At 72.2% G+C, this 45,895-nt stretch carries 41 protein-coding genes; 30 read left to right on the top strand and 11 right to left on the bottom strand.

What is annotated here, in order from left to right:
- From E1264_RS07515 to E1264_RS07505, 3 genes are all read right to left on the bottom strand, one after another.
- Window positions 1-951 (bottom strand): serine/threonine-protein kinase (locus E1264_RS07515; RefSeq protein WP_132170969.1); only part of this gene is annotated, 951 nt, incomplete at its 3' end.
- Window positions 952-1,020: 69 nt separating this feature from the next.
- The gene (locus E1264_RS07510) at window positions 1,021-2,238 is read right to left on the bottom strand and encodes an MFS transporter (RefSeq protein WP_132170966.1); all 1,218 of its coding nucleotides are present in this window, start codon (window positions 2,236-2,238) and stop codon (window positions 1,021-1,023) included.
- Between the two features lie 75 nt (window positions 2,239-2,313).
- Window positions 2,314-2,847 carry a TetR/AcrR family transcriptional regulator gene (locus tag E1264_RS07505; protein WP_132170964.1) on the bottom strand — a complete coding sequence of 178 codons (534 nt, stop codon included), beginning with the start codon at window positions 2,845-2,847 and terminating at the stop codon, window positions 2,314-2,316.
- Window positions 2,848-2,983: 136 nt separating this feature from the next.
- Between E1264_RS07505 and E1264_RS07500 the strand changes: the two genes are divergently transcribed.
- Entirely contained in the window at window positions 2,984-4,174 is a 1,191-nt protein-coding gene (locus E1264_RS07500; RefSeq protein ID WP_132170977.1) for a cysteine desulfurase family protein, read from the top strand.
- 118 nt (window positions 4,175-4,292) lie between these two features.
- Entirely contained in the window at window positions 4,293-5,087 is a 795-nt protein-coding gene (locus tag E1264_RS07495) for a DUF1206 domain-containing protein (RefSeq protein WP_132170962.1), read from the top strand.
- On the opposite strand, the gene E1264_RS07490 is transcribed toward E1264_RS07495, so the two are convergent.
- On the bottom strand, window positions 5,075-6,151 hold the full coding sequence (locus E1264_RS07490; protein WP_243710809.1) for a DUF695 domain-containing protein: 1,077 nt from the start codon (window positions 6,149-6,151) through the stop codon (window positions 5,075-5,077). The genes E1264_RS07495 and E1264_RS07490 overlap by 13 nt on opposite strands.
- Before the next feature lie 227 nt (window positions 6,152-6,378).
- Here E1264_RS07490 and mnmA point away from each other — a divergent pair, with 227 nt between their 5' ends.
- The 4 genes from mnmA (at window position 6,379) to E1264_RS07470 (ending at window position 13,140) form a co-directional block, all read left to right on the top strand.
- Entirely contained in the window at window positions 6,379-7,455 is a 1,077-nt protein-coding gene (gene mnmA / locus E1264_RS07485) for a tRNA 2-thiouridine(34) synthase MnmA (protein ID WP_132170958.1), read from the top strand.
- A 51-nt stretch (window positions 7,456-7,506) separates the two neighbouring features.
- Window positions 7,507-8,511 (top strand): methionine synthase, encoded by a 1,005-nt coding sequence (locus E1264_RS07480; protein ID WP_132170956.1) that lies wholly within the window; start codon window positions 7,507-7,509, stop codon window positions 8,509-8,511.
- A 52-nt stretch (window positions 8,512-8,563) separates the two neighbouring features.
- The gene (gene ligA / locus E1264_RS07475; protein WP_132170954.1) at window positions 8,564-10,735 is read left to right on the top strand and encodes an NAD-dependent DNA ligase LigA; all 2,172 of its coding nucleotides are present in this window, start codon (window positions 8,564-8,566) and stop codon (window positions 10,733-10,735) included.
- Between the two features lie 257 nt (window positions 10,736-10,992).
- Window positions 10,993-13,140: a bifunctional diguanylate cyclase/phosphodiesterase gene (locus tag E1264_RS07470; RefSeq protein ID WP_132170952.1), complete on the top strand. Its 2,148-nt coding sequence runs from the start codon at window positions 10,993-10,995 to the stop codon at window positions 13,138-13,140.
- A gap of 19 nt (window positions 13,141-13,159) precedes the next feature.
- Here E1264_RS07470 and E1264_RS07465 read toward each other — a convergent pair whose 3' ends face one another.
- Window positions 13,160-13,405 (bottom strand): DUF6458 family protein, encoded by a 246-nt coding sequence (locus E1264_RS07465; protein WP_132170950.1) that lies wholly within the window; start codon window positions 13,403-13,405, stop codon window positions 13,160-13,162.
- A 131-nt stretch (window positions 13,406-13,536) separates the two neighbouring features.
- On the opposite strand from E1264_RS07465, the gene E1264_RS07460 reads away from it, so the two are divergent.
- The 4 genes from E1264_RS07460 (at window position 13,537) to gatB (ending at window position 17,281) form a co-directional block, all read left to right on the top strand.
- Window positions 13,537-13,899: a hypothetical protein gene (locus E1264_RS07460; protein WP_132170948.1), complete on the top strand. Its 363-nt coding sequence runs from the start codon at window positions 13,537-13,539 to the stop codon at window positions 13,897-13,899.
- 87 nt (window positions 13,900-13,986) lie between these two features.
- A complete protein-coding gene (gatC, locus tag E1264_RS07455; RefSeq protein WP_131964287.1) occupies window positions 13,987-14,286 on the top strand; it encodes an Asp-tRNA(Asn)/Glu-tRNA(Gln) amidotransferase subunit GatC in 300 nt (99 codons plus the stop codon).
- A gap of 2 nt (window positions 14,287-14,288) precedes the next feature.
- Window positions 14,289-15,782, top strand: a complete 1,494-nt coding sequence (gatA, locus tag E1264_RS07450) for an Asp-tRNA(Asn)/Glu-tRNA(Gln) amidotransferase subunit GatA (RefSeq protein WP_207935772.1) — start codon at window positions 14,289-14,291, stop codon at window positions 15,780-15,782.
- A 14-nt stretch (window positions 15,783-15,796) separates the two neighbouring features.
- Window positions 15,797-17,281 (top strand): Asp-tRNA(Asn)/Glu-tRNA(Gln) amidotransferase subunit GatB, encoded by a 1,485-nt coding sequence (gene gatB / locus E1264_RS07445; protein WP_132170975.1) that lies wholly within the window; start codon window positions 15,797-15,799, stop codon window positions 17,279-17,281.
- Window position 17,282: 1 nt separating this feature from the next.
- Here the strand turns inward: gatB and E1264_RS07440 are convergent, their stop codons facing one another.
- Window positions 17,283-18,374 carry a PQQ-dependent sugar dehydrogenase gene (locus tag E1264_RS07440; RefSeq protein ID WP_132170944.1) on the bottom strand — a complete coding sequence of 364 codons (1,092 nt, stop codon included), beginning with the start codon at window positions 18,372-18,374 and terminating at the stop codon, window positions 17,283-17,285.
- Window positions 18,375-18,810: 436 nt separating this feature from the next.
- Between E1264_RS07440 and E1264_RS07435 the strand changes: the two genes are divergently transcribed.
- The 4 genes from E1264_RS07435 to ilvC all read left to right on the top strand — a co-directional run bounded on the left by E1264_RS07435 (window position 18,811) and on the right by ilvC (window position 25,257).
- Complete coding sequence (locus tag E1264_RS07435) at window positions 18,811-21,666, top strand: GGDEF domain-containing phosphodiesterase (RefSeq protein ID WP_132170942.1); 2,856 nt, start codon at window positions 18,811-18,813, stop codon at window positions 21,664-21,666.
- Between the two features lie 238 nt (window positions 21,667-21,904).
- Complete coding sequence (locus E1264_RS07430) at window positions 21,905-23,668, top strand: acetolactate synthase large subunit (protein ID WP_132170940.1); 1,764 nt, start codon at window positions 21,905-21,907, stop codon at window positions 23,666-23,668.
- Window positions 23,669-23,673: 5 nt separating this feature from the next.
- Window positions 23,674-24,198 carry an acetolactate synthase small subunit gene (ilvN, locus tag E1264_RS07425; protein ID WP_132170938.1) on the top strand — a complete coding sequence of 175 codons (525 nt, stop codon included), beginning with the start codon at window positions 23,674-23,676 and terminating at the stop codon, window positions 24,196-24,198.
- Window positions 24,199-24,273: 75 nt separating this feature from the next.
- Window positions 24,274-25,257 carry a ketol-acid reductoisomerase gene (ilvC, locus tag E1264_RS07420; protein WP_132170936.1) on the top strand — a complete coding sequence of 328 codons (984 nt, stop codon included), beginning with the start codon at window positions 24,274-24,276 and terminating at the stop codon, window positions 25,255-25,257.
- Window positions 25,258-25,329: 72 nt separating this feature from the next.
- Here the strand turns inward: ilvC and E1264_RS07415 are convergent, their stop codons facing one another.
- Entirely contained in the window at window positions 25,330-26,121 is a 792-nt protein-coding gene (locus E1264_RS07415; RefSeq protein WP_207935771.1) for a hypothetical protein, read from the bottom strand.
- 139 nt (window positions 26,122-26,260) lie between these two features.
- Here E1264_RS07415 and E1264_RS07410 point away from each other — a divergent pair, with 139 nt between their 5' ends.
- The 11 genes from E1264_RS07410 (at window position 26,261) to E1264_RS07360 (ending at window position 39,795) form a co-directional block, all read left to right on the top strand.
- Window positions 26,261-26,854 carry a PadR family transcriptional regulator gene (locus E1264_RS07410; RefSeq protein ID WP_132170934.1) on the top strand — a complete coding sequence of 198 codons (594 nt, stop codon included), beginning with the start codon at window positions 26,261-26,263 and terminating at the stop codon, window positions 26,852-26,854.
- A complete protein-coding gene (locus tag E1264_RS07405; protein ID WP_132170932.1) occupies window positions 26,851-27,567 on the top strand; it encodes an ABC transporter ATP-binding protein in 717 nt (238 codons plus the stop codon). Before E1264_RS07410 ends, E1264_RS07405 begins: the two co-directional genes overlap by 4 nt.
- 65 nt (window positions 27,568-27,632) lie before the next feature.
- Window positions 27,633-29,582 carry an FtsX-like permease family protein gene (locus E1264_RS07400; protein ID WP_132170929.1) on the top strand — a complete coding sequence of 650 codons (1,950 nt, stop codon included), beginning with the start codon at window positions 27,633-27,635 and terminating at the stop codon, window positions 29,580-29,582.
- A gap of 65 nt (window positions 29,583-29,647) precedes the next feature.
- Entirely contained in the window at window positions 29,648-31,180 is a 1,533-nt protein-coding gene (locus tag E1264_RS43190) for a DUF2079 domain-containing protein (protein ID WP_165964051.1), read from the top strand.
- 356 nt (window positions 31,181-31,536) lie between these two features.
- A complete protein-coding gene (locus tag E1264_RS07390) occupies window positions 31,537-32,175 on the top strand; it encodes a hypothetical protein (protein ID WP_243710808.1) in 639 nt (212 codons plus the stop codon).
- 262 nt (window positions 32,176-32,437) lie between these two features.
- The gene (gene serA, locus E1264_RS07385) at window positions 32,438-34,027 is read left to right on the top strand and encodes a phosphoglycerate dehydrogenase (protein ID WP_132170927.1); all 1,590 of its coding nucleotides are present in this window, start codon (window positions 32,438-32,440) and stop codon (window positions 34,025-34,027) included.
- 438 nt (window positions 34,028-34,465) lie between these two features.
- Window positions 34,466-35,164: a (2Fe-2S)-binding protein gene (locus tag E1264_RS07380; RefSeq protein ID WP_132170925.1), complete on the top strand. Its 699-nt coding sequence runs from the start codon at window positions 34,466-34,468 to the stop codon at window positions 35,162-35,164.
- A 38-nt stretch (window positions 35,165-35,202) separates the two neighbouring features.
- Complete coding sequence (locus E1264_RS07375) at window positions 35,203-36,258, top strand: 3-isopropylmalate dehydrogenase (protein ID WP_132170923.1); 1,056 nt, start codon at window positions 35,203-35,205, stop codon at window positions 36,256-36,258.
- 227 nt (window positions 36,259-36,485) lie between these two features.
- Window positions 36,486-37,589 (top strand): branched-chain amino acid aminotransferase, encoded by a 1,104-nt coding sequence (locus tag E1264_RS07370; RefSeq protein ID WP_132170921.1) that lies wholly within the window; start codon window positions 36,486-36,488, stop codon window positions 37,587-37,589.
- 260 nt (window positions 37,590-37,849) lie between these two features.
- On the top strand, window positions 37,850-39,427 hold the full coding sequence (gene cimA / locus E1264_RS07365; protein WP_132170919.1) for a citramalate synthase: 1,578 nt from the start codon (window positions 37,850-37,852) through the stop codon (window positions 39,425-39,427).
- Between the two features lie 80 nt (window positions 39,428-39,507).
- On the top strand, window positions 39,508-39,795 hold the full coding sequence (locus E1264_RS07360; protein ID WP_132170917.1) for a GNAT family N-acetyltransferase: 288 nt from the start codon (window positions 39,508-39,510) through the stop codon (window positions 39,793-39,795).
- A 27-nt stretch (window positions 39,796-39,822) separates the two neighbouring features.
- Here the strand turns inward: E1264_RS07360 and E1264_RS07355 are convergent, their stop codons facing one another.
- On the bottom strand, window positions 39,823-41,184 hold the full coding sequence (locus E1264_RS07355) for a cyclic nucleotide-binding domain-containing protein (RefSeq protein WP_132170915.1): 1,362 nt from the start codon (window positions 41,182-41,184) through the stop codon (window positions 39,823-39,825).
- A 392-nt stretch (window positions 41,185-41,576) separates the two neighbouring features.
- Between E1264_RS07355 and E1264_RS07350 the strand changes: the two genes are divergently transcribed.
- A complete protein-coding gene (locus E1264_RS07350) occupies window positions 41,577-41,825 on the top strand; it encodes a hypothetical protein (protein WP_132170913.1) in 249 nt (82 codons plus the stop codon).
- Here E1264_RS07350 and E1264_RS07345 read toward each other — a convergent pair whose 3' ends face one another.
- The 3 genes from E1264_RS07345 to E1264_RS07335 all read right to left on the bottom strand — a co-directional run bounded on the left by E1264_RS07345 (window position 41,826) and on the right by E1264_RS07335 (window position 44,056).
- Window positions 41,826-42,701 (bottom strand): GntR family transcriptional regulator, encoded by an 876-nt coding sequence (locus E1264_RS07345; protein WP_165964050.1) that lies wholly within the window; start codon window positions 42,699-42,701, stop codon window positions 41,826-41,828.
- Window positions 42,702-42,795: 94 nt separating this feature from the next.
- Complete coding sequence (locus tag E1264_RS07340) at window positions 42,796-43,185, bottom strand: DUF6292 family protein (protein ID WP_132170909.1); 390 nt, start codon at window positions 43,183-43,185, stop codon at window positions 42,796-42,798.
- Window positions 43,186-43,222: 37 nt separating this feature from the next.
- Complete coding sequence (locus E1264_RS07335) at window positions 43,223-44,056, bottom strand: GntR family transcriptional regulator (protein ID WP_132170907.1); 834 nt, start codon at window positions 44,054-44,056, stop codon at window positions 43,223-43,225.
- Between the two features lie 224 nt (window positions 44,057-44,280).
- On the opposite strand from E1264_RS07335, the gene E1264_RS07330 reads away from it, so the two are divergent.
- The 4 genes from E1264_RS07330 to E1264_RS07315 all read left to right on the top strand — a co-directional run.
- Window positions 44,281-44,565, top strand: a complete 285-nt coding sequence (locus E1264_RS07330; protein WP_132170905.1) for a hypothetical protein — start codon at window positions 44,281-44,283, stop codon at window positions 44,563-44,565.
- Window positions 44,566-44,580: 15 nt separating this feature from the next.
- A complete protein-coding gene (locus E1264_RS07325; protein ID WP_132170903.1) occupies window positions 44,581-44,937 on the top strand; it encodes a hypothetical protein in 357 nt (118 codons plus the stop codon).
- A gap of 163 nt (window positions 44,938-45,100) precedes the next feature.
- On the top strand, window positions 45,101-45,472 hold the full coding sequence (locus tag E1264_RS07320; protein ID WP_132170901.1) for a hypothetical protein: 372 nt from the start codon (window positions 45,101-45,103) through the stop codon (window positions 45,470-45,472).
- Between the two features lie 82 nt (window positions 45,473-45,554).
- Window positions 45,555-45,895 (top strand): hypothetical protein (locus E1264_RS07315; RefSeq protein WP_207935770.1); only part of this gene is annotated, 341 nt, incomplete at its 3' end.

Here is a 45,895-nt window from a genome sequence, read left to right as displayed (position 1 = left end):
CGCACCGCCCGCCCCCGCACCGGCGGCTCCGGCTCCGGCGGCGCCCGCCGCGCCCGAGGCCGCGCCGCCGGAGCCGATGCCGAGCGCGGTGAGCGGGAACAGCATGGACAGCGCCGCCGCCGCTCCCGCGAGCGTCCGGACGCCCTTCGCCTCCCAGCCGGGCCCGTACGCGCCCGACGCCACCGACTCCAGCTCCGCGACGAACCCGGACGCGCCGAGCGGGCGGTCCCACGGGTTCTTCGCCAGGCCGCGCTCGATCAGCGGGCGGAGCGGCTCCGGGACGTCCTCCACCGGAATGGGCGCCGTCAGATGGCGGCCCATCAACCCGGCCTGGTCCTCGGCGGTGTAGGGCCGCCGGCCCGTCACGCACTCGAAGAACACGCAGGCCGCCGCGTACACGTCGGTGGCGGGGGAGGCGGGCTCGTCCCGCCACTGCTCGGGCGCCATGTAGACGGGGGTGCCCGACCGTCCGGACGCGCCCGCGTCCACGGCGATGCCGAAGTCGATCAGCTTGCTCAGCCCGTCGCCGCGGACGATCACGTTCGCGGGCTTGTAGTCGCGGTGGACGATCCCGACGTCGTGCGCCGCCGCCAGGCCCAGCAGCGAGCCCTTCAGCAGGGCGAGCGCGGCCTCGGGCTCCAGCGGCCCCCGCTCGGCGAGCACCGCCTTGAGCGGCGCGCCGTCCACCGCCTCCATGACGATGGCGGCGCCGTCCGGCGTCTCGACCAGCCCGAACAGCCGGGTGACGAACGGGTTGCGCAGCCGCCGCAGCAGGTCGGCCTCGGCGCGGAACCTGGTGCGGAACCCCTCGTCGCCCGCGAGCGTCGCCGAGAGGTACTTGATCGCCGCCGTCAGGCCGGTCGCGTCGTGCCGCGCGAGCACGACGCGCCCCTGCCCGCCCTCGCCGAGCACCCGCAGCTCCGTGTAGCCCGGGACCCGCCACCCGCCCATGCACCGCCCCCATTACCAGGAAAGAACACCGATGGGGTTATATCGGATCGCGCGGCGGACCAGAAAGGGTCAGGCCGCGACGGGCTCCGGCGCCGCGTCCGCCGGGGCGCCGGCTTCCGCCGGGACGCTCGCGGGCGCGGCGACGTCGCTGTCGGTGCGCAGCGGGACGAAGCGGGCACCCGCCGCGATGAGCAGCGCCAGCACGACCACGGTCCCGACGCCCACGCGCAGGGACGTCGCGTCCGACAGGAACCCGACCACGACCGGGCCGAGCAGCAGCCCGCCGTAGCCCATCGCGCCGACCTGCGCGACGGCCGCCGCCGGACGGTCCGGAGCCGCCGTCCCGGCCAGCGAGATCGTCGTCGGGACGACCGTGCAGACCACCAGGCCCGTCACGAAGAACCCGGCGATCGCGACCGGCGGCGCGGGCGCCAGCACCACGACGGTCATGCCGAGCGCGGTGCCGAGTCCCGCCCCGACCAGCAGCCGGCGGGTGCCGAGCCGCGTCCGGACGCGGTCGCCGACGAGCCGTCCGAGCAGCATCGCCAGCTCGAACATCGGGTACCCGGCCGCGGCGACGGCCTCGGTCGCGCCCATCTCGTCGTGCAGCAGCAGCCCGCTCCAGTCGGCGATCGAGCCCTCGGTCATGAAGGCGATGAACGCCAGCACGCCGATCAGGTACACGGCGGGCGGCAGGCGGCGGGCCCTGCGTCCCGTCCCGGACGCGGCCGGGGTCGGCGGGTCGGGCAGGTAGGTGCGGCCGAGCGCGAGCCCGGCGGGCAGCGCCAGCAGCGCGGTGGCGAGGACGGTCGCGGTGAACCCGAGCCCGGCCGCCGCGCTGACCACGCCGAACACCCCGCCGCTCAGCGCGCCGACGCACCACCCGGCGTGCATGCCGCTCATGATCGACCGCCGGTGCGCCTGCTCGACCACGCTGCCCTGCGCGTTCATCGCGATGTCGGTGATCCCGAACGTCATGCCGAACAGCACCACGGCGGCGAGCAGCACGCCGTAGGTGGGCGCGAGCGCGACGGCCGCGTACGACAGCGCCGTCAGCGGCAGCGCGACCCGCAGCGCGGCGCGGCTCCCGGCGCGGGCCATCACGCCGCGCAGCGCCTGCATGGCCACGATCGCGCCGAGCCCCCAGACGAGGACGACAACGCCGATCTCGGCCTCGTTCGTCCCGAACTTCGCGGCCAGGGCGGGCATGCGGGCCACCCACACCCCGGTCAGCAGGCCGGCCAGCGCGAAGGTCAGGAACGTTCCCGACCGGGCACGGAACAGCATGGGTCACCTCTTTCACAGACTCGTGGAACGCTCCATAACGCGTTCGGGCAGATGGACGGCCGGTGCCGTCCGGCGTCATCGCTCCAGCAGGCCCAGGAGCCGCCGCCGCAGCTCTTCGAGCTGCTCCGGGCCGTAGAGCCCGGGGTCGTGGCTGACCACTTCCCAGAGCCCCTCGGCCGCCAGCCGGACGATCATCGCGATGCCGGGATCGGGGTCGTCGGCGGGGGCGCGCCCGTGCCAGCGCCGCATCGCCTCGTTGAGCGGCTCGGCCTGCTCCGGGTCCGCCGCGGCGGCCGTGATGGCCGACCACCGGCGGTAGGCGCGGGCCTCCCCGGTCAGGATCTCGAACGTCGCCTCGACGTAGGCACGGGTGTAGGCGCCCGGCGCGCCGTCCCCGTAGGAGCCGAGGTAGGAGGCGATCAGGTCGTCGAACTCGTCGATGACCCGCGCCACCATGGCCCGGACGAGCGCCTCCTTGGTGGGGAAGTGGTAGAGCAGCCCGCCCTTGCTGACGCCGGCGCGGTCCGCGACCGCGGTGAGCGTCAGCGCCTGCGTCCCCTGCTCGGAGAGGACGGCTTCGGCGGCGTCGAGGAGGGCTTCCTTCATCATGGTGATCTCACTGTACCGGCTGGACGGTACAGCCCCTCAACCGGCCCTCGGTCGCCCGTATTCCCGGTTACGGACGCCCCTGCCGGCAGGGCGCCCGAGGAGGAACAACCCCCACGCGGATACTGTTGTCCGCGTGGTGACCTACCTCGACCATGCGGCGACCACCCCGATGCTGCCCGAGGCCATCGAGGCGATGACGGCGGAGCTGCGCGAGATCGGGAACCCGTCCTCGCTGCACGCGGCGGGACGCCGCGCCCGCCGGGTCGTGGAGGAGTCCCGCGAGATCATCGCGGAGGCGTTCGGCGCCCGCCCGAGCGAGGTCGTGTTCACCTCCGGCGGCACCGAGGCCGACAACCTCGCGGTCAAGGGCCTCTACTGGGCCCGCCGCGCCGCCGACCCGGCCCGCACCCGCGTGCTGGCGAGCGCCGTCGAGCACCACGCCGTCCTGGACGCGGTCCAGTGGCTCGCCGACCACGAGGGCGCCCGCATCGCCTGGATCCCAGTGGACGCCGCCGGACGCGTCCTTCCCGAGGCCCTCCGCGACGCGCTCGCCGACAGCGGCGACGGCGACGGCGGCGACGTGGCGCTCGCGAGCGTCATGTGGGCCAACAACGAGGTCGGCACAGTCCAGCCGATCGCCGAGCTGTCCGCCGTCGCGCGCGAGCACGGCGTCCCCCTGCACACCGACGCCGTCCAGGCCGCCGGGACGCTGCCCGTCTCGTTCGCGGCGAGCGGCGCGCAGGCGCTCACGATCACCGGGCACAAGCTCGGCGGCCCCATCGGCGTCGGGGCGCTGCTGCTCGCCAAGCCCAAGCCGCCCGTCCTCCTCGACCCGGTGCCGCTGATGCACGGCGGCGGCCAGGAGCGCGACGTCCGGTCCGGGACGCTCGACACGCCCGCCATCGCCGGGTTCGCCGCCGCCGTCCAGACCATGGCGGCGCGCCGGGACGCCGAGGTGCGCCGCCTCACCGAGCTGCGCGACCGGCTCATCGACGCGGTCCGCGCCGTCGTGCCCGACGCGGTCCTCAACGGCGACCCGGCGGGCCGCCTCCCCGGCAACGCGCACTTCTCCTTCCCCGGCTGCGAGGGCGACGCGCTGCTCATGCTGCTGGACGCGCGCGGCATCGCCTGCTCCACCGGCTCGGCCTGCTCCGCGGGCGTCTCCCAGCCGAGCCACGTCCTGACCGCGATGGGCTCCACCAGCGAACACGCCCGCGGCTCCCTGCGCTTCACCCTCGGCCACACCTCCACGGACGACGACGTCAAGGCCCTGGCCGACGCCATAGGCCCCGCCGTGGAACGCGCCCGCCAAGCCGGCTTCAGCTGAGCCGCCGGAGTTCGACCGCCGGAGTTTGACCGTTCCTTTAACGGGGACGAGCCCGCCCGTGGCGACGGATGTGAGCGACGGAATCGAACGGGCGGCGGGACACCCCTGGTTTCATGGCATGTCCCGCGCGGGGCTGGTCGCGCGCGGCGTCCTCTACCTCCTCGTCGGATGGCTGGCCCTGCAGGTCGCCTTCGGCGGGGGCGGGCGGGAGGCCGACCGGAAGGGCGCGCTGCAGGTCGTCGCCGACCAGCCCGGCGGCCCGGTCGTCCTCGGGCTGATGGCGGCCGGCTTTGCCGCCCTGGCGCTCTGGCAGTTCGCGGAGGCCCTGTTCGGTCGTCCCATGCCGGACGGCGACAAACCCACCTCGCGCCTCGGCTCCGCCGGACGCGGCGTCGTCTACACGGCCGGTTGCGCCGCCACCCTCGCGTTCCTGCTCGGCTACCAGGGGCAGTCCAGCGACCAGCAGTCGAAGTCCATTACCGCGCGGCTGATGGGAGAGCCCGGCGGACGCTGGCTCGTCCTGGCGATCGCCGCCTGCTTCGTGGCGTGGGCCGGCGTCGTGATCGTCAACGCGGCCCGCCGCACGTTCATGGACGAGCTCAGCGACGCGCGGATGGGCCGCCTCGCGCGCCGCGCCGTCCAGCCGTTCGGGATCGTCGGCAACATCGCCCGCGGCCTGGTCGGCGCCGCCGTGGGCGCCTTCCTCGCCTACGCGGCCGTCACCTTCCAGCCGGACAAGGCCCGGGGCCTGGACGGCACGCTCCGCGAGTTCGCCGCCACCCCCGCCGGAGCGTGGGGCCTCGCCGCGGTCGCGCTGGGCGTCCTCACCTTCGGCGTCTACAGCCTTTTCGAGTCCCGCTACCGCAAGGTCGACTCGACGAAGCCGACCCGCCCGGGCGGTCACGGCTGGTAGGGCATCAGGGCCTTCCAGCCGGGGTCGCTGGTGGAGGCGACCTTCGCCTTGCCCTCCGACCAAGCGGCGGCGAGCTGGTCGAGTTCGGAGATGACGCCGGAGTCGGGGTCGGCGTAGAGGTGGAAGACGCGCAGGCCGTCGCCGGTCTCGCGGACGGCCAGCACGGCGCGGTCGCCGAGCTTGGCGAGCTTCTTCTCGAACGCGCGCAGCGCGCCCGACGACGGTTCGACGGGCAGCCGGTCGGGGTTGCTGTTGGCGTACGGGACGGAGATCGCCACGTGCAGGTCGCAGAGCGGGTAGTCCTGCCGGTGCAGCGGGAACCGGGCGCCGAGGCGGGCGGGATGGCCGCGCGGGGTGCGGCCCTCGCCGGTCAGCCAGGTGGGCTCGCCGAACGGCTCGGCGACCTGCTCGATGACCGACGGCAGCATCGACGGGGGCAGCGCGTCGATCGGCGACTCCGTCGCGATCGTGACCTCGCCGACCCAGCGGGCGACGTCGTCCTCGCCGAGCGCCCAGTGCAGGACGTTCATCGCGACCTGGATCTGCTGCTCCTCCGCGACGAACAGGAAGTCGGGGTGGTAGGCGGTGAGGTGCACGCGGGCGCGCCCGGCGTCGGCGCGCATGCCGAGCCGGACGTACTCCAGATCGAACTCGTGGTCGCCGAGGACGAGGTCCTGCCCGAGCATCTCCGGGTCGGGTTGCCGCGCCGGGTGGAACCGCCAGCCGCCCGCCGCCGCCCCGGACGGCGCCGCGCGCACCCACCGCTCGGTGACGCCGCGCAGCTCGGGGTTCCCGCCGCCGGTCACGGTGAGGGACGGGGCCCGGTCCTCCGCGCCGCCGATCTCCCACAGCAGCCCCGGGTGGATCTTGTGGACGCGCCGGGACAGCTCCTCGATCGCGTCCGCGGACAGCCCCTCGCCGGGCGTCTCGCCCTCGGGCTGGTCGGGCCCGGCGGCCAGGGACGCCTCGATCGTCGGGCGGGCCTGCGCCCACCACTCCCAGAACTCGCTGATCGCGGGCGGCGTCACGGCGGACGCGTCGCGCGGACGACGGAAGATTCCCAACTGTCGTCTCTTCCTTGTCGTGGTCAAGCGGCCGAACCGCCTCATGACCGGGGCCGATGAGGTCGCTGGAGGATGCGTCCGGGATGGCGCGGGGCTCGGCCGGGGGGTCCGGCGAGGCCATGCCCGTCCCGTAAACCCTACGTGAGGCGCCGACCTTCGCGTCGGCGCCCGGCCGGACGGGAAATGATGGCGGGCGAGGGGCCCGCGGCGCGTACCCTCGAAGGGTTATGGCTCTTCGCGTACTCGCCGCCATGTCGGGCGGCGTCGACTCCGCCGTGGCCGCCGCCCGCGCCGCCGAGGCCGGGCACGACGTCACCGGCGTCCACATGGCCCTGTCCAGCAATCCGCAGTCGTACCGGACGGGCGCCCGCGGCTGCTGCACCCTCGAGGATTCGAGGGACGCGCGCCGCGCCGCCGACGTGATCGGCATCCCCTTCTACGTGTGGGATCTCGCCGAGCGCTTCCACCAGGACGTGGTGGAGGACTTCGTCAGCGAGTACGCGGCCGGGCGCACCCCGAACCCGTGCCTGCGCTGCAACGAGAAGATCAAGTTCGCGGCGCTGCTCGACCGCGCCAGGGCGCTCGGCTTCGACGCGGTCTGCACCGGCCACTACGCGCGGCTGGACGGCGGCGTCCTGCGCCGCGGCGTCGACGCGGGCAAGGACCAGTCGTACGTCCTGGCCGTCTGCACGCCCGAGCAGCTCGCGCACGCGCTGTTCCCGCTCGGCGACACCTCCAAGGCCGACATCCGGCGGGAGGCGGAGCGGCGCGGGCTCCAGGTGGCCGACAAGCCCGACAGCCACGACATCTGCTTCATCGCCGACGGGGACACGCGCGGCTTCCTCGCCGAGCGGCTCGGCACGGCGCCCGGCCCGATCGTCGACACCGACGGCAACGAGGTCGGGCGGCACGACGGCGCCTACGCGTACACGATCGGGCAGCGCAAAGGGCTGCGGATCGGCACGCCCGCGGCCGATGGGCGTCCGCGCTACGTCCTGGACATCTCCCCGGTCACGAACACGGTCACGGTCGGGCCGCGCGACTCGCTGGACGTCCACGAGATCACCGGCGAGCGCCCGGTGTGGCTGAGCGAGCCGCCGGCCGGGCCGTTCGGCTGCGAGGTCCAGCTCCGCGCGCACGGCGAGGTCCACGCCTGCACGGCCGAGCGGGACGGCGACGCGCTGCGCATCCGCCTGGCCGCCCCGGCCCGCGGCGTCGCGGCGGGGCAGGCCGCCGTCCTGTACGACGGCGACCGCGTGCTCGCGTCCGCGACGATCGCCGACACCGCCCGCGTCCCCGCCTAGCCGCGGGCGCGGCGGCGCGGACGTGATCGCCGCGCCGATAGGGTTTCACCTGTGACGACGAGCTATCCGTGGCAGGCGGGGACGGCGACCGGGATCGGGTCGTATCCGGGCGATGACCCGGCGGAGGCGCTGCGTGTCGTCTTCGGTGAGCTGCCCGAGCTGCCGCATCTGCCGGAGCTGCCCGCGCGCGGTCCCGGCGCCGACATGACGGGACGGACGGCCGCGCTGCTGGTCGACATGCCGATCCACGTGGAGCCGTCCGGGTGGCGGTTCTCCGACCGTCCGGGGCGCGACACCGCCAGGTCCCGCGACCATCTGGCCCGCGACCTGGACGTCCTGGAGGAGGTCGCGGGCGGCCACGACGGCCCGTTCAAGATCCAGGTGTGCGGGCCGTGGACGCTGGCCGCGACGATCGAGCTGAAGCACGGCGACCGGGCGCTCAAGGACCCGGGCGCCGTCCGCGACCTGGCCGCCTCGCTCGCCGAGGGCGCCGCCGCGCACGTCGCGGACGTCCGGCGCCGCCTGCCCGCCGCGGAGATCGTCCTCCAGCTGGACGAGCCCGCCCTGCCCTCCGCACTCGCCGGGACGGTCCCGACCGCCAGCGGCTTCTCCCGGCTCCGCGCGATCGAGGAACCCGTCGCGGAGAACACGCTCCGCACGGTCATCGAAGCCACCGATGCCTTCACGATCGTGCACTGCTGCGCGCGGAACGTGCCGTACGCGCTGCTGCGGGGCGCGGGCGCGAAGGCGATCTCGGTCGATCTGAGCCTCGTCCCCAGGCGCGACGACGACGCGCTCGGCGAGACGATCGACGCGGGGACGGGCCTTCTCCTCGGCGCGGTGGGCGCGACGGACACCGTCCTGCCGTCCCTCCAGGCGACCGCCGAACCGGTCCGGCGGCTGTGGCGGCGGCTCGGTTTCCCGCCCGCGCAGCTCGCCCGGCAGGTCGTGATCACCCCGGCGTGCGGCATGGCGGGCGCGTCGCCGCGCCACGTCCGCGAGGCCCTGAAACGCTGCCGCGACACCGCCCGGATGATCTACGAAGCCGCCGACTGACCTGGGGCGCGGCGGGCTCGTATTGTCGGAGGTGAAGGCGACAATATGGGGTATGACGATGAGCGATGACGGGGTTCCGAGCGAGGCGCGGAAGCGGCATCTTGAGCTGAGCCGGGAGATCGACGAGGCCAACTACCGCTACTACGTCCTCGATCAGCCGACGCTCACCGACGCCGAGTACGACGCCCGGATGCGCGAGCTCGGCGGCCTGGAGGAGCGGTATCCGGAGCTGGTCACGCCCGATTCGCCGACCCAGCGGGTCGGCGCGCCGATCATCACCGACTTCGCGACCGTCGAGCATCTGGAGCGGATGCAGAGCCTCGACAACGCGATGAACGACGACGAGCTCCAGGCGTGGGACGAGCGCGTCGTCAAGGAGGTCGGCACGGTCGCGGGCTACCTGTGCGAGCTGAAGATCGACGGGCTGGCCATCGCGCTGACCTACGAGAGCGGGCGGCTCGTCCGCGGCGTCACGCGCGGCGACGGGCGCACCGGCGAGGACGTCACCAACAACGTCCGCACCATCGCCGACATCCCGTCCCGGCTGGAGGGCGAGGGCTGGCCGGACGTCCTGGAGGTCCGCGGCGAGGTCTTCCTCCCGGTCGACGGGTTCGAGCAGGTGAACGCCGCGCAGGTCGAGGCCGGCAAGGAGCCGTTCGCGAACCCGCGCAACGCCGCCGCCGGGTCGCTGCGGCAGAAGGACCCGCGGATCACCGCGCAGCGGCCGCTCGGCATGCTCGTCCACGGGTTCGGCGCCTGGCGGGGCGGGACGCAGCCGGAGAGCCAGTCCGGCGCGTACGAGCTGATGCGCGGCTGGGGCCTGCCGGTCAGCGACCGGTACAAGGTGCTCGGCGGGATGGACGCCGTCCGCGAGTACATCGCCGGGTACGGCGAGAACCGGCACGCCACCGCCTACGAGATCGACGGCGTCGTCGTCAAGGTCGACCAGTTCTCCCTCCAGCGGCGGCTCGGGTCGACGAGCCGCGCGCCGCGCTGGGCGATCGCGTGGAAGTACCCGCCGGAGGAGGTCAACACCAAGCTGCTCGACATCAAGGTCGGCGTTGGCAGGACGGGCCGCGTCACCCCGTACGGCGTGATGGAGCCGGTGAAGGTCGCCGGGTCGACCGTCGAGCGCGCCACGCTGCACAACGCGAGCGAGGTGAAGCGCAAGGGCGTGCTGATCGGCGACACGGTCGTGCTCCGCAAGGCCGGCGACGTGATCCCCGAGATCCTCGCGCCGGTGACCGCGCTGCGCGACGGCTCGGAGCGCGAGTTCGAGATGCCGTCGCACTGCCCCGAGTGCGGCACCGAGCTGGCCTATGAGAAGGAGGGAGACGCCGACATCCGCTGCCCGAACACGCGGTACTGCCCCGCGCAGCTGCGCGAGCGGATCTACTTCCTGGCGAACCGCAAGGTGCTCGACATCGAGGCGCTCGGCTACGTCGGGGCGACGGCGCTGACCCAGCCGCTGGAGCCCGCGGAGCCGCCGGTCAAGGACGAGGGCGACCTGTTCCACCTGACCGTGGAGCAGCTGCTGCCGATCAGGAGCCTCGTCCTCGACCAGAAGACGGGCACGTCCAAGATCGATCCGAAGACCGGCGAGCCGAAGGTCGTGTCGTTCTTCGCGAACACGGAGGGCGAGCCGAAGAAGACGGTCGAGATCCTCTTCGAGGAGCTGGAGAAGGCGAAGCGGCAGCCGCTGTGGCGGGTGCTGGTGGCGCTGTCGATCCGGCACGTGGGCCCGGCGGCCGCGCAGGACCTCGCCCGCGAGATGGGCTCGATGGACGCGATCGCGAACGCCTCCGAGGAGGAGCTGGCGGCGGTGGACGGCGTCGGCCCGACGATCGCCGCGTCGATCAGGGCGTGGTTCGAGGTCGACTGGCACCGCGAGATCGTGGAGAAGTGGCGGGCCGCGGGCGTCCGGATGGAGGACGAGGGCGCGGCGGGCCCGCGCCCGCTGGACGGCGTGACCGTGGTGATCACCGGGTCGCTGGAGGGGTTCAGCCGCGACTCGGCGACCGAGGCGGTGCAGCGGCTCGGCGGCAAGGTGTCCGGATCGGTGTCCAAGAAGACGGGCTTCGTGGTCGCGGGCGACAGTCCAGGGTCGAAATACGACAAAGCGGTCAAGTTGGGTATACCGGTCTTGGGGGAAGAAGGGTTCCGTGTTCTCCTCGCCGAGGGGCCGGATGCGGCCAAGGCCGTAACCGTCAGCGCCGAAGCATAACGCCGCGTGGTCAAACCCTTGCCACCAGGATTGCGTTACTCAGGGGTACACTTCAACTACCCAACGGGGAGTGGCGGGACAGGGTCGGGCATAACGGAACGTACCCAAATGGTTTCGCGAAGTTGAGCAAAGGCCGTACCCTCCCTCTCATCACGACCTACACCTGAATCTCCGGACGAAACACCCGGGGGGCGTCCCCCGAGGTCGGGGACGTCCGGTGCCGGGGGCCGACCCCCCAACCTCCCCCCGAGGATGTGATGAAGGACCCGAACAACACACGGAACACGGCGCCGCGCCGTGGCTCCCCGTTGTGGATCTACTTCGTCGTCGTCATCCTGCTCGGCGTCGCCGCGGGCGCCGCCGCGTTCTCCGGGCTGACCGGCGACGACCTGGACGCGCTCGCGAGCACGCCCGTGTTCTGGATCCTCGGCTGCTTCATCATCTTCGGCGAGCTCCGGCCGATCATCACGCCCGGCTCCACCGAGAACAACGGCGCGACGACGTCCACCACCTTCTCCTTCGCGGCGCTGCTGTACGCCGGGCTGCCGATCGCCGCCGCGCTGCAGGCCGTCGCGGTCATCACCTGCGGGATCTTCCGCGGCCGCACCCCGCACCGCATCGCGTTCAACGTCGCCCAGTACACCCTCAGCCTCGCCGCCGCGCAGCTCGTCCTCGCCCTGTTCGGCAACCTCGCCACCCCCACGAACCTGTGGGTCCCCGACGGCGCCGACCTGCTCGCGATCGCCCTCGCCGGCACCGTCTACTTCATCTGCAACGACACCCTCGTCGGCTCCGCCGTCGCGCTGCACGAGCGGGTCTCGCTGATCAAGGCGCTCCGCTGGGACCTCGGCTACCAGGTCCTGGTGCACCTGGCGCTGCTCGGCCTGGCGCCGCTCATGGTCGTCGCCATGGACCGGTCCGCCGCGTTCGTGCCGCTGATCGTCCTGCCGTTCATCGCCGTGTACCTCAACGCGTCGGTGTCCGTGCGGCGCGAGCACCAGGCGCTGCACGACGGGCTCACCGGCCTCCCCAACCGCAAGCTCCTGATCGTCCGGACGGAGGAGGCCCTCGCCGAAGCCCGCGGCGCCGAGAAGCGCGACACGGAGAAACGCGGCACGAAGAAGGGCGCCGCCGGGAAGCTCGCGGCCCGGCCCGGTTTCGGGCCGCGCCTGCGCAAGCCCGCCGACCCGCAGCACCGCGCCGGGCTGTTCCTCCTCGACCTCGACCGGTTCAAGGAGGTCAACGACACCCTCGGGCACCCCACCGGCGACCGCCTCCTGCAGCTGGTCGCGCACCGCCTCACGCACAGCGTCCGCCCCGGCGACCTCGTCGCCCGGCTCGGCGGCGACGAGTTCGCGGTGCTGCTGCCGTCCGTCCGGGACGAGGCCGCCGCACGCGAGGTCGCCGTCCGGCTGCGCGCCGCGCTCAGCGAACCCGTCCGGCTGGACGGCATGTCGTTCGACCTGGAGGGCAGCGTCGGCATCGCGCTGTTCCCCGACCACGCGCCCGACTTCGAGCTGCTCCTGCAGCGCGCCGACGTCGCGATGTACAACGCCAAGGAGGCCCGCTCCGGCGTCGAGATCTACTCGCCCCGCAAGGACCGCAACTCCCCGGCCCGGCTGAGCATGCTCGGCGACCTGCGCCGCGCCATCGACCGCTCCGAGCTGGAGCTGTTCTACCAGCCCAAGGTGTCGCTGAGGGACGGCCATCTCGTCGGCATGGAGGCGCTGCTGCGCTGGCGCCACCCCGACAAGGGCATCCTCGAACCCGAGGCGTTCCTGTCGGTCGCGGAGCAGACGTACCTGATGCGCTCGATCACCCACCACGTCGTCACGGCTGCGCTCGCGCAGGCCGCCGCCTGGTGGCGCGAGGACCTCACCGTCCAGGTCGCGGTGAACGCCTCCGGACGCGACCTGTTCGACACCGGCCTCACCGAGACGATCGAGGAGGGCCTGCTCGCCCGCGGCCTGCCCGCCGCCGCCCTCCAGCTGGAGATCACCGAGCGGATCCTGATGAACGAGCCCGCCTACGCCTCCGACACCGTCGGCTCGCTCGCCGAACTCGGCATCCCGCTCAGCCTGGACGACTTCGGCACCGGCTACTCCTCGCTCGTCCGGCTCAACCGCCTCCCGGTCGAGGAGGTCAAGATCGACTCATCGTTCGTCGGGCGGCTCGCCGAGTCCACCGAGGACGCCGTGATCGTCCGCTCGATCGTCGACCTCGTCCGCACCCTCGGCCTGCGCTCCGTCGCCGAGGGCGTCGAGGACCCGGCCACCGCCCGGATGCTCCGCGAGATGGGCTGCGACGCCGCCCAGGGCTGGCACTTCGGCCGCCCCATGGACGCCGAGACCGCCACCGACTGGCTCCGTCGCCACATGCAACGCGCCCCGGAACCAGCGGCGTGAAAACCCTCAGGCGACCCGCTCAGTAGGGGCGGCGGCGGGTCTCGTAGTCGTCGTAGTACTCCTCGCGGACGTGCGGCGGGGGACGGCGCTCGACCGCGCGGCGGGCCGAGACGATCCGGATGATGCCGATGACGAGCCCGATCAGGCCGCCGACCATCAGGATCACGCCGACGAGCCTGATGTCGACGCCGCTGAGTTCGTAGTTGACCGCGTAGGCCAGGATCGCGCCGATGATGAGCAGGGCGATGCTGCCACCGATGGTCACGGCGCCCTCCTCTCGTCGTCCGGGGTGGTTTGTACAACCGTTCCCGCCACCAGGATCTGAAACGGCACGCCGTGTCCGGTCTTTACAGATCGGTTAACGGCGTGCGGAGGCGGGCGCTAGGATCCGGCGCCATGAACAATGCCGCGCGCGGAGTGATCCTTGCCTTCGGCCTTCTGGGCATGGGGTTAATGTTCATCGTCATGGTCAGCTCGATCGACGACGGCGGGACCGGGCAGGACTTCGACCTCAAAGACCTGGCCAACGTGCTGAGCGCCGGGCTCGGCATGGTGTCGTGCGCGGTCGTCGCCGGCGCGGCGCTGTCGGGCATGGCGCCGCCGAAGCCGAGGACGGTGGCCTTCCCGTACCAGCAGCAGGCCCAGCCGTACCCGCAGCAGAGCGCGGTCCCTCAACAGGGCGCCGTTCCGCAGCAGTACGCGCCGCAGCAGCAGTACGGGCAGCAGCCGCAGGCGCCGCAGCAACCCCGCCAGGACTGAGCGCGCCGCATAAAGCGGTCGGGTGGATCGGGGCGCGGCCCATAGGATGGCCGGTGAACCCAACACTTCGCAGGAACGGTTTCTCTCATGTCCGCCATCACCCGTGACGAGGTGTCGCATCTCGCCCGGCTGTCCCGGCTGGCGCTCGGCGATGACGAGCTCGACCATCTCGCCGCCCAGCTCGACCAGATCATCTCCGCGGTCGCGCGGGTGCAGGAGGTCGCCGCGGAGGACATCCCGCCCACCTCGCACGCGCTGCCGCTGACCAACGTCTACCGGACGGACGAGGTCCGCCCGTGCCTGCCGCCCGAGCAGGCCCTCGCCGGGGCCCCGGCCGCCGAGGAGCAGCGTTTCCGGGTACCGCGGATCCTGGACGAGGAGGCGTGACGATGCTGGTCAAGAAGACCGCGGCCGAACTCGGGGAACTGCTCGCCGCCGGTGAGGTGTCGGCCGTCGAGGTCGCCGAGGCGCACCTGGACCGCATCGCCGCCGTGGACGGCCAGGTCAACGCGTTCCTGCACGTCGACCGCGACACGACGCTGGCGCAGGCCCGCCGGGTGGACGAGCGCCGCGCCGCCGGGGAGGAACTCGGCCCGCTGGCCGGCGTCCCCGTCGCGCACAAGGACGTGTTCACCACCAAGGACATGCCCACCACCGCCGGGTCCAGGATCCTTGAGGGGTGGCGGCCGCCGTACGACGCGACCGTCACGGCCCGGCTCCGCGAGGCCGGGCTGGTGTTCCTCGGCAAGACGAACATGGACGAGTTCGCGATGGGCTCCTCCACCGAGAACAGCGCCTACGTCGTCTCCCGCAACCCGTGGGACCTGGAGCGGGTCCCGGGCGGGTCGTCCGGCGGGTCGTCGGCGGCCGTCGCCGCGTACGCGGCGCCGCTGGCCACCGGCACCGACACCGGCGGCTCGATCCGCCAGCCCGCCGCCGTCAGCGGGATCGTCGGCATGAAGCCCACCTTCGGCGGCTCGTCCCGCTACGGCGTGATCGCGTTCGCGTCGTCGCTCGACACGCCGGGCCCGTTCGCGCGGAACGTCCTGGACGCGGCCCTCCTGCACGAGGCGTTCAGCGGCCACGACCCGATGGACTCCACGTCGATCGCCGAGGCCGTCCCGCCGGTCGTGGAGGCGGCCCGCCACGGCGACGTCGACGGGCTGCGCATCGGCGTCGTCAAGGAGTTCGCCGGCGACGGCTACCAGCCGGGCGTGTCGGCCCGCTTCAACGAGGCGGTCGAGCTGCTGGAGTCGCTCGGCGCGAAGGTCGTCGAGGTGTCCTGCCCGCACTTCACCTACGCGCTGCCCGCCTACTACCTGATCGCGCCGTCGGAGGCCTCGTCCAACCTGGCCCGCTTCGACGCGATGCGCTACGGCCTGCGCGTCGGCGACGACGGCACCCGCAGCGCCGAGGAGGTCATGGCGCTGACCCGCGCCGAGGGCTTCGGGGCCGAGGTGAAGCGGCGCATCATGCTCGGCACGTACGCGCTGTCGTCCGGCTACTACGACGCCTACTACGGCAAGGCGCAGCAGGTCCGCACGCTCATCAAGCGCGACTTCGAGACCGCGTTCGAGCAGGTGGACGTGCTGGTCTCGCCGACCACGCCGACCACCGCGTTCCCGATCGGCGAGCGCGCCGACGACCCGGTCGCGATGTACCTGGCCGACCTGTGCACGATCCCGGTCAACCTCACCGGCAACGCCGCGATCTCCGTCCCGTGCGGGCTGTCCGACGGGCTGCCGGTCGGGCTGCAGATCATGGCGCCCGTCCTCGGCGACGACCGCATCTACCGCGTCGGCGCCGCCGTCGAGCGGGCCCTCGAAGACCGCTGGGGCGGCCCGCTCCTGGCCAAGGCTCCAGAACTGGTGGAGGCGAAGTGAGCACCCCGACCTTGATGAGCTACGACGAGGCGCTCGCGCGGTTCGAGCCCGTGCTCGGCATCGAGACGCACATCGAGCTGGGCACCGCGTCGAAGATGTTCTGCGGGTGCCCGACCGGGTTCGGCGCCGAGCCGAACACGCAGGTGTGCCCGGTGTGCCTGGGGCTGCCCGGGTCGCTGCCCGTCACCAACCACGCCGCGATCGAGGGCATCATCAAGATCGGCCTCGCGCTGAACTGCGACATCGTGGAGTGGTGCCGGTTCGCCCGGAAGAACTACTTCTATCCGGACATGCCGAAGAATTTCCAGATATCGCAGTACGACGAGCCGCTCTGCGTGGACGGCCACCTCGACGTGGACGTCGACGGCGACACCTACCGCATCGAGATCGAGCGCGTCCACATGGAGGAGGACACCGGCAAGTCGCTGCACGTCGGCGGCACCACCGGGCGTATCCACGGCGCCGAGTACTCGCTGGTCGACTACAACCGGGCGGGCATCCCGCTGGTCGAGATCGTGACCAAGCCGATCGTCGCGACCGGTGACAAGGCGCCGCTCGTGGCCCGCGCCTACGCGACGGAGCTGCGGGAGCTGGTCCGGTCGCTGGGCGTGTCGGACGTGCGCATGGAGCAGGGCTCGATGCGCTGCGACGTGAACGTCTCGCTCATGCCGCGCGGCGCGACCGAATGGGGCACGCGCAGCGAGACGAAGAACGTGAACTCGCTGCGCTCGGTGGAGCGGGCCGTCCGGTCGGAGATCGAGCGGCAGGCGGGCGTGCTTGCGGACGGCGGGCGCGTCGTCCAGGAGACCCGGCACTTCCACGAGGACACCGGCCGCACCACCAGCGGGCGCAGCAAGGAAGAGGCGCAGGACTACCGCTACTTCCCCGAGCCCGACCTGGTGCCGATGGCGCCGTCGCGGGAGTGGGTGGAGGAGCTGCGCGCCTCGCTGCCCGAGCTTCCGGCCGCGCGCAGGCGCCGCATCCAGAAGGAGTGGAGCCTGTCCGACCTGGAGCTGCGGGACGTCGTCAACGCCGGCGCCGTCGACCTCATCGAGGCGACGATCGCGCACGGCACCGACGCGACGTCCGCGCGGAAGTGGTGGATGAACCAGCTGTCCCGGCACGCCACCGAGCAGGGCGTCGAGCTGGCCGAGCTGCCCGTCACGCCCGAGCAGGTCGCCCGCGTCCAGGCGATGATCACCGCGGGGGAGTTGAACGACAAGCTGGCCCGCAAGGTGTTCGAGGGCGTCCTCGCCGGTGAGGGCACGCCGGACGAGGTCGTCGCCGCGCGCGGGCTCAAGGTCGTCAGCGACGAGGGGGAGCTCGCGTCCGTGGTCGACCAGGTGATCGCCGGCAACGCCGACGTGGCCGACAAGGTCCGCGCGGGCAAGGTCGCCGCGGCGGGCGCGCTGGTCGGCGCCGTCATGAAGGCGACCCGCGGCCAGGCCGACGCCGGGCGCGCCCGCGAGCTGATCCTGGAGAAGCTCGGCGCGTCCTGAGCTAGCGGACGGGGACGCTGATGATCCGGTCGTCGTCGCGGGCGGGCTCGCCGCGGCCGTCGTGGTTGCTGGTGGCGATCCAGACCGTCCCGTCCGGGGCCCGGACGGCGGCGCGGATCCGGCCGTACTCGGAGGTGTAGCGGGCGGCCGGGCGGCCCGTCCTGCCGTCGGCGAGCGGGACCTGCCAGACCCGCTCGCCGCGCAGCGCGGCGACCCACAGCGACCCGCCCGCGTAGGCGAGCCCGGACGGGGACGCCTCCCCCGTCGACCAGGTGAGCAGGGGGTCGGTGAACCCGTCGCGGTCGCCGACCCCTTCGACGTCGGGCCAGCCGTAGTTCTCGCCCTTCTCGATCAGGTTGATCTCGTCGAAGCGGTTCTGGCCGAACTCGGTGGCGAACAGGCGGCCCCTGTCGTCCCAGGCGAGGCCCTGGACGTTGCGGTGCCCGTACGTCCAGACGCGGTTGCCGAACGGGTTCCCGGGCGCGGCCTTCCCGTCCGGGGTGACGCGGAGGATCTTGCCGCCGAGGGATTCCTTGTCCTGGGAGAGCGCCTCCCGGCCGACCTCGCCGGTGGTGATGTAGAGCATCTTGTCGGGGCCGAACTCCAGGCGGCCGCCGTTGTGGTTGAAGCCCTTCGGGATGCCGGTGACGATGGGCTGCGGCGTGCCGAGACGCCCGTCGAAGGTGGCGCGGACGACACGGTTGTCGGACGCCGCCGTGTAGTACAGGTAGATCGTGCGGTCGGTGGCGTAGGAGGGGGAGACGGCGACGCCCATCAGCCCGCCCTCACCGCCGGGTTCCACGCCGGGCACCTTGCCGACCTGCTCCCACTCGCCGGACGGGGTGACCCGCACGAGGTTCGCGCTGTCGCGTTCGGTCACCAGCGCGTCGCCACCGGGCAGGAACGCGATCGCCCACGGCACCTTCAGGCCGCTGGCGATCGTCCGCGGCTGGCCCGGGCTCCCCGTCCCCGGTGTCGCGGTGGTGGTCAGCGGCGGTGGCGTGCGCGCACCGCCCTCCCCGTCGGACGAGTCCGACGAGCAGGCCGCCAGCAGCACCGCGGCCGTGGCCAGGACGATCGTGTGCAGTCGCATGAGCGCCTCCCGTAGGTAGTACGGATCCGAGCGACCCGCCGTTCCCGCACGCCTCCGGGCCCGGCCCGGATGTGGTCACTCAGCGTAATGCGGATCATGGCGGTACGTCGGGGATGTTCGCCTTTCGGGTGTCCCAAACCGTGATCCGACGAGGGTGTTTGTCGCCGGGAGGACGCCCAGCCTCAATCGCTCCGTGACCTACCGAACGTACATTGAGCGACACGGTGATCCCGTAGTGCAGCAATGTCGCTGATCTCCCGGCGGGCGAAGCCGGCGCGGCTCACCACCGGCCCGCGCCGATCCCGCGCGGGGCACGATTCAGGACCTTCCGACCGTTATCCGTGCGGGGAGGGTCGTGAACCCGTCAACTCCCCTGGCGCGATTCGGCGCACGCAGGGACTGGACGCTCCACCGGGGCAGGAAGGGACACGGCGCGATGAGCGGCGATTACGCCAGGCGGGTGCCGCCGCGTGCGCTGCCGGTCGCCATGGCCGCCGTCGTCGGCGTGCTGTACGCCACCGGCTCGCTGGCGGGCTGGGGCGGGCGCGCCTTCATCGCGTGGGCGGAGGTGGGCGCGGCGGGCGCCGCCGCCATCTCCCTGCTGCTGTCGTCCCGGCGGCCCGACGGCGTCCCCGCGGACGGCGGGCCCGGCGCCCTCTCCGGCGGCCTGTGGCGCGCGTCCTGGCGGTGGTACGGCATCGCCGCCGCGTCCTGGTTCCTCGGCGCGCTCGGCAGCGCCCTGTCGGACGCGCACGTCCGCAGCGCCCTCTCCCTGTCGGTACCCGACCTTTTCTACCTGTTCGCCCTGGTCGCGCTGGTCGTCGGGCTCGTGGCGCCGATCAGGCCGCCGCGCGAGGCGGGCGTCTGGCTGCGCTATGTCGCCGACACCTACGTCTGCGCCTGCGCGCTGTTCGTCCTCGGCTGGGTCGCCGTTTTCGGAACGCTCTACCACCGGTCGGGGGAGTCCCCGTCGGAGTTCCTGCTGGAGCTGCTCTACCCGCTGATCGACATCGTGTTCGTCTGCGGCGCGCTGCCGTTCGTCCTCGGCGCGGCGCGCGGCCACCGGCGGCTCGCCTGGATGGGGTACGGCGCGCTGACGGCCATCGCGGTCGCCGACATCGTGACGACGTTCGTCCGGCTGGACGGCGGCGACCCGGCGGGCGACCCGTCCGACATCCTGCGGCTCGCCGGGCTGCTGCTCCTGCTGCTGGTGCCGTGGACGGGCCCGGCCGCCGAGCCGGAGCTGCCGGTCGACGACATCCCCGAGGGCGAGACCGGCCCCGGGCAGGAGCGGTACGGCCGCATGATCGGCCCCGGGCTCGCGCCCGCCGCGGTCGCCGCCGCGGCCGGGCTGTTCATCGCGGGCCACTCCGTCACCGGGGAGAACGGCCTCGAACCCGGCATCTCGATCGTCGCGGGCTCGGCCGCGCTGGTGCTGCTCGCGCGGCTCGCGGGCCTGCTCCGGGAGAACGACGCGCTGCGCCGCGCCGTGGTGACCGGCGAGGAACACTTCCGTGCCCTGTCGGAGAGCATCAACGACGCGGTGCTCATCTGCGACATGGACGCCACCGTCCGGTACGCCAGCGCCGGAGCGCTCCGCACCTACCGCTACACGCCCGACGAGCTGCTCGGACGCCCGCTGAGCGACCTCATCCACCCGGAGGACCTGCCGCGCGTCCAGGACGTGTTCACCGAGTTCCTCCAGGACGACCCCGCGGCCGGGGAGGGGTTCCACGACGGCTTCCACGACGCCCTGCGCGTCTCGTGCCGGGTCCGCGCGGCCGACGGCACCTGGCTGCCGACCGAGTCCACGATCTCCCGCTACAGCGGCTCGGACGGCGCGCCCGCGCGGCTGCTGGTCACGACCCGCGACCTCAGCGAGCAGGCGGCGCTGCAGCGGCAGGTCGCGCACCTGACCTTCCACGACGGCCTGACGGGCCTGCCGAACCGGTCCTACTTCGAGGAGCGCGTCAGGGAGGTGCTGTCGCGGCACCCGTCCGGCGGCGAGGTCGCGGTCGTGTTCGTCGACCTGGACGGCTTCACCGCCGTCAACGACTCCGACGGGCACGCGGCGGGCGACCAGGTGCTGGCGCAGGCGGCGCGGCGGCTGCGCGCGAACGTCCAGGCCGACGACACCGTGGCGCGCTGGGGCGGCGACGAGTTCGCCGTGCTCGTCCAGCTCCCCCCGGACGACGGTGAGACACGCGCCACAGTCGAACTCGCCGGACGTTTGCTGCGTGTCCTTTCGGCCGACCCCTATCAGGTCGGCGACAAGCAGATCGTGCTGACGGCGAGTGTCGGGATCGCGTTCGCGGGCGACGACGAGGGGCCGCCCGGCGGCACCCCGGAGGCGGCCGGGCGCAGGCTCCGCCGCACCGCCGCCGACCTGATGCGCAACGGCGACCTGGCGATGGCCCGCGCGAAGGAGGCGGGCGGCGGGCGCGTCGAGGTGTACGCGCCGCACATGCACGCCGACGTCGTCCGGCGCCTCGAGCTCGGCAGCGACCTGCAGCGGGCGCTGGCCGAGGAGCAGTTCTCGGTCGAGTTCCAGCCGGTGGTGGACCTCGCGACGTCCCGGGTGACGGGCGTGGAGGCGCTGCTGCGCTGGTGGCGGGGGAGCGAGGCGGTACCGCCCGAGGAGTTCATCGGCCCGGCCGAGGAGGCGGGCCTGATGATCCCGCTCGGCGGCTGGGTGCTGCGGGAGGCGTGCCGCGAGGTCGCCCGCTGGCGCCGGGACTCGTGGGCCGTGGGCCTTTCGGTGAACTTCACCGCCCGGCAGATCGCCGCGCCGCGGTTCGTGGAGTCGGTCGCGGCGGCGCTGGAGGAGACCGGCCTGCCGCCGCACGCGCTGACGCTGGAGGTCCGCGAGGAGGTCCTCGTCGAGGACGCGGGCCAGAATGTGGAGCGCCTGGTGGAGCTGCGCGACCTCGGCGTCCGGCTCGCGATCGACGACTTCGGCACCGGATACGCCTCGCTGGCCTACCTCGGCCAGCTGCCCGTCGACATCATCAAGATCGACCCGTCCTTCGTGGCGGGCCTCGGCTCGGACGAGACCCTCACGCTGCTCACCCGGACGATCGTGCGGCTCGGCAGCGACCTCGGGCTGACCGTGGTGGCGGAGGGCATCGAGCGTCCCGAGCAGCTGGAGCTGCTGCGCGAGATGGGCTGCCCGCGCGGCCAGGGCTTCCTCGTGGCGCGCCCGATGGCGGCGGAGCGGGTCGAGTCGCTGGTGCGGACGAACCTCGAAGGCCGGGCCCCTTCCGGCGACGTCCCGCTGCCCCTTCCAGGCTGACCGTAACCCGCCACGAGTCTCAGCATGTGAGACAAACTGTCCAAGGATTTGACCGGTGGCCCGACATCGGCGAAAGTGGGGCTCGTGCAGAGCATCCTCGCCATTCTCGTAGTACTTGGTCGGCGCGCAGGCTGACCGAGCACCCTGACCTGCGCGCCTCCCCTCGACCGCCCACGGCGGCGAGGGTTTTTTGTTGCCCGGAGCCCCATTTTTTCTCTCCCCAAGGGAACGCAGAACCATGACGACCGAACAGATGACGGGAGCCCAGGCGCTGGTCCGCGCGCTGGAGAACGTCGGCGTCGACACCGTCTTCGGCATTCCGGGCGGCGCGATCCTCCCGGCGTACGACCCGCTGTTCGACTCCGCGAAGCTGCGCCACATCCTCGTCCGGCACGAGCAGGGCGCCGGCCACGCGGCGCAGGGCTATGCGATGGTCACCGGCAAGGTGGGCGTGTGCATGGCCACCAGCGGGCCCGGCGCGACCAACCTCGTCACCGCGATCTCCGACGCCTACATGGACTCGGTGCCGATCGTGGCGATCACCGGCCAGGTCGCCTCGTCGCTGATCGGGACGGACGGCTTCCAGGAGGCCGACATCGCCGGCATCACGATGCCGATCACCAAGCACAACTTCCTGGTCACCAAGGCCGGCGACATCGCCCGGACGGTCGCGGAGGCGTTCCACATCGCGGGCACCGGCCGTCCCGGACCGGTCCTCGTCGACATCGCCAAGGACGCGCTCCAGGCCACGGTCGACTTCGAGTGGCCGGTCGCGCTGCAGCTTCCCGGATACCGGCCGGTCACCCGCCCGCACTCCAAGCAGGTCCGCGAGGCGGCGCGGCTGATCGTCCAGGCGGAGCGGCCGGTGCTGTACGTCGGCGGCGGCGTGCTGAAGGCCGGGGCGTCGGCCGAGCTGAAGGTGCTCGCCGAGCTGACCGGCGCGCCCGTCGTCACCACGCTGATGGCCAAGGGCGCGCTGCCCGACAGCCACCCGCTGCACATGGGCATGCCCGGCATGCACGGCGCGGTCGGCGCGGTCGGCGCGCTGCAGCGCGCCGACCTGCTGGTCGCGCTCGGCGCCCGGTTCGACGACCGGGTCACCGGCAAGCTGGACGGGTTCGCCACCGGCGCCAAGATCGTGCACGCCGACATCGACCCGGCGGAGATCTCCAAGAACCGGCACGCGGACGTCCCGATCGTCGGGGACGCCCGCGAGGTCATCGCCGACCTGATCGTCGCCGTCCAGAACGAGCACGAGGCCGGGCGCAAGGGCGACTACGGCGACTGGTGGCGGCAGCTGGAGGCGTGGCGGGCCACGTACCCGCTCGGCTACGACACGCCGGACGACGGCTCGCTGTCCCCGCAGTACGTCATCGAGCGCATCGGCCAGATCGCCGGCCCCGACGCCTACTACGTCGCGGGCGTCGGCCAGCACCAGATGTGGGCCGCGCAGTTCATCAAGTACGAGCGGCCCGGCGCGTTCCTGAACTCCGGCGGCGCCGGGACGATGGGCTACGCCGTCCCGGCCGCGATGGGCGCCAAGGTCGGCGCGCCCGGTTCGACGGTCTGGGCGATCGACGGCGACGGCTGCTTCCAGATGACCAACCAGGAGCTCGCGACCTGCGCGATCGAGGGCGTCCCCGTCAAGATCGCCGTGATCAACAACGGGAACCTCGGGATGGTCCGGCAGTGGCAGACGCTGTTCTACGACGGCCGTTACTCCAACACGACCCTGCAGTCGGAGTCCGGGCTCGCCGCCAAGCGCATCCCCGACTTCGTGAAGCTCGCCGAGGCGTACGGTTGTGTCGGCCTGCGCTGCGAGAAGGCCGAGGACGTGGACGAGGTCATCGCCAAGGCGATGGAGATCAACGACGCGCCCGTCGTGATCGACTTCGTGGTGCACAAGGACGCCATGGTCTGGCCGATGGTCGCGGCCGGCACCACCAACGACGACATCAAGATCGCGCGGGACATGGCGCCCGAGTGGGAGAACGGAGACTGACCCCGATGAGCCTGCACACCCTGTCGGTGCTCGTGGAGAACAAGCCCGGCATCCTGGCCCGGGTCGCGGCGCTGTTCTCCCGGCGCGGCTTCAACATCGAGTCGCTCGCGGTCGGCATCACCGAGCACCCGGAGATATCCCGGATGACGATCGTGGTGAACGTCGAGGACCTGCCGCTCGAGCAGGTCACCAAGCAGCTCAACAAGCTGATCAACGTGCTCAAGATCGTCGAGCTGGACTCGTCGGCGTCCGTCCAGCGCGAGCTGGTGCTGGTCAAGGTGCGCGCCGACGCCGAGACGCGCTCGCAGGTGCTGGAGACCGTCCAGCTGTTCCGCGCCAAGGTGGTGGACGTCGCGCCGGACGCCGTCACCATCGAGGCCACCGGCAACCGCGACAAGCTGGACGCGTTCATCAGGGTCCTGGAGCCGTTCGGCATCAAGGAGCTGGTGCAGTCGGGCATGGTGGCCATCGGCCGCGGCGCCCGGTCCATCACCGACCGGTCGCTGCGCGCCATCGAGCGCAGCGCCTGACCGGCATCCGACCCGCGCGTGCGCTGACCGCGCGAAGAAATCACATCAACGAAAGGCAACAGCACTGTGGCTGAGATGTTCTACGACGACGCCGCCGACCTGAGCGTGATCCAGGGCCGGCACGTGGCGATCATCGGTTACGGCAGCCAGGGGCACGCGCACGCGCTCTCCCTGCGCGACTCCGGCGTCGACGTGCGGGTCGGGCTCCGCGAGGGGTCGCCCAGCCGGGAGAAGGCGGAGTCCGAGGGGCTGCGCGTCGTCACCCCGGCGGAGGCGGCCGAGGAGGCCGACCTGATCATGCTGCTGGCCCCGGACCACCACCACCGGGAGATCTTCGAGAAGGACATCCGCCCGGCGCTGGTCGAGGGCGACGCGCTGTTCTTCGGCCACGGGTTCAGCATCCGGTACGACCTCGTCCAGCCGCCGGAGGGCGTGGACGTGGCGATGGTCGCGCCGAAGGGCCCGGGCCACCTCGTCCGCCGCCAGTTCGTCGCCGGGCGCGGCGTGCCGGTGATCGTGGCCGTGGAGAAGGACCCGTCCGGCAACGCCTGGCCGCTGGCCCTCTCCTACGCCAAGGCGATCGGCGGCCTGCGCGCGGGCGGCATCAAGACGACGTTCACCGAGGAGACCGAGACCGACCTGTTCGGCGAGCAGACGGTGCTGTGCGGCGGCGTCTCCGAGCTGATCAAGACGGGGTTCGAGGTGCTGACCGAGGCCGGCTACCAGCCGGAGGTCGCCTACTTCGAGGTCCTGCACGAGATGAAGCTGATCGTCGACCTGATGTACGAGGGCGGCGTGTCGAAGATGTACTGGTCGGTGTCCGACAACGCCGAGTACGGCGGCTACAGCCGCGGCCCGCGCGTGATCACGCCGGAGACCAAGGCCGCGATGAAGAAGATCCTCGGCGAGATCCAGTCCGGCCAGTACGCCAAGGAGCTGGTGGACGAGTTCGAGGGCGGCCAGAAGCAGTTCGGCAAGTACCGCGAGGAGCTCGCCGAGCACCCGATCGAGAAGACGGGCGCCGAGCTCCGCCCGATGATGAGCTGGCTCAACGGCTGACCGTCCTCCAGCACGCGAGGCCGCTGACCGGCGTGTCGCCCCACGCGAACCGTGCGGGGCGGCACGCCGCGCTCATCGGGTGAGGCGGAGGCGGCGGAACCTGCTGAGCAGGGGCGGCCGTCCGGTGGTCTCGGCGACGGCCAGCGCCAGATGGCCGCCCTTGGTGAAGTAGACCCTGACGTCCTTGGCGTCGGCGGTGCGCCGCTGCTCGACGGTCTTCAGGTTCTCGCCGCGGACCGAGCCGAGGCGGGCCTCGCGCGTCACGCCGAGGGTCGTCGCGGTGACGTGCACGTCCCAGCGTCCCGGCTCGACGACGGCGGGGTCGGCGACGGCCTCGAACGCGCCGGGACGCTCCTGGCGGGGCTCGGCGAGGAAGCCGTGCTCCCGGCCGGACGTCCGTTCCCGCAGGATGACGTCCACGGCGGTCCGGTCGGTCTCGATGCGCTGCAGCGCCGCGAACCCGCGGATGCGGATCTTCCTGTTCTGCCAGGTGACGGCGTCCAGGCGGTGGTCGACGCCGACCTCGGCGGTGATGTCGGCGTCCTGGCGGGGGACGCCGCGCAGGTACGGGTACATGGCGTAGATCCGCCCGCCGACCACGACCGCGCCCGCCAGGATTCCCTTCGTCTCGTCGCTGATCAGCCGTTCCAGCTCGTCGTTCAGGCCGTGCTGGATGCAGAACGCCCTGAGCCGCACGGACGCGGGCATCGCGGCGCGGGCGGCGTCGCTGAGCCCCTCCTCGCCGATGACGCGGCGGGTGCCCTCCACGAGGCGCTCGCGCTGGACGCGGTCGAGGCTCAGGTAGCGGTGGTCGTACACGCGCAGGACGTCGCGCAACACGCTGATGGTGCAGTCCGAGGACACGGGTCTCTCCTGATTGGCCGGGGATCGGTGATTACGTTAAGCCTCCAGCTGATTGCACACAGTGAAATTCGCCTGGCGTGTCGCCCGGATGCATACTCGGTATTGCCCTAGCCATACGCGGTATGCATACTTGGTAGGTATGTCGATCCGTCATGGCCTCCTGGCACTGCTGTCCCAGGGGCCCCGCTATGGCTACCAGCTGCGCGCCGAGTTCGAGTCGTCCACCGGCGCCACCTGGCCGCTCAACATCGGCCAGGTCTACTCCACCCTGTCCCGCCTCGAACGCGACGAGCTCGTCACCCGCGTCGGCGCCGACGACGAGGGCCGCTTCGTCTACCGGATCACCCCGGCGGGCGAGGCGGACGTGCGGCGGTGGTTCGCCACCCCGATCGTCCGCGCCGACCGGCCCCGCGACGAGCTGGCGATCAAGCTGGCGATGGCCGTCACCACGCCCGGCGTGGACGTCGCCGAGGTCGTCCAGACCCAGCGCGGCGCCACCCTGCGCGCCCTCCAGGACCTCACCCGGCTGAAGGCCGACGCGCCCGCCGTCCCCGCCGAGCAGGGCGACCGTGCGTGGCGGCTCGTCCTGGAATCCATGATCTTCCAGGCGGAGGCCGAGGTGCGCTGGCTCGACCACTGCGAGACCTACGTGGCCCGCGCCACGCCTCCGGCACCGCCCCCGGCCCCGACCCCGAACGTCCCGGCGGCGACCGATGAGGAGGCACGCCGATGACCCTGCTCGCCCTGCGGGACGTCTCCCGCGACCACGGCACCGGGCCCGCCCTCGTCCACGCCCTCCGCGAGGTGACGCTCGACGTCGCCGCGGGGGAGTTCGTCGCCGTCATGGGGCCGTCCGGGTCCGGCAAGTCCACGCTGCTGACCCTCGCCGGCGGCCTCGACACGCCCACGTCCGGGCGGGTCGTCCTGGACGGCACCGACGTCGGCGCGCTCGGCCCGTCCGGACGGTCGGCCCTGCGCCGCCGCGCGGTCGGGTACGTGTTCCAGGACCTCAACCTCATCCCGAGCCTGACCGCCGCCGAGAACGTCATGCTGCCCCGCGAGCTCGACGGCGCCCGCGCCCGCCGGGCCCGCCAGGAGGCGCGGGAGGCGCTCGCGGAGGTCGGCGTCGAGGAGCTGGCCGACCGGTTCCCGGACGAGATGTCCGGCGGCCAGCAGCAGCGCGTCGCGATCGCCCGCGCGCTGGTCGGCGACCGGCGGCTCGTCCTCGCCGACGAGCCGACCGGCGCGCTCGACAGCCACACCGGCGAGGACGTCATGCGCGTCCTGCGCGCCCGCTGCGACGCCGGCGCGTCCTGCTTAATGGTCACGCACGAGTCCAGGCACGCCGCCTGGGCGGACCGGGTCGTGTTCCTGCGCGACGGCCGGATCGTCGACGCCACGCCCGCGCGCACCGGCCCCGAGACCCTCCTCCAGGAGGCGCCGTGAACCGCTTCTTTGTGGGGGGACGACCCCCCACACCCCCCGGAACCGCCTATAGATTCGCCCTGCGCATGGCCCGGCAGGACGCGTTGCGCGCCAAGGGCCGCACGGCGCTGATCCTGTCCATGATCGGGCTCCCGGTCGCCGCGATCGTCGCGCTCGCCGTCCTGTGGCGGACGGGCCAGGAGCCCGTGGGGGGCACCGAAGGCGGCACCGGGCCGTCCGCGGCCGAGGGCGCCGTCACCGGCATGGCGATCACGATGATCCTGCTGCAGGTCGTCCTCCTCGCGGGCCCGGCGCTCGTGGTGGACGCCCGCAGGCGCCGCCGCGACCTCGCGCTCGTCGCCGCGTCCGGCGGGACCGAGCGGCACCTGCGCGCCGTCGTCCTCGCGTCCGGCCTGCTCCTCGGCGGGATCGCCGCGGTGGGCGGGGCCGTGCTCGGGACCGTCGTGGCGGCCACCGCGCTGCCGATCCTGGAGGCCGTGGACGGCGAGCCGTACGGGCCGTTCCGCATGCCGTGGTTCCAGGTCATCGTGACGATGCTGCTCGGCGCGGGCAGCGGGGTGCTGGCCGCGCTGCTGCCCGCCGCGCAGGCCGCGCGGATGGACGTCACCGCCGCCCTCTCCGGGCGCCGCGACCCGCCCGGCCGGTCCCGGCGCGGATGGCCGATCGCCGGCGGCGTGCTCGTCCTCGCCGGGGTGGTGACCGCCCTCGCGGGCGTCAACGTCCTGCGCGAGTTCGGCGCCGCGTTCGGCGCGGCGGCGATCATCATCGGCCTGGTGCTGGCCTCCCCGTGGATCGTCGGGACGACCGGGCGGCTCGCGCCCCGGCTCGCGCTGCCGCTGCGGCTCGCCGTCCGGGACGGCGCCCGCAACCGCGCCCGCACCGCCCCCGCCGTCGCCGCGATCACCGCGGCCGTCGCCGGAATCACCGCGCTGGCCATCGGGGGCGCCAGCGACTTCCGGCAGAGCCAGGTCGAGTACCAGAAGAAGCTGCCCATGGGGAGCACGCTGATCCGCGCCCCGCGGACCGGCGCGGACGAGGTGGAGCGGGCCGTCCGGCGCGAGCTGCCCGGCGTTCCCGTCCTTCCGCTGAGGACCCTGCCCGGCCCGGGCGAGGCGTGCATGAACCCCGATGCGGCGCCGTGCCCGGCGCTCAGCTTCGTCGCCCGCCAGGACCCGGAGGGCCTGTCCGTCCTCCTGGACAAGGTGGTCGGGGGCTCGCGCGAGGCGCGCATGCTGCTCGGCCGCGACGACCCCGCCGTCACGTCCGCCCTGGACGCCGGCAAGGTCGTGCTGTTCGGGGCCAAGCCCACCGATGGCGCGACGACGACCGCCAGGGTGTTCGTGTGGGAGGACGACAGGCAGCGCACCGTCAGCCAGGTCGAGGGCCTGCCGGCGGTCGCCGGGGGCGGCGATCCGGGCGTGAGCGCCATCATCCCGCCGCGGATCGCCGAGCGGATCGGCCTGCCCGTCCGGACGACGGCGTTCGGCGTCGATCGCGCCGACCACCGCGTCACGAAGGCCGAGGAGGCACGGCTGGACAAGGCCGTGAAGCCCTACAACCAGAACATGGACGCCGTCTACGTCGAGCGCGGCTTCACCGGCTCGTTCGGAGGGATCATGATCCTGCTGGCATCCGTGGCGGGCGTGCTGGCGCTCGGCGGCGCGCTGATCGCCACCAGCCTGGCGACGGCCGACGCCAGGCCCGACCACGCGACCCTCGCCGCGGTCGGCGCCCGCCCGCTGACCTGGCGGGTGCTGACGATGGGGCAGGCGGCGTTCGTCGCCGGGCTCGGCTGCTGGGTCGGCATCGCGGGCGGGCTCGTCCCGGGGCTCTCGGTCGCGCGGCCGCTGACGAGCACGCCGGAGGAGATGGGCGCCGCCGAGCACGGCACGATCATCGACATCCCGTGGACGCTGCTGCTCGCCGTCGGCGTGCTCATCCCGCTCGCCGCGGCCCTCGTCGCCGGGACGTTCACCCGGAACCGCCTCCCGATGACCCACCGCGTCCACTCCTAGGACCGGTCGGGGCCTCCGGCCACGAGGTCGGCCGCGCGCCGGGCGCTGCTGGTAGCGTCCGGCGCGTGGCTGAGGCGGTTGCGGTGGAGGGGCCGGCCGGGCAGGTCCCGGCGGGCCGCCGGGGACGGTTCGGGCACCGGCGGGCGGCGCTCACGACGATGATCGCCGCGAGCGCCGGGCTGTACGCGGCGTACTCGCTGATGCGGCTGCGGGCGTTCCGGGCGGGCAGCTACGACCTGGTCATCTTCGACCAGGCGATCCGCTCCTACAGCCGGTTCGAGTGGCCGGTCGCCATGGTGAAGGGCGTCCACAACGAGTTCGGGCCGGAGTTCTCCATCCTCGGCGACCATTTCTCGCCGATCCTCGTCCTGCTGGCGCCGCTCTACTGGATCCACGACGGCCCGGAGACGCTGCTGATCGCGCAGGCCGTCCTGCTCGCGCTCGCGATCGTGCCGATCTGGCGGTTCACCGAGCGCCGGCTCGGCGCCCGCGCCGCGTATCTCGCCGCCGGCGCCTACGCCCTGTCGTGGCCGATCGCCGAGGCGATCGCGTTCGACTTCCACGAGGTCGCGTTCGTCCCGCTGCTGTCGGCGCTGATGGTGGAGCGCCACGACGCCGGACGGCGGGGCCGGGCGGCGCTGGCGGCGTTCGTCCTGCTGCTGGTCAAGGAGGACATGGGGCTGCTGCTCGCGGGCTTCGGCCTGTACCTGCTCACCCGGTACGAGACCCGGCCCAGGCGGCTGCGCGACCTGCTGCCGCGCGGCGACCGGCGGGCGGGGCTCGGCTACACCGCCGCCGGGCTGGCCGCCACGTGGGTGAGCTCCCGCGTGATCATCGCGGCGTTCGGCGGGGACAACGACTACTACTGGGCGTACGGGTCGCTCGGCCCGGACCTGCCCCATGCGGCCGTCCATGCGCTGACCCATCCGTGGGACGTCGTGGCCGTTCTCGGCACACCACCGCAGAAGGTTCTGACGATGGCGCTGGTCGTCCTTCCGCTGCTTCTGCTTCCGCTGGCATCGCCGCTGACCCTGACCGCGCTGCCGCTGCTCGCCGAACGGATGCTCAACAGCCGCTTCAGCAACTGGTGGGAGCCGCACTACCACTACAACGCGTTCATCATCGCCGTCCTCGTCCTGGCGGCGGTGGACGGTGCGGTACGCCTGCGCGGCAGGATCCCGGCTCTGCGACGAGCCCCGTCCGCGCTGCCACCGGCCGCGATCCTGGCCGCGATGATCGTCTGCATACCGTTCTTCGCCTACCGCCACCTCGCCGATCCCGCGCTCTGGGCGCAGAACGACCGGGCCCGCGCCGCGTCCGCCGCCGCCGCGAAGATCCCGGACGGCGCGCTCGTCGAGGCGGCCAACGGAGTCGGCCCCGCGCTGACGGCCCGCGCCCGCGTCATGCTCTGGGACGAGCACCCGCGCGGGGCGCCCTGGGTCGTCGCCTACGTCGGGCGCCTGGAGTTCCCGTTCGCGAGCGCGGCCGACCAGCGGCGGCGCGTGGCGGAGCTGAGGGCGGCGGGCTACCGCGAGGTCTTCCGGCAGGAGGGCTACATCGTGCTGCACCGCACGTCCGGGACCCAGAACCCACGATAATCGCGACATTTTGGACAGATTGTCCAGGTGACCGATCGCCGAAGCACGGGTCAGAATGACGGTGAAGGCACTCTCCGGGTAAATTCCTCTGTCGTTTTAGCGCTTCTTGCCTGATACTTGAAGAAAGCCGTGACGGCTGCGGCCGGCGCGGGGACCCCGCGCAAACACTCGTGCGACCGCCGCCGTGGCGGGTATTGGGGCGGAGAGCATGAGTGGTGTGATGCTGTTCAACAACAACGGAGGGTCACGGGCCGGAGGGGACGCGGAAATCCCCCTCCGCGCGGCAATGCCGCGGGCAGAGTATTCCCGGATCCGCAATGCGGGCCATCGCATGAATTGCGGCGGGGAGTCGTGACGTGCCGGCGGACGAGGAGAAGGACGTCCGGCGCTTCGAGAGCTGCGGAGAGGCCTGGATCGGCGTCCTGCGGCATGTCTGGAGCGCCGGCGAGGCCGGTCTCGAAGAGGGCGACCCCATCATCGAGGGACCGCCGCTGCTGTTCGAGGTCACCTCGCTGAGCTGGGAGGACCCGATCCTCCACGAGCACGGCGACCGGACGCGGATCGTCCGGCGGGCGCAGGAGCGCACCCGCCGCGCCGTCCGCGGGCGGTACTGGCCGCGGCTGCACGACCTCGACGGCAACGACCAGATCCGCTGGGTCGTCGACCTGCTGCGCGCCAGGCCCTGGACGACCAGCGCCTGGATCTCCCTGACGATCCCCGGCGAGCCGGCGGACGGGCTGCCCAGCCTCACGGCGCTGTCCTTCCGCATCCGCGGCTACCGGCTGATCATGACGGCGATGTTCCGGTCGCAGAACGTCTACCGCGGCTACCTGACCTACATCCCGCTCCGCGAGGTGCAGGTCCAGGTCGCCGACGAGCTGGGGCTGCCCGCCGGGCCGCTGCGCGTGTACGTGGACGTCCCGCACGTCCACGTCGCCGACGCGGAGCAGGTCGCGTCCGTCCTGGTCGCGATGCCGGAGCCCAACGCGGCCTGACCGGCCCGGCCCGCGCCGGCGGGCGACGGCGGGCACCGGACCAGACCGGACCGGACCGCCGGCCGCGAAAGCCGCGCATCGGGCCCCACCCTGCGCACGTTTCGGCCAAGCCGGACTTACCGGTAGGAGTCTCCCCGCCGCGAATCGCGCCCGCCCCCGGGAGATAGAATCGACGCCTGGGGGCGAGGGCACGACGAGGTGACCCGAGACGTCACCTGCACGCACATCACACGGCCATCCACTTTCCTAAGGACTGTCTCCCTTGAGCAAGCCCGTCGTCCTCGTCGCAGAAGAACTCTCGCCCGCCGGCATCGCCGTGCTGGAAGCCGACTACGAGGTCCGCCACGTCGACGGCGCCGACCGCGCGCTGCTGCTGCCCGCCGTCGCCGACGTCGACGCGCTGATCGTCCGCAGCGCCACCAAGGTCACCGCCGAGGTGTTCCAGCACGCCGCCAGGCTGCGCGTCGTCGCCCGCGCCGGGGTCGGTCTCGACAACGTCGACGTGGAGGCCGCCACCAAGGCCGGCGTCATGGTCGTCAACGCGCCCACGTCCAACATCGTCACCGCCGCCGAGCACGCGATCGCGCTGCTGCTCGCCACCGCCCGGAACGTGCCGCAGGGCCACAGCGCCCTCAAGCAGGGCGAATGGAAGCGGTCCAAGTACACCGGCGTCGAGCTGCAGGGCAAGACCGTCGGCGTGCTCGGGCTCGGCCGCATCGGCGTCCTCGTCGCGCAGCGCCTCGCCGCCTTCGACATGAACGTGATCGCGTTCGACCCCTACGTGCAGGCCGCCCGCGCCGCCCAGCTCGGCGTGAAACTCGTCACACTGGACGAGCTGCTCGCCGAGTCCGACTTCATCACCGTCCACCTGCCGAAGACGCCCGAGACGCTCGGCCTCATCGGCGACCGCGAGCTGCGCCAGGTCAAGCCGACCGTCCGGATCGTGAACGCCGCCCGCGGCGGGATCGTCGACGAGGAGGCCCTCGACCTCGCGCTCAAGGACGGCCGCGTCGCGGGCGCCGGCATCGACGTGTTCAGCACCGAGCCGATGACCGACAGCCCGCTGTTCCACCACGACAGCGTCGTCGTCACCCCGCACCTCGGCGCCAGCACCCACGAGGCGCAGGAGAAGGCGGGCACGCAGGTCGCCCGGTCGGTGAAGCTCGCGCTGTCCGGCGAGTTCGTCCCGGACGCGGTGAACGTCCAGGGCGGCGCGGTCGCCGAGGACGTCAAGCCCGGCCTGCCGCTCGCCGAGAAGCTCGGCCGCATCTTCACCTCCCTCGCGGGCGGCGTCCCCGTCCGGCTCGACGTCGTCGTCCGCGGCGAGATCGCCGAGCACGACGTCAAGGTCCTCGAACTCGCCGCGCTCAAGGGCGTGTTCCTCGACGTGATCGAGGAGACGGTGACCTTCGTCAACGCGCCCCTCCTGGCCCGCGACCGCGGCGTCGAGGTCACCCTCACCACCAGCGAGGACAGCCCCGACTGGCGCAACGTCGTCCAGGTGCGCGGCACGATGTCCGACGGCGCCGTCGTGTCGGTGTCCGGCACGCTCACCGGCCCGAAGCACGCCGAGCGGATCATCGAGATCAACGGCTACAACATGGAGCTCGTCCCGACCGAGCACATGGCGTTCTTCTCCTACGTCGACCGTCCCGGCATCGTCGGCGCGGTCGGCAAGATCCTCGGCGACGAGGACGTCAACATCGCGGGCATGCAGGTCGGCCGGGACGCCAAGGGCGGCAAGGCGCTGATCGCGCTGACCGTCGACTCGGCCATCCCGCCGCAGCTCGTCGACGCCATCAGCGCCGAGGTCGGCGCCGACATGGGCCGCCGGGTCGACCTCGAAGGCTGAGCCCCACCGGCTCCCGCCGGCGACGCGCGTCCCATCCCGTGGCGGATCTCACCCGCTCTACGTCTCACATGGTGAGATTTTCCGCCACGGGTCGGGACAGCCCGCCGCGCCGGGGGTAATCTCGCAGGTAGTCATGCGGCGCTTCGTAGTAATCCTTCGCTGCCGCAGCGGGGCCTGATCATCGGCAGGCCGGCACCCGCTGCGGAGGCTCTGCCTGGCCGTGAGTCCGATGTCGACGCCGGACCGTGCGAACCACGTCTCCCGGCGGCCCCACTGGTCTCAGCACAGCGACACGGAGCGAACCATCATGAACGACATCCTGAACAACGCCCCGGCCGACGACGCCGAAGAAGAAGCCGCCCGCGCATTGCAGGCCGCCCTGGACCGTAGGGCCGACTAGCGTTTCGCCTCTCCTCCGCCCCTGGGACACTGGGGGTCATGGCGCTCGACGTGGGTTCTGCCGAGGTTGCCCGGGTGCTTCGGGACGTGGCCCGGCTCGGGCAGTTCTTCGAGATCGGCATCGGGGCGGGCGGTCCCGGTTGGGAGCCGTTTCCCGGTGAGGCCGCCCGCCTCGTCGCGATGACCGAGGACTATGCCGTGCGGCTCAAGACGCGGGAGCGGCGGGTCGCGGGGTCGCTGGTCTTTCAGGGGCTCGCGGCGCGGATCTGGTCACCGGTCGTCGCGGCGGGGGCGCGCGGGGTCGTGCCCGACCTGGGCGCGCTGCGCTGGTACTGGGCGCCGGGCGAGGCGATCGCCTTCCGCCTGGACGAGCCGTCCGGGTGGCGGGTCGGCGATGCCGCCGAGGCCGCCGCTCTCATCCATCCCATGGTCGTGGACGGGCTCCTCAAGCCGCTTCGCGACGTGCTGTCGACCATCGCCGGGCTCGCGGAGGGCCTCGTCTGGGGCAACGCGGCCGCCGCGCTCGCGGGGAGCTTGAACGTCGGGGCGCCCGATCCCGCGCGGCGGGCCGTCGTCCGGGAGGTGCTCGCGCGGGAGCCGCTGGCCGCGGCGGGAGGCTTCGGGCCGGAGGGGTACGTCCGGCGGAGTTGCTGCCTGTACTACCGCGTCCCGGGCGGCGGGATGTGCGGCGACTGCTCCCTCCTGAAACGGGACCATTCGTTCCGAAATGTGAGATGAAAGCCCACGCACTGAGACGTTTGCAGTAGAGTTCGCGCATGGTTTCCCGCAGTGTTCGTCTGGCCGTCATCCCCGGAGACGGGATCGGTCCCGAGGTGGTCGCCGAAGGGCTGAAGGTCCTCGACGCCGTGTCGCCGTCCAGCGGTCTCGCGTTCGAGCGGACCTCCTACGACCTCGGCGCCGCCCGCTGGCACCGGACCGGCGAGACGCTGCCCGACTCGGTCCTGGACGAGCTGCGCCAGCAGGAGGTCATCCTGCTGGGCGCCGTCGGCGACCCGAGCGTGCCGAGCGGGACGCTCGAGCGCGGGCTGCTCCTGCGGGCCAGGTTCGAGCTGGACCACTTCGTCAACCTGCGCCCGGTGAAGCTGTTCCCGGGCGTCGCGACGCCGCTGGCGGGCGTGACGACCGACGATGTCGACATGGTCGTCGTGCGTGAGGGCACCGAGGGCCCGTACACCGGTGTCGGCGGCGTCCTGCGCAAGGGCACCCCCCACGAGGTCGCCACGCAGGAGAGCGTCAACACCGCCTACGGCGTCGAGCGGGTCGTCCGGTACGCGTTCGAGGTCGCCGCCTCGCGGCCCCGCAAGAAGCTCACGCTCGTCCACAAGGACAACGTCCTGACCTTCGCGGGGGAGCTGTACCAGCGCGTCCTGAAGCAGGTCGCGGCGGAGTACCCGCAGGTCACGACCGACTACTGCCATGTCGACGCGGCCACGATGTTCTTCGTGTCGCAGCCTCAGCGGTTCGACGTGATCGTCACCGACAACCTGTTCGGCGACATCATCACCGACCTCGGCGCCGCGATCGCCGGCGGGATCGGGCTCGCCGCGTCCGGCAACGTCAACCCCGCCCGCACCGCGCCGTCGATGTTCGAGCCGGTGCACGGCAGCGCCCCCGACATCGCCGGGCAGGGCAAGGCCGACCCGACCGCCACGATCCTGTCCGTCGCGATGCTGCTCGACCACATCGGCGCGGGCGAGGCCGCCCGCCGCGTCGAGCAGGCCGTCTCGGACGACCTCGCCGAGCGCGCCGCGCTCGGGGAGCGGTCCACGTCCCAGATCGGCGACGCGATCGCCAAGCGAGTATCCGGCTGAGGGCACGCTTCTCTGCCGGTCCGCGGAACAGAGAACTCCGGGCGTGCCCACGCGGCGCGCCCGTTTCCGTGTGCGCCGTGGCGAACACGCTTCCTCTTCGGCACGGCCCGCGCCGGAGGAAGATGTCCGGTGAAGGAGTCAGTCTGGACGAAGTACGACAATGGTGATGAGGATGCCGAGACGGCGATGGGGCCGTGCCGGCGATCCGCGAGAGGACGTGAACCGCGATGAGCGACACCCTGGACTTCGAGATCACGCGTACGGAGCGGCCCGTGACCGCCGCGGAACGCGAGCGCGTCCTGGCCGACCCCGGCTGGGGCCGGCACTTCACCGACCACATGGTCACCATCCGGTACTCCGCGGACCGCGGCTGGCACGACGCGAAACTCGAGCCGTACGGGCCGATCCAGATGGACCCGGCCAGCCAGGTGCTCCACTACGCCCAGGAGCTGTTCGAGGGCCTCAAGGCGTACAAGCAGCCCGACGGCTCGATCGTCACCTTCCGGCCCTACATGAACGCGGCCCGGATGAACCGGTCCGCGCGCCGCATGGCGATGCCGGAGATCCCCGAGCAGCTGTTCGTGGACGCCATCGAGACGCTCGTCCGCGCCGACAAGGACTGGGTGCCCGACGCCGAGGGCCACAGCCTCTACCTGCGCCCGTTCATGTTCGCGACCACGCGCGCGCTCGGCGTCAACAGCCCGGCGAACGAGTACCTGTTCATGGTCATCGCGTCCCCGTCCGGCCTGTACTACCCGCGGGGCATCAAGCCGGTCTCGGTGTGGCTGTCGCAGGACTACACCCGCGCCGCGCCGGGCGGCACCGGCGAGGCCAAGACCGGCGGGAACTACGCGGCCTCGTTCGCGGGGCAGGCGCAGGCCGTCGCGGAGGGCTGCGACCAGGTCGTCTGGCTGGACGCGGTGGAGCACCGCTGGGTCGAGGAGGTCGGCTCGATGAACCTGCTGTTCGTCTACGGCTCCGGCACGCAGGCCCGCGTCCTCACGCCCGCGCTGACCGGGACGCTCCTCGCCGGCGTCACCCGCGACTCCGTGCTCAAGCTGGCGCCCGACCTCGGCGTCCCCGTCGAGGAGGGCAAGATCAGCATCGAGGAGTGGGAGGCGGGCTGCAGGTCCGGCGAGATCACCGAGGTGTTCGGCTGCGGCACCGCCGCGATCATCAGCCCGGTCGGCCGGGTCAAGGGCGCCGACCGCGAGTGGACGATCGGCGACGGCGAGCCCGGCGAGGTGTCGATGCGGCTGCGCGAGGCGCTGGTCGGCATCCAGTACGGCACCCGTCCCGACCCCTACGGCTGGGTCCACAAGATCGTCTGACAGGGCGGTACGACCGCGGCCCCGGCACGGCACGTGCCGGGGCCGCGGCCTTTCACGAGATCCTTCTGTCTCACTATCTGAGACAGATGTCCCATCAATGGAAACCATGTGGCAGACTGGCGCTCATCATGCGCGACAGCCTCGTGATTATCGGCTGGCGCGCCGGCAGCAGCTAACGGGACAGCGCCGGCGCGCAGACCTCTCACGTCCGTGAGGGGTCTTTTTTGTGTCCTGGCGCAGCCCCTTGGGGGTACCACGCTATGCAAGGCGACGCATTCCACGTCTACGACACCACCCTGCGCGACGGCTCGCAGCAGGAGGGGCTCAACCTCTCCGTGCCCGACAAGCTCGCCATCGCGCGGCATCTTGACGACCTTGGCGTGGGCTTCATCGAGGGCGGCTGGCCCGGAGCCAACCCCAAGGACACCGAGTTCTTCAGGCGCGCTCGAACAGAGCTCGACCTGACGCACGCGCAGCTCACCGCGTTCGGCGCGACCCGCCGGGCCGGTGTGCGGGCCGCCGACGACCCTCAGGTTGCCGCGCTGCGCGACTCCGGCGCTTCTGTCGTGACCCTGGTCGCCAAGAGTCACGACAGGCACGTCGAGCTGGCCCTCCGCACCACCCTGGAGGAGAACCTCGCGATGATCCGCGACACGGTCTCCCACCTGCGTGCGGAGGGCCAACGAGTCTTCCTGGACGCCGAGCACTTCTTCGACGGCTACAAGGCCAACCGCACCTACGCGCTGGAGGCCGTCCGCACCGCCGCCGAGGCGGGCGCGGACGTCGTCGCGCTGTGCGACACCAACGGCGGGATGCTGCCGGACGAGCTGGCCGACGTCGTCCACGACGTCGTGTCGCTCGGCGTCCGCGTCGGCATCCACTGCCACGACGACTCCGGCTGCGCGGTCGCGAACTCGCTCGCCGCCGTGAAGGCCGGGGCGACGCACGTCCAGGGCTGCGCGAACGGGTACGGCGAGCGCAGCGGCAACGCCAACCTGTTCACCGTCGTCGGGAACCTGCAGCTCAAGCGCGGGATGTCGCTGGTGTCGGACGCGCAGCTCGCCGAGATGACCCGGATCGCGCACGCCGTGTCCGAGGTCACCAACGTCGCGCCGAGCTCGCAGCAGCCCTACGTGGGCCTGTCGGCGTTCGCGCACAAGGCGGGGCTGCACGCGTCCGCCGTCAAGGTCGACCCGGACCTGTACCAGCACATCGACCCGGCCGCCGTCGGCAACGACATGCGGATGCTGGTGTCGAGCATGGCCGGGCGCGCGTCCGTCGAGCTGAAGGGCCGCGAGCTGGGCTACGACCTGTCCGGCGAGAAGGCCAAGGCCGTCGTCGCCAAGGTCAAGGAGCTGGAGTCCGACGGCTACACCTTCGAGGCCGCGGACGCCTCGTTCGAGCTGCTGCTGCGCGAGGAGCTGACCGGCGTCCGGCAGCGGCACTTCGAGGTCGAGTCGTGGCGGTCGATCGTGGAGCGCCGCCCGGACGGGTCCATGGTCAGCGAGGCCACCGTCAAGCTGCACGCCAAGGGCGAGCGGATCATCGCCACGGGCGAGGGCAACGGCCCCGTCAACGCCCTCGACAACGCGCTCCGCATCGCACTCGGCCGCCTCTACCCGGAGCTGGCGCGGCTGGAGCTCGTCGACTACAAGGTCCGCATCCTGGAGGGCGCGCACGGCACCGACGCCCGGACGCGGGTGCTGGTCGAGTCCGGGGACGGCGAACGCGAATGGGGCACGGTCGGCGTCGAGGACAACGTCATCGCCGCGTCCTGGCAGGCGCTGGAGGAGGCCGTCACCTACTGCCTCCTCCGCGCGGGCTACGAGGCGGGCTGACTTCTCGCCGGGGGGGCGTGGGGGCGTCCCCCCCACGGGCGGCAGGGAATTCCTGCTGCTCGTTGGGCATTATCGGGGGCATGAGCACCGAGATCACCGACAACCCAGGGCAGAGCCGCTACGAGATCAGGCTGGACGGCGAGCTCGCCGGGTTCGTCGAGTACGCGATGGGGGAGGGCTCCGTCGCCCTCATCCACACCGAGGTCGGGTCCGCGTTCGAGGGGAAGGGCGTCGGCGGCGCGCTCGCGCGGGGCGTCCTGGACGACGTCCGGGCGCGGGGCCTGTCGGTCGCGCCGGTGCCGATCTGCCCGTTCATCAAGAAGTGGATCGGAAGGCACCCCGACTACCAGGACCTGGTGGCCGCCTGACGGCCGGCGCCGGGCGGAGGGCGGCGGTCAGACGGCCCGGAGCCGCGATTCGCCGCCTTCGAGGGTGAGCCACGCCGACAGCGAGGTCTCCTTCAGCCGCACCCGCACGCGCGCGTACCGGCCGGGGTCGACGAACCCCGGCGCGGACGTGATCACGGTGTCGAAGACGAAGTCGGAGGTCACGAAGGCGAGGTCGGCGCCCGTGTCGGCGACCCGCCGCTTCACCGCGGGCGCGTCCACCATCCGGCGCGCCGTGATGATCGAGATGCCGGAGACGCCCTTCGGGCCGCGCTGCACCGGACCGACGTGCAGCGCGGCCCGCAGCTGCATCCGGGCGGCGTCGGCGGCGCGGCGGTTGTAGCGGCGCAGCTCCACGGCCAGCCGCGCGAGCATCGGGTCGACGACCGCCTCGGTCGGCGTCGTCGGCGGGACGACGATGAGCGCGCCGTCGCCGCGGTCCTCCTGGTAGAAGTCCGAGAGCCGGAGGCCGGACGCGGTGAACGACTCCTCCAGCAGCCGGTACATGGCGTCCAGGACGTGCCTGCGGTCGGCGTCGGTGCGCGCGGGCGAGCTGAACCCGGTGATGTCGGTGATCAGGATCGTGCAGTTGCCGCCGGACCAGTCCGGCAGGGCGCGGGGCGCCGGGGGCTCGGCCCGCTCCGGCCGCTCGACCTGCCGCCGGTAGACCTGCCGTTCCAGGACGGCCCGGACGCGCGGATGCGCGTCCAGGAAGATCCCGAAGTCGCGCGCGCCGACCCGCAGCGCCTCGACGTCGCCTTCGGCGGTGACGGTGGCCGACCGGTCCTTGACCATCAGCGCCGCCCGCTCGCCGATCAGCTCGCCCGCCCCGCGGAACGCGAGGATGCGCTGGTCGGCGCCCTCGTCGACCCATACCCGCGTCCAGCCGGACAGGATCACGATGACCTCGGTGGCGGGGCCGCCCTCGCAGCACAGCACGTCCTCCTTGCGGAACACGTGCCTGCGTGCCAGCGAGAGGAGGGTGTGGCGTTCGGCCGGTGTCAGCTCGCCCCAGAACGTGGTCCCGCCGTGCGCGGCGGCTTCCGGGCGCTCGACCAGCTCGCCGGCCGGCGACCCGGCGGGGGCGGCGACCGGCGCCGGGGGAGCGGGCCCGGGCGGCGGACCGGTGGGCGGCACCTGCAGCGCCCCGGCCCGCATGTACTGGACGAACGCGTTGGTCACGCTCACCACGGGGAACGTCAGGAACGTCAGGACGCCCATGATCGCGGCGCCCGGCGAGCCGTCCAGCCCGTACCCGAGGACGACGGCCAGGAGCGTCGCGGGCGTGGTGACCTTCGCGCTCAGCAGCCCACCGCCGCCGCGTGAGGCCGCCCGCCTCCGCCGCAGCGCCCCGAAACGGTCAGTGCTCACGAAGTAGTCCTTCCCCCGGGAAGGTGCGCCGTAGTGTACGCCCGCCTCCCGGCGTCGTGTCCCCACTTCTCCCCAGCCGTCAGACTAAACGGTGATGCATACGAAGACCATATGTTGACTGTATGAAACCTGGTGAGTGTTAGGTATCCTTATGGCGACAAGCAGGCAGAATCGAGATATCGAGGGTTTCCGCCCGCTCGGCGCGGGAACCACTACCGTGCACCCTCAGCGAGGGGCATGGGTTCGCTGGCGGAAGGCTGTGTCATCGCTGCCCGGCGGCCGGCCCGGACGCCCCCCGCCGGACGGACGGCGGGCCGCCCGGCCTCCGCCCCGGATTGGAGAACGCGCTCATGACGAATTCCGGAGCAGCCTCCGACACCTCGGGTGGAAGCATGAACGACGGCGAACCGCCCCACCGCGGCGATGCGGTCCCGCAGCCCGAGCGCGTGACGGTCAACCTGACCGGCAAGGCCGTCCAGTCCCTCCAGCGCCTCCAGGAGCTGACCGGCTACAACAAGACCGACTGCATCAACCGGGCGCTGATCATCGCCGGTGAGGTCGAGGGCATGTCCCGCGAACCGGGCGCCGTCTACTGGCGCGAGACCCCCGACAGCGACCTGATGCTCGTCCGCTTCGTCTGATCAGGACCCGCGACCAGGCGACGGGGATTCGGGCGGGGTGTCGCCGGGCCGCTCGGCTCCCGGTGCCTTGAGCACGTCGTCGGGGACCTGGCCGTCGTTGTAGTGCAGCCGTGTCCGGTCGGCGGGCCAGACCGTCACGGTGAGCCGGAACGCCCTGCCGTCGGGGGCGTACGCCGTCCGGACGGTCTCGAACACCGCGTCGGCGGCGGACTCGCCCAGGCCGAAGAACCGCTTCTCGTTCTCGTCCGGCACCCTGGCCTTGATCTCGTCGTGGAAGCCGACCTCGGTGTAGCCGAGGGCCTCCCGCAGGTACGCCACCGCGCCCTCCGGGATGCCCCGGGGAGAGAGCAGGCGGGACGCGCCCTTGGTGGCGAAGTCGAGCGGGTAGAACGAGGTCTGCAGGGCCCACGGCCGGCCGTCCAGGAAGAGCTCCTGGTGCCGGGAGATGAGCTCCGCGTCGGTCTGCAGGTACCGGCCGATGACCTCGGTGCCCACCTGCACCTCCACCTTGACCGGCGACACGGTCACCTCACGGTGCCCGGGGACGAGGGCGAAGCGGTGATACCCCTCGCCTGACCCGGAGCCGGGCGCGAGCCCCAGCTCCGCGCCGGACAGCGTGACGTGCACGGTGCCGGGCCGGTCGACGACGAACGTCCCCTTGCCCTGTTCCGAGATGACGTGTCCCCGCTGCTGCAGGTAGGACAGCGCCTCCCGGATGGTGTTGCGGGACGCGCCGTAATAACTCTCAAGGTCCTTCTCGGGTGGCAGGCGCCGCCGGACGGCCGAGCCGTCCCGCGGGGCGAGATCCCCGGACTCGATGCGGCGGAGGATGTCTTCGGCGATATCGCGCCAGCGGAGAGGTGTTCTGCGAGCCATCGGGTCGATTCCTTCCCCGGCCGGGGCGGGTGGCATCGGGTGACCGTGGCCGGTCGTGGCCGTCAGGAAACGGCCACGACCGGGATTTCGCGGGTCAGTAGCGACGCAGCCTGTCGAACAGTCCGTCGCGGGCCTCCGGCTCGCGAGTGACGAACGGCAGGGTGGAACCGTGCGCGTAGAGGTCGGCGAGCCTCTCGGGCTCCAGCAGGACGCTTCCGCCGAGCTGGACGGCGTCGCGCAGCACGGTGCGCTCGCCTTGCGTGCCGGAGAGGAACGTTCCGGCCCGCCAGCCCGTCCACTCGTCCCAGACGAGCGCGTCGCCGCCCGTGACGATGGTGGCGTCGATGGGACCGCGCGGGTCGAGCCAGCTGTGGTCCACCCGGACGCCCAGACGGGCGAGTGCCTCGACCGTGGTCGAGATGTAGCCGTGTGCGGTGTCGATCTCCCGGTCCGGGTGGTGCGCCGGGTATACCAAATAGGACATATGGACCTTGCTGGTGTTGGTGAGGTAGGGCGACGAGTCAGGATGATTCCTTATCCCACACCTCGTCGGGCACCTGTCCGGCAATGAATCGGATCAGGTTGGCGCCAGGCTTGTACACGGTGATGGTGAGACGGAAGGGCTCACCGTTCTGATCGTAGGCCGTTCGGGTGTGCTCGATCACGGCGAGGCTGTCCTTGGACAGGCGGAAGAACTTGCGCTCGGGTTCCGTGGGCGGGCGCGCGTTGAACACGTCCACGTAGCCGGTCTGCTCGTGGCCGCACTTCTTCAGGTAGGCGACGGTGCCCTCGGCGATGTCCGCGGAGTTGAGCAGCAGCTGCGCCTCGATCGCCAGTTCCAGCCTGAAGTAGGAGTGCTGGAGCGAGTTCGGCTTGCCGTCCACGCGCCGCTCCTGGGACCGGCGGACGATCTGCGGTCTCAGCTGGCCCGCCGGGACGGGCGGGATGCCGAACGCCTTCATGTGGAAGTCCTTGGCATCTTCGACCTTCACCTCGGGTTTCGAGGAGACGGCCTCGTGGTTCTGCCGCTCGGCCTCGATCTCGAACGCCCTGCCCTCACCGCCGCCGAAGCCCAGCCTCGGCGCGTCCTTGTCGCCGAGATCGGTGTGGTTCAGGGTGATGACGAGGGGCTGGTCGGCCTCTTTGACGAAGCTTCCCGTCTGCGGAATGGTCTCGATGCGGTCGTCCATCCGCAGCTCGTTGAGGGCCTTCTTGATCGTGTTCGGCGACACGTCCCACCGGTCCGCCAGCTCCTTCTCGGTCGGCAGCTGGGCACCGGGTTCGAGCTCCCCCCTCTCGATCTGGTCGCGGAGGTCCTTGGCGATCTGGAGGTACTTAGGGATGTTGTCTGCCATGACCGCCTCTCATTGCAATCAACGCGATTGGTCGCCGCGATCAGGTTTTGCCCCGGTGAGTGCTGGTTACACCTCTAGTAGGACAGAACCCCCTACAGCTGGATCGAACAGCCTTGATTGGCGCCGATGCTACCGGGTAGATCACCTGGTTAGCCAGGGACCTGGGCACCTGGACCAGCTGGTCGGGTTCATCCTCCGGCACTCGGTTGGAAGGAGCGTCGACGATGAGCGGCAGCCTCACCATCGCCTTCTGGGTCCTTGGCCCGGCCGTACTGTTCCTCCTGCTCGCGCTCTACGTGTTCTGGATGGGCCTCCGCACGCGAGGTCTGGACATCCGCGGTCCCCGGCCGCAGCCGGTGTGGGGGCGGCGGGCGCTTCTGATGAACGTCGTGCTGGCCGACCGCCGCCCGGTGGAGGCCATCGCCCAGCCGGCGGGGCCTGCGGGCGTCCTGCCCGTGAGTGCCGAATCCGCACGGTCCGCCGGCGGCGCGCCGCGGCCGCAAGCCTGACGAGGAGTGATCGCCATGGAGAGCAGCGGGCGAGGCCAGGCCCGGCGTAGTGCGGGCCCGGAGACGCGGCCGGTGACGGTGTGGCCGGAGGCCCCGACCCTCGGGGCTCATCCGCGCCTGGTGCTGACGCCGGTGCCGGAGGCCCGCGTCCCCGCCTCCGCGGCGGTCACGGACCTGGCCGGCGCGGTCGTGGCGGGCGGCGTCGCCCTGCTGATCACCGCCGAGACCGGGCGCCGCGTCGGGGCGCCGCCGCCCGTCACCCTCGTCTGTGCCGTGGCCTCGTTCGCCGCCGTGGTGGGCCCACGCCTGGGGCGCTTTCGCGCCACTGGACCCGTCCGCGACGGCTGGGGCCCGATGGGTTGGTGTCCGTAGACGGCGTGTTTCCGCCAATATCGGGGTGGCCACGCAGAAACTTCGCTGAAAGGCGCGAAAGCGGTGGCGGATTTCGGATGGAGCGTCCACTATGAGAGCCGCGCGGCACGTGTGACGGTTCCACGTGCCGTCTCTCAGTTGACCGACCCGCCGGAGTGATCGTATGCCTGTCCGACCCTGGAGCCCCGAGGACCTTGGGCGTCCGACGGACGGGACGTGGGCGGACGTGGCGTTCGGCCTCGGCGAGACCTACGAGCGCGAGGGCGACCTGGAGCAGGCCGCCGGCTGGTACCGGCGGGCCGCGGAGTCGGGCCGCGCGGACGCCGCGCTGCGGCTCGGCGCGGTGCTGGGCCGCCTGGCGGACGCCGACACCGCCGCCGACTCGGCCGAGGACCTGCTCGCCGAGGCCACCCGCTGGCTCAGCGGCGCGCAGGACGCCACCACCCCCGACGCCATCGAGCTGATCACCGACATGCTCAACCGGCAGCTGCGGCAGGCGGCGCGCCGCGGGCTGGAACCCGCTCCGACCGGCTGACGCCTTCCGACTCCTCCCGGTTCGTCATGAACCGAACCGCCGTGCCCGTCGTCGGACTCCATGAGATCGAGGACAGGAGAAGGTGGACGAGTTGAGCGGCGAGGAGCCCGGGTACGTGCCCCCGGACCACAAGACCACCGCCGAGTTCCACGTCCCGGGCAAGGCCGCGGAGCCGCAGGCCGCCGCCGCGCCGGGGCCGGAGGCGACCATCGTCGACGAGCCCGTGGACGATCTCATCGACCCCGGCGTGACCTCCCAGGACGTGGCGCAGGTGGAGGAGCCGGGAGCCACGTTCACCGATGTCCCGGTCGACGACCCCGAAGATGACCCCGAGGACGAGCCCGTGGACGTGTCCGAGGCGCGGTCGTCCGTGACCGTCTCCGACATTCCCGTGCCGCCGAAGGCGGTGACGTTCGAGAAGCC

Source organism: Actinomadura sp. KC216 (assembly GCF_004348535.1).
Taxonomy (GTDB): Bacteria; Actinomycetota; Actinomycetes; order Streptosporangiales; family Streptosporangiaceae; genus Spirillospora.
Note: the sequence above shows the minus strand (reverse complement) of the source record. Positions and strands in the feature narration are given on the sequence as shown.

Excerpts from the sequence above, each read along its gene's own strand:
- E1264_RS07510 (WP_132170966.1), bottom strand. The coding sequence starts at position 2,238 with ATGCTGTTCCGTGCCCGGTCGGGAACGTTCCTGACCTTCGCGCTGGCC.
- ilvN (WP_132170938.1), top strand. The coding sequence starts at position 23,674 with ATGAGCCTGCACACCCTGTCGGTGCTCGTGGAGAACAAGCCCGGCATC.
- E1264_RS07330 (WP_132170905.1), top strand. The coding sequence starts at position 44,281 with ATGAGCGGCAGCCTCACCATCGCCTTCTGGGTCCTTGGCCCGGCCGTA.
- E1264_RS07360 (WP_132170917.1), top strand. The coding sequence starts at position 39,508 with ATGAGCACCGAGATCACCGACAACCCAGGGCAGAGCCGCTACGAGATC.
- E1264_RS07345 (WP_165964050.1), bottom strand. The coding sequence starts at position 42,701 with ATGGCTCGCAGAACACCTCTCCGCTGGCGCGATATCGCCGAAGACATC.
- gatA (WP_207935772.1), top strand. The coding sequence starts at position 14,289 with ATGCTGGTCAAGAAGACCGCGGCCGAACTCGGGGAACTGCTCGCCGCC.
- E1264_RS07405 (WP_132170932.1), top strand. The coding sequence starts at position 26,851 with ATGACCCTGCTCGCCCTGCGGGACGTCTCCCGCGACCACGGCACCGGG.
- cimA (WP_132170919.1), top strand. The coding sequence starts at position 37,850 with ATGCAAGGCGACGCATTCCACGTCTACGACACCACCCTGCGCGACGGC.
- E1264_RS07340 (WP_132170909.1), bottom strand. The coding sequence starts at position 43,185 with ATGTCCTATTTGGTATACCCGGCGCACCACCCGGACCGGGAGATCGAC.
- ilvC (WP_132170936.1), top strand. The coding sequence starts at position 24,274 with ATGTTCTACGACGACGCCGCCGACCTGAGCGTGATCCAGGGCCGGCAC.
- E1264_RS07505 (WP_132170964.1), bottom strand. The coding sequence starts at position 2,847 with ATGATGAAGGAAGCCCTCCTCGACGCCGCCGAAGCCGTCCTCTCCGAG.
- gatB (WP_132170975.1), top strand. The coding sequence starts at position 15,797 with ATGAGCTACGACGAGGCGCTCGCGCGGTTCGAGCCCGTGCTCGGCATC.
- E1264_RS07325 (WP_132170903.1), top strand. The coding sequence starts at position 44,581 with ATGGAGAGCAGCGGGCGAGGCCAGGCCCGGCGTAGTGCGGGCCCGGAG.
- E1264_RS07430 (WP_132170940.1), top strand. The coding sequence starts at position 21,905 with ATGACGACCGAACAGATGACGGGAGCCCAGGCGCTGGTCCGCGCGCTG.
- E1264_RS07495 (WP_132170962.1), top strand. The coding sequence starts at position 4,293 with ATGTCCCGCGCGGGGCTGGTCGCGCGCGGCGTCCTCTACCTCCTCGTC.
- E1264_RS07460 (WP_132170948.1), top strand. The coding sequence starts at position 13,537 with ATGAACAATGCCGCGCGCGGAGTGATCCTTGCCTTCGGCCTTCTGGGC.
- E1264_RS07435 (WP_132170942.1), top strand. The coding sequence starts at position 18,811 with ATGAGCGGCGATTACGCCAGGCGGGTGCCGCCGCGTGCGCTGCCGGTC.
- E1264_RS07410 (WP_132170934.1), top strand. The coding sequence starts at position 26,261 with ATGTCGATCCGTCATGGCCTCCTGGCACTGCTGTCCCAGGGGCCCCGC.
- E1264_RS07400 (WP_132170929.1), top strand. The coding sequence starts at position 27,633 with ATGGCCCGGCAGGACGCGTTGCGCGCCAAGGGCCGCACGGCGCTGATC.
- E1264_RS07370 (WP_132170921.1), top strand. The coding sequence starts at position 36,486 with ATGAGCGACACCCTGGACTTCGAGATCACGCGTACGGAGCGGCCCGTG.
- E1264_RS07470 (WP_132170952.1), top strand. The coding sequence starts at position 10,993 with ATGAAGGACCCGAACAACACACGGAACACGGCGCCGCGCCGTGGCTCC.
- ligA (WP_132170954.1), top strand. The coding sequence starts at position 8,564 with ATGACGATGAGCGATGACGGGGTTCCGAGCGAGGCGCGGAAGCGGCAT.
- E1264_RS07350 (WP_132170913.1), top strand. The coding sequence starts at position 41,577 with ATGAACGACGGCGAACCGCCCCACCGCGGCGATGCGGTCCCGCAGCCC.
- E1264_RS07335 (WP_132170907.1), bottom strand. The coding sequence starts at position 44,056 with ATGGCAGACAACATCCCTAAGTACCTCCAGATCGCCAAGGACCTCCGC.
- mnmA (WP_132170958.1), top strand. The coding sequence starts at position 6,379 with ATGGCTCTTCGCGTACTCGCCGCCATGTCGGGCGGCGTCGACTCCGCC.
- E1264_RS07380 (WP_132170925.1), top strand. The coding sequence starts at position 34,466 with ATGGCGCTCGACGTGGGTTCTGCCGAGGTTGCCCGGGTGCTTCGGGAC.
- E1264_RS07320 (WP_132170901.1), top strand. The coding sequence starts at position 45,101 with ATGCCTGTCCGACCCTGGAGCCCCGAGGACCTTGGGCGTCCGACGGAC.
- E1264_RS07440 (WP_132170944.1), bottom strand. The coding sequence starts at position 18,374 with ATGCGACTGCACACGATCGTCCTGGCCACGGCCGCGGTGCTGCTGGCG.
- gatC (WP_131964287.1), top strand. The coding sequence starts at position 13,987 with ATGTCCGCCATCACCCGTGACGAGGTGTCGCATCTCGCCCGGCTGTCC.
- E1264_RS07375 (WP_132170923.1), top strand. The coding sequence starts at position 35,203 with ATGGTTTCCCGCAGTGTTCGTCTGGCCGTCATCCCCGGAGACGGGATC.